Consider the following 57,056-nt stretch of genomic DNA (forward strand, 5'->3'; position numbering starts at 1 on the left):
CGTGGTAGTGCGCGATGGCCGCGTACGTCGGCACGTACAGCGAGTACGGCAGGTCGTTGCCCTCGGTGAACCGCAGCGTGCCGAGGTCGAGCACCGACGAGATCAGCAGCAGGCCGTTGAGGTAGAGCCCGTGCCGCTCCTGCAGGTGCGCGGCCAGCCCGGCGGCGCGCAGCGTGCCGTAGGACTCGCCGGCCAGGAACTTCGGCGACAGCCAGCGCTGGTGGCGCGACACCCAGAGCCGGATGACCTCGCCGACCGACTCGATGTCGCCCTTGAAGCTGTGGAAGTCCTTGGTCTCGCCGCCCTCGGACGCGCGCGAGTACCCGGTCGACACCGGGTCGATGAAGACGAGGTCGCTGTGCGCGAGCAGCGTCTCGGGGTTGTCGGCCAGCCCGTACGGCGGCGGCACGAGGTCGTCGACGTCGCCGGAGAGCACCCGCCGCGGCCCCAGCAGGCCCATGTGGAGCCAGATGCTCGACGAGCCGGGGCCGCCGTTGAAGGCGAACGTCACCGGCCGCGTGCCCGGGTCGGCGTCGTCGAGGGTGTAGGAGGTGATGAACACCTCCGCCTTCGCCTTGAGGCCCTCGGACTTGCCGTCCTTGACGATCTCCTTGCGGAGCACGATCCGGCCCGCCTTCGCCGTGTACGCGAGCTTCTTGCGCTTCACGGTGAGCGTGTGCTGGGTCGTGACGATGTCGTCGGTCGGCTCGGCCGGGATCTCCGTCGTCTTCTCCGCGGCCTGCTTCTCGGGGGCCTCTTCGGGGGTCGTGTCCGCCATGGCCCCAACCTAGTTGTGGCAGGGTGACTCGGTGCACACCGGGGACTGGCCGAAGACGGCCGTGGAGGCGCTTGCCGTGCAGGAGCGCCGGCGAGGCAGCGTCGACCTGACCGACGACGGCCCCGAGCTGCCGCCGACGGTGACCGGCCTCGACGTCGCCTACGGCGAAGACGACGTCATCGCCGCCGCGGTCGTCACGCTGGAGACCGCCGGGCTGACGGTCGTCGAGGAGCGGACGCACCGCGCGAAGGCCGCCTTCCCGTACGAGCCCGGCCTGTTCGCCTTCCGCGAGCTGCCGCCGCTGCTGGCCGCGCTCGAGCGCCTGGAGCGCGAGCCGGACGTCCTGGTCTGCGACGGCCACGGCCTCGCGCACCCGCGCCGCTTCGGCTTGGCCTGCCACCTCGGCGTGCTCACCGGGCTGCGCGCCTTCGGCGTCGGCAAGACGCGCTTCGTCGGCTCGTACGATCCTCTGGCCGAGCCGCGCGGCTCGTCGGAGCCGCTGGTCGACGCCGGGGAAGAGGTGGGTGCGGTGCTGCGGACCCAGGACGGCGTCAAGCCGGTGTTCGTCTCGGCCGGCCACCGGATCGGCCTGGCCCACGCGTGCCGGCTCACCCTGGCGCTGACCCCGCGGTACCGCCTCCCCGAGACGACGCGGCAGGCCGACCGGCTCTCCCGGGCGGCGCTGAAATGAGGACGTTGGCCCAGCTCGACGCGGCCGTAGCCGGGTGCCGCGCGTGCCCGCGGCTGGTGACCTGGCGCGAGGGCGTCGCCGGCACCAAAGCGGCGTTCCGCGGCGAGGAGTACTGGGCCCGCCCGGTGCCCGGTTTCGGGCCGCCGGACGCCTCCCTCGCCGTCGTCGGCCTGGCGCCCTCGGCCCACGGCGCGAACCGCACCGGCCGGATGTTCACCGGCGACCCCTCCGGCGACTTCCTCTTCCGGGTGCTGCACGAGGTCGGGCTCGCGTCGCAACCGACGTCCGAGCGGCTCGGCGACGGCCTGGAGCTGTACGGCACGCGGCTCGTCTCGCCGGTGCGCTGCGCCCCGCCGGAGAACAAGCCGACGCCGGCCGAGCGCGACACGTGCCGTCCGTGGCTCGCCGAGGAGCTCACGCTGTTACGTCCGACACTGCGCTCGATCGTGGTGCTCGGGGCGTTCGGCTGGCAGGCGTTACTGCCCGTGCTCGCCGCGGCCGGTTGGCCGGTGCCGCAGCCGCGTCCGGCGTTCGCCCACGGCGCGGTTCTGGAGCTGGGCGACCTGCGTGTTTTCGGCTGTTACCACGTCTCGCCGCGCAATGTCCAGACTCACCGCGTGACCCACGCCATGGTGGCGGACGTCTTCCGTGCCGCGACCTCGGTGACGGGGGACGACTGAATCGTTACGGAAACCGCAGCGACGCTGGTCACAGCGAGATGGGGTCCCCGAGCGAGGCGCCCGCGAAGGTGTCACCATGAGGACATGGCTGCTGCGAAGTCGAAGTCGGAACCGACTCGGATCCTCGTCCTCGGTGGTGGGTACGTCGGGCTCTACACGGCGTACGGCCTCCAGAAGATGCTCCGGGCCAACGAGGCCTCCGTGACCGTCGTTGACCCGCAGCCCCACATGACCTACGCGCCGTTCCTCCCGGAGGCCGCGGCCGGCGCGATCGAGCCCCGGCACGTGGTCGTGCCGCTGCGGCGGGTGCTGAAGCGCTGCCACGTGCTGACCGCGCGCGTCACCAAGATCGAGAACGACAAGAAGTCCGTCACGGTCGAGGCCGCCGACGGCCACATCGAGCAGCTGGGCTACGACGTCCTGGTCGTCGCGCTCGGCGCCGTCGCGCGCATCCTCCCGATCCCGGGCCTGGTCGAGGAGGGCATCGCCTTCAAGACCATCGGCGAGGCCATCTACCTGCGCAACCACATCATGACCAAGCTCGACGAGGCGGCCAGCACGCTCGACCCCGAGCTGCGCAAGCGCCTGCTGACGTTCACCGTCGTCGGCGGCGGGTTCGCCGGCATCGAGGCGCTGGCCGAGCTCGAGGACATGACCCGGTTCGCGGTGGAGAACTACTACCCGAACATCAAGGTGTCCGACGTCCGCTGGGTGCTCGTCGAGGCCGCCGGGCGGATCCTGCCCGAGGTCCGCGAGACCCTCGGTGTGTACACGGTCGAGCAGCTGGAGAAGCGCGGCATCGAGGTGTACCTGTCGACGGCGGCGAAGTCGTTCGAGAACGGCCACGTCGTGCTTTCGGACGGCACGGAGTTCGACACCGACACGCTGATCTGGACGGCCGGCGTGAAGGCCAACCCGGTGCTGGCCAACTCGGACCTGCCGCTGGACAAGCGCGGCCGCCTCGAGGCGACCGCGGCGATGCAGGTCGTGGGGCACCCGGAGGTGTGGACCGCGGGCGACAACGCGGCGATCCCGGACCTCTCGCGCACGGAAGAGGACCCGACGGCGACCTGCCCGCCGAACGCGCAGCACGCGGTCCGCCAGGCGACGCTGCTGGCGAAGAACATCATCAAGGTCCTGCGCGGCGGCAAGCCGAAGGACTACTACCACAAGAACCTCGGCGCGGTGGCCAGCCTCGGCCTGCACAAGGGCGTCGCGGACGCGCTGAACCTGAAGATCAAGGGCTTCCCGGCGTGGCTCTTCCACCGCGCGTACCACCTCAAGGCGATGCCGACGTGGAACCGCAAGATCCGCATCCTGTTCGACTGGATCCTGGGCGGGCTGTTCCGGCGTGAGGTGATCTCGCTGGGCCAGATCAACAACCCGAAGGACGAGTTCGCGCGCGTCTCGAAGTCCTGACGTTCTTTTTCGAAAGCCCCCGGCCCCCTAGTGGCTGGGGGTTTTCGTCGTTTTCGGGGCTATTGCAGGGAAATGACCGGCTGTGTGCCGGTGAGCGACATGGTCTGGACAACTGGGCCGGTGAGCGGGTAAACCCTTTCTTCACAACGCGGAATAAGTCCGCTCCGGCTCCTCTCCCCACGGTCCCCCTTGGAGCTCTGCCATGTCCTTTTCCCGTACCAAAGCAGCACTCGTGGCGGCGTTGCCCGTCGTCGCCGCGCTTGCGCTGACCCCGTCCACCGCCGCCGCGGCGGGTGGCGCTTTCCCCGCCCACTACGCGGCGCCGTACCTGCAGATCAGCGACGCCGACGCCGGCCAGATGGCCGCCGACATGAACGCGACCGGCACGAAGTTCTACACGCTGGCGTTCCTCACCCCGCAGTCCGGCTGCACGCCGGTCTGGGAGGCGAACGGCACCGGCGTCGGCTCGTTCAAGACGCAGATCAGCGCCCTGCAGGCGGCGGGCGGCAACGTGATCCCGTCGTTCGGCGGCGCGGAGGGCGGTGAACTGGCCCAGACGTGCACGAACACGGCGAGCCTGACCGCGGCGTACGCCAACGTCGTGAACACGTACGGCACACCCCGCCTCGACTTCGACATCGAGGGCGGCGTCCTGAACGACACGGCGTCCAACCAGCGCCGCAACTCGGCACTGGCGGCGCTGCAGCAGCAGAACCCGGCGGTCCAGGTCGACTACACGCTGGCGGTCGACCCGACGGGTATTCCGGGCAACGAGCTCGACCTCCTGCGCGACGCGAAGAACAAGGGCGTCAAGGTCAGCGTGGTCAACCTGATGGTGATGGACTTCTACGACGGCCAGCCGGTCCTGGGCGACGCCCTGTCGGCGGCCCGGGCATCGGCATCGCAGCTGGCGAGCCTGTACGGCATCTCGACCTCGGCGGCGTACGCGATGATGGGCCTGACGCCGATCGCGGGCCGCAACGACGACGGCGCCCAGTTCAGCCAATCGGACGCCCAGCAGTTGGAGACGTTCGCGGCGCAGAACGGCGTGGCGGAGCTGTCGTTCTGGGAACTCCAGGACTACGACCGCGCGACGGGTTACGCGTACTCGAGGATCTTCAACGCGATCACAGGCGGCACGACCACCCCACCGCCTTCGTCCGGCGGAACGATCACGGGCTACGGCGGCAAGTGCGTGGACGTGGCGGGAGCATCATCGGCGAACGGCACGACGGTGGACCTGTACACGTGCAACGGGACGAACGCCCAGCAGTGGAGTTCGGCTTCGGGCACGTTGAGGGCACTGGGCAAGTGCCTGGACGTGAACGCGGCGGGCACGGCGAACGGGACGAAGGTGCAGCTGTACGACTGCAACGGAACGGGCGCCCAGCAGTGGACGCACAGCGGAAACCAGCTGCTGAACCCGGCATCGGGCAAGTGCCTGGACGCGACAGGCCCGAGTTCGGCGGACGGAACACCGCTGCAGATCTGGACCTGCACGGGGGCTGCGAACCAGTCCTGGACGCTGAACTGAGTCCACAGTAGACCCGGTGGTGGCCGGCCTGATGACGGCGGTGTCGAACGCGGCGGCGTAGTCCTGCGCGTTCAGGTCGGCGGAGGTCGCCTAGAGTGTGCGGTGCCCCCGTAGCCCAATCGGCAGAGGCAGTCGACTTAAAATCGATTCAGTGCGGGTTCGAGTCCCGTCGGGGGCACCACACGCTGGTCATCGAGGCCACGTACCACCTCTTGCGCGAAGCCGGCCAAAAGCCGGCCCGCCTCGGCCCGTGACCACGGGTGTCGTCGGTCGCGGGTCGGACGGCGTCGGTTTTCAGGCGGCTTGGCGGAGTCAGTCGACGGTGTCGAGGCGCTGGGATTGGTTGAGGCGCTGGGCTTCGTGGAGCTGGTCTTCGAGGGTGACGATGCGGCAGGCGGCGTCGATGGCGGTGCCCTGGTCAACGAGCTCGCGCACGCGGGCGGCCAGGCGCAGCTGGTGCCGGGAGTAGCGGCGGTGCCCGCCGGCGGAGCGTTGCGGCGTGATCAGCCCGGCTTCGTCGAGGCTGCGCAGGAAGCCTTGCGTCGTGCCGAGCATGTCCGCGGCCCGGCCCATGGTGTAGCCGGGGTAGTGCTCGTCGTCGAACTTGCCGGCCCCGCTGGGCGTGGCCGGTCCGTCTTGATCAGGAATCATTCCACCTCCGCGTCAAAGGACCCCGGGTGCCGTACACGGCACCCGGGGTCCTCAAAGGTTGGGTTACACCATTGTCAACCGGCGCGACCGCCGGCGTCCTGCACCCGCGTCCGGCCGAAAGCCGGGTTCCGCGGGGATCGCTCATTCGTGACCGAGCACCACCTCCGAACTCGATGGGACTGCGGCACCCGCGCGGCGCTACACAGCCGCTGCGGGCGATCCAATGATGGTTCCCTTCCCTTCTTTCCTGTGTTTTCCACTTGCTGGGTACTGCTACTTCGACTACAGGTAGTGCACTTGCTGCGGACGTCACCGACGGGAACCCTTCCACTGATCGGTCCCAGCACGCTGACGCCGCTGGTCACTGCCCGGAGCCCTGTTCACCGATCGGCCCCGGCCACCTGACCGGTCCTGCTTCTGCACTGCCAACTTCCGCTCCGGACCGGTACTACGTGGCCGAACCTCTGCACCACCCGGTCCTGGAGTACTGCTCCCGGTCACCAGCCGGAACCTTGTTCCTTGATCGGCTCCGCGCTGCCTGACCGCCTTGTCTCACCTCGCGGGCAGTTACGTCCTCTCCCGCGCCTGCTTGACGTTGTCTCTCTCGGTACGAACAGAACACTACACACACCCGCCGTCGTATGTCTACTCCGGCCACCTTAGATTTTCTCCGGCGCGTCGGAAGCGGCGAGGGAAAGGGGCGCACGATGATGAGCGACGAGGGCGTGCAGGATCCGCTGGGTGAGCGATACGGCCTCGTCGAGGTGCAAGACCTGGGCGAATACGCCGAAGCGCTGAGCCGGGTGCTGGAGCGCGGCCGCCGGGAACGGTGTGTGGCCCTGCTGTCGGAGGCGGAGGCCTACGCGGCGGCGGAGCTGCTCGGGCAGTTCGCGCAGCTGAACCCGCTGGGCGCGTTGAACCAGCTCGCCGCGTCCCTGGCCAGCCGGCTTTACAGCCACCTCGGCGCCTGACCGTTCCGTCGTGGTTCGCGGCCACCGCCTGCGGGACGGGCCCGGCTCGAGCGCCGCCGGCCGATTGGGCTGGGCGGAGCGGGAATGGCGCCGGGCAGACGGTTACCACAGCCGGCTGCTCGGCTCGGACGTCGGCGAAGCTCGGGTGCGCGACGAGCTGCGGAACCCGCCGGGCTGACCAGGACCCGGCTACGCCGTCGCGTGCACCGTCACCGGGAACTTCGACGGCCCGCGCAAGTTGATCCGACCGTTCCACTCCAGCTCGCCCGCGAAGCCCAGCTCAGGGAACCGCTGCACCAACCGGCTCACCGCGACCTGGCCCTCCAACCGCGCCAACGCCGCGCCCAGGCAGTGGTGCGGCCCCGCGCCGAACGACACCTGGTGGCGCGCTTCCGGGCGGTCCAGCCGCAACTCCGATGCGTCCGGGCCGAAGAACCTCTCGTCGCGGTTCGCCGAGCCCAAGCACGCCAACACGAATGTCCCCGCCGGGATCTCGCGGCCCGCCACCGTGTACGGCGACGTCGTGATCCGGCGCGTCTGCTGGACCGGGGAATCGAACCGCAGGAACTCCTCCACCGCGTTCGCCGCCAGGTCCGGCCGGGAACGCAGCAACGTCAGCTGGGCGGGGTTCCGCAGCAACGCGTTGACGCCGTTCGCGATCAGGTTGACCGTTGTTTCGTGGCCCGCCACGTACAGCAGCACCACCTGGGCCACCAGCTCGTCGCCGTCCAGGACCTGGCCGTCGTGTTCCGCCGCGATCAGCGCCGTCAGCAGGTCCTCGGCCGGGTTGGCGCGCTTCCAGGCGATCACTTCGCGGGTGATCGCCGTCAGCTCCGCGTCCGCCGCCGCGATCGCTCGGGCCGTCTCCTCGTCCGCGACTATCTCCAACGAACGGACCAGCGTGCCGCTCAGCTCGCGGATGCGGGAATGGTCGGTCGGGGGCATGCCCAGCATTTCGGAGATCACCGCGAACGGGAGCGGGAACGCCAGCTCCTCGACCAGGTCGCAGGTCCCCTTCTCGGCCATGCGGTCCAGCGCCGCGTCCACCAGGCCGATGATCTTCGGTTCCAGGGCCGCGATCGCGCGGCGGGTGAACACCTTCGTCACCAGGGACCGCAGGCGCGTGTGGTCGGGCGGGTCGCGGTCGAGCATCGACCGGTTGAGCGCGCCCGCGTCCTCGTCGGCGGCGAAGAACTCGAACGGGGATTCCGCCAGGTTGGCGACGTCCACCGACAACCCCGCCCGCAGCAGCGCCGAGACGTCTTCGTAGCGCGAGACGAACCAGAACCCCAGCGGGTGGTCCTGCACCGGGTCTTCGTCGCGCAGCAGCTGGTACTGCTCGTACGGGTTCTCGAAGAACCCGGGCGCGAACGGGTTGAAGAGCAGCTCGTCGGTGTTCGTCATGGCGTGACCCCCGTACCTACACCGCGTCGGTGACATACACAGTGTATGTCCTATGCTTTGCGCATGTCGACTGTCAAGAGCCGGCGGGAGCAGTACTCCGAGGCCACCCGGGCCGCTCTGCTGGCCGCGGCCACCCGCCGGTTCGCCGAAGACGGCTTCGCCGGCACGGCCCTGGAAGACATCGCCGCCGACATCCAGGCCACGCGCGGCGCGATCTACCACCACTTCGCCAGCAAGACCGCGTTGTTCGAGGCCGTTTTCGAGCAGCTCGAGACCGGCGCGATGGAACTGTCCGCGAACGCGGCGGCACAAGCGGCGGACCCCTGGGCGGCGGCCTTCGCGGCCCTCGACGTCTTCCTCGACCGCTGCTGCGACCCCGTGTACGGCAAGCTCGTCTGGCAGGAGGCGCCGCTCGCGCTCGGCTGGGTGCGCTGGCACGCGGCCGAGGAGCAGTACGCCTACGGGCTCGTGGAACAGCTGATCAAGGCCCTGGTCGACGGCGGTGACATCGACGACCAGCCGCTGGAGACCACGACCCGGCTGGTGTTCGGCATGCTCGGCACGGCCGGGATGGCGCTGGCCGAGGCGTCCGATGTGGACAAACCGCGGCTGAAGGCGGAGTACGCGGCGGTCATCGGGCGAATGGCCGCCGGGTTACGACCCGCTGTTGCCTGAAAGTTCATTTCCGACGACCGTTTTGGGCAATTCTCCACCCCATTCGAGATAACCGGGACACCCTGCGTAGCGCGTGTGAGGTCCGTGTAGGCTCCGGTTTCGCTTGACCGGGTGATCGCTCACCCGAATCAGTGGCCGTCTGCGGGGGTACGCGGCCGCTCTGTCGCGGTTCGGGCTCGGATAGGAGATTTATGCAGGTCAGGTCCACTCTCGTGCGCGGCGGGATCGCGGCTGTCGCCGCGGCCGCCGCCGTCATGATCAGCTCGCCGGCCGCCCTCGCCGACGACGGTGCCGCTCACGGCCGCGTCGTTTCGGACAAGCAGGGCAACGCCCAGGGTGCCATCGGCTACCGGATCAAGTTCGACAACGCCGGCGATCAGACCACGGTGCTTTTCGACATGAAGCTGGCCAACGGCAGCACGCTGAAGCTCTACTGCGTGCAGATCACCGTCGGCCTGCGCACCGACGTCGACATGATCGAGCGCCCGTGGAACAAGTACCCGGTGCCGGGCCCGTTCCAGACCAACAGCGACAAGATCAACTGGGTGCTGCACCACGGCTACCCGGGCGTCAGCCGCGACGGCCTCGCCGCCGCGCTGGCGAAGCAGGACGTCAAGGTGCACGACGGCATCTCCGAGTTCGAGGCGATCGGCGCGACCCAGGCGGCCGTGTGGCACTTCAGCGACGGCCGGAACATCGACCGCAACCACCCGCTGGCCGAGGACGACCCGAAGGACCCGAAGCGCCCGGAGTCGGCGGCCGACACCCTCGCGCTGTACGACTACCTGACCGGTGACCTGAACAAGGGCATCGGCGAGCAGCCGAAGCCGACCCTGAACATCGCCGCGGACAAGACCGAAGGCACCGCCGGCGGCAAGATCGGCCCGTTCAGCGTCGCCACCAGCGGGGACATCACCTCGCTGACCAGCCAGCTGCCCGAGGGCGTCAAGATCACCGACGCCGACGGCAAGGAGCTGAAGAACTCCGACGTCAAGGACGGCAGCAAGCTGTACGTCGACGTCCCGGCGGGCACCAAGGCGGGCAAGGGCGGCTTCACGCTCAAGGCCACCGGCGAGCTGGACACCGGCCGCCTGTTCGTCGCCGAGAACTACGCCAAGCAGCCGGCGCAGTCGCTGATCGTCGCCGACTCGGAGAAGACCGAGGTGACCGCGAACGCGGCCGCCAGCTGGACCGAAGCCGGCGCCCCGACCACCGCGCCGAGCACCCCGGCCGGCTCGAACGGCGGGGGCGGCGACCTGGCCAACACCGGTGTCGACGCCGCGGTTCCGTTCACCGTCGGCGGGCTGCTGCTCGGCGGCGGCGCGCTGATGCTGCTGGTGAACCGCCGGCGCAGCCGCGCGTAAGCGCCAAGCACCGAAACGGGGCCGGTCCACTGTGGACCGGCCCCGTTTTCGTGTCCGGATACCGACCATCGGATTGCGATCATCGGGGCAAACCGGGCGAATCGCCTGGTAATTGGTCTAGACTTTTCGGCATGCGTGGGACGACCGTTCCGCCCGGCACGCCCTGCCCGGCCCCGCGGGCGGGGGAGCTCCCGATGCACCGGCTGGAGGTGCCCGCCCCGCACGCGCCGCCGTTCGCGATCGGCACGTTCGACGAGATCGGGCCGCTGTCGCGCGCGGAGTTCCCGCACCGGCACACCTTCCACGAGCTCGTCCACGTCACCGGCGGCACCGGCGCGCACGTCGTCGACCTCGCGCGCCGGCCGCTGCGGCCGCCGCACCTGGGCGTCATCGCGCCCGGGCAGGTGCACCAGTGGGCCGGCGTGCGCGGCCTGACCGGTCACGTCGTCGTGTTCACCGACGACTTCCTCCTCGACCACCCGGCCGACCGCGACCTGCTGCGGCGGCTGAGCGAACAGCCGTGGCCGCGGCTGGACGAGCACGCCGACGCCGTCGTCACGCGCCTGATCGCCGATCTGGTGGAGGAACACCGCCACGGTGAGGAGTCGGTGCTGCGGGCGCTGCTGCACGTCCTGGTCGCGCGCGCCGGGCGGTTCGCGGGGACGTCCGCGCCGAAACCCGCCGGCGCGGTGGCCGCGGAGTTCACCCGGCTCGCCGGCCGGCCCGACCTCGGGCTGTGGTCGGTGGCCGCGCACGCCGAACGCATCGGCGTCACGCCCGGGCACCTCACCGAGGCCGTGAAGGCGGCGACCGGACGGACCGCCGCGCAGCTCCTGCGCGAGGCGCGGACCCGGGAGGCGCAGCGGTTCCTGCTCCGCACGGACCTCACCGTGCGGCAGGTCGCGAGCCGTGTCGGGTTCGCCGACCCGGCGTACTTCTGCCGGTTCTTCCGCCGCGAGACCGGGCTCAGCCCCGGCGACTTCCGCCGTGACGCGGGAAATCACCACGACTGACCGGTCCAGTCCATCGTCGCGTACCCGGTGCGCTGCCTACGTTCGAGGGGATCCCCCGACGCCCCCACGAGGAGCAGGCATGGACGAAGACAGCAAGCTCAGCCGCAAGACGGTGCTGCGCGCCGCGCTGGCGGCGGGCGTCGCCGCGCCGGTCGCGCTGATCGGCGGCCCCGCGCTCGCCCGCACCACCGTCGCCGGCGGCCAGGTCCCGGAACTGACCCCGGCGTGCCACGACGGCGACGAGCCGACCGTCGAGCAGACCGAAGGCCCCTACTTCAAGCCGAACTCGCCGGAACGGACCGACCTGGTCACGCCGGGCACCCCGGGCACTCGCCTTACAGTGTCAGGTTACGTCTTCGGACGCGCCTGCCTGCCGATCAATCGCGCGCTGCTGGACTTCTGGCAGGCCGACGTCAACGGCGCGTACGACAACACCGGCTACACCTTCCGCGGTCACCAGTACACCGACGCCCAGGGCGCGTTCCGGCTCTCGACGATCGTGCCCGGCCTCTACCCCGGCCGCACCCGGCACATCCACGTCAAGGTCCAGGCGCCGGGCCGGCCGATCCTGACCACGCAGCTCTACTTCCCGAACGAGCCGCGCAACAACACCGACACGATCTTCGACGCGCGGCTGCTGATGACCGTGCGGGACAACGGCTCCGCGAAGGAAGGCGCCTTCGACTTCGTGCTGAACGTCCCGCAGACGCCGACGTCGACGTCGAACCCGCCGACGTCGAACCCGCCGACCTCCACCCCGCCCGGGGGCACCACCTGGGCGGCGGGCACCAGCTACGCCGCCGGCGCCCGCGTCACCTACGGCGGCCAGGGTTACGTGTGCCTGCAGGGGCACACCGCCCAGCCGGGCTGGGAACCCCCGGCCGTCCCCGCGCTGTGGCGGGCCGGGTGACCCGCTGAGGAGGGAGGGAACGGGCGGGCCCGGTCTGCACCCCGGGCCCGCCCGGCTTTCCGCACGATCGGCGTCGCGCCGGCCCCGACCGGCCTGCGACATTCGCGGCATGACGGATTCGCAACCGTGGCTGCGGCGCTTCCACCCGGCGGCGCCCGGCGCGCCGCGGCTCGTGCTGTTCCCGCACGCCGGCGGGTCGGCGAGCAGCTTCCACGCGGTTTCGGCGGCGCTGGCCCCCGCGGCCGACGTGCTGGCCGTGCAGTACCCGGGCCGGCAGGACCGCCACGCCGAACCCCTGGTGGACGACCTGCTCGTGCTCGTCGACCGGCTGGCCGGCGTGCTCGCCGCCGAGGTCGCCGGGCCGGTGGTGTTCTTCGGGCACAGCATGGGCGCGAGCCTGGCGTTCGAGGTCGCACGCCGGCTCGGACCCCGGGTGCGCGGCTTGGTCGTGTCCGCGCGCCGGGCCCCGTCGGCACCCCGGGCGGCGCGGGTCCACGAGGGGGGAGACGACGCGCTGCTCGCCGAAGTCCGGCGGCTGGGCGGCACCGACACGCGCGTGCTGGAGCACCCCGAGCTGGTCCGCCTGGTGCTGCCGGTGCTGCGCAACGACTACCGGGCCGCGGAGACCTACCGCTACCGGCCCGGCCCCGACGTGAGCTGCCCGGTCGTCGCGCTCGTCGGCGACCGCGACCCCAAGGTGACGGAGGCCGAAGCCCGGCAGTGGGCGGTGCACACGACCGGCGGATTCGAGCTGAAGTCGTTCCCGGGCGGGCACTTCTACGTCGACGACCACCGCGCGGCGGTGGCCGCTCTGCTGCACGAGCGGCTCACCCGCTGGACGGGTGAGCCGCTCGCGTCAGGTCAGCAGTAGAGGTTGGCGCCGGGGTCGACGCCGAGGATCGACGTGATCTGGCGGTACTTGTCGACGCGGCTCTGCACCTGGGCGGGGTTGCCGCCGTTGCACTCGATCGAGCCGTTGATGCTGCGGATGGTCTCGCCGAAGCCGCGGCCGTTGACCATGGCGTTGTGCGGGGTCATCGTGCCGGGGCCGCTCTGGGTGTTCCAGTACCAGAGACCGGTCTTCCACGCGACGGCCGCGTTCTGCTCGACCTGCCAGGGGTTGCCGAGCAGGTCGATGCCGAGGGCGTCGCCGGCGGCCTTGTAGTTGAAGTTCCAGCTCAGCTGGATCGGGCCGCGGCCGTAGTAGGCGGCCTGGCCGGCGGGGCAGCCGTAGGGCTGGCCGTAGTCGCAGTAGTGCGGGTAGTTGGCCGTGTTCTGCTCGACGATGTAGACGAGCCCGCCGGTCTCGTGGTTGACGTTCGCGAGGAACGCGGCGGCTTCCTGCTTCTTGACCGTGTCGCTTCCGGTGTTCGCGAAGCCGGGGTAGGCCGACAGGGCCGCGGTCAGGCCGCTGTAGGTGTAGAAGGAGTTGCGGCCGGGGAAGATCTGGTTGAACTGCGCTTCGCTGACGACGAACGCGCCGGGGTTGCCCGGGTTGCCGGGGTCCGTGCCGCCGCCGCAGGTGAAGGGCTCCCAGTACCAGGTGCTGATGACGGGGTCGTAGCCCGGGTTGGCGTTCTTGGCGCGGTAGTAGCCGCCGTTGGTGTACTTGACGACCGCGCCGACGTCGTACCACTGGCCGGCCACCCAGTTCGGGTAGCTGCAGGTGGTTCCACCGCCGCCGTCGCAGCTGTAGGGCTCCCAGTACCAGGTGCTGATGATCGGGTCGTAGCCCGGGTTGGCGTTCTTGGCGCGGTAGTAGCCGCCGTTGGTGTACTTGACGACCGCGCCCACGTCGTACCACTGCCCGGCGACCCAGTTGGGCGCGCTGCAGGCGGCGGCCGCGGCTTGCGGGGCCTGGCCGGTGGCGGCGGGCACGCCGAACACGAGCCCGGCGACGGCGGCGAAAGCGGAGAGGATCGCGGCAAGACGTCTTCTCAAGACTGGCTCACTCCTTCGGCCACGACGGAGTCCGGACGCGGGGGCGCCCGGTGTCGGAGGGGGGTGTGCTCATCCGGCCGAGACGAGGGTGACACCGGTCACTAGAACAGATTGGTCTAGTCCAGTCAAGGATTCTGGCGGGTCGGGCAACGGGTGTGCGCGAACGACTCCGGAGTTGAACCGGTTGTGGAGGGGTTTCTGAACGCCGGGTTGGGGCCGCGTCGGCGGGTGCGCTCAGCCGGTGGGGACGGCGCCGTGGTGGGTGTTTTGGGCGGCCGCAGGTACCGCGCCGGCCGGGGTTCGGCCGAGTTGCGGGGGACGGGCCGCCGCCCGGCGGGGATCGTTCGGCCGACCGGGCTATCGCCGGACGGAGGTTGCTTCGGCGGGTTCGCTTGGCTGGCTGAGCTGTCGTCGTAGGGCGGTTGCTTCGGCGGGTTCGCTTGGCTGGCCAGCGCCAGCCTGGTTGTCGCCGAACGGCTATCGCCCCAGGGGTTCGCTCGGCGATCCGGCTCCAGCTGGCATCGCCGAACGGCCGCCGCCCTAGGGGTTCGCTCGGCGATCTGGCATCCGCTGGCATCGCCGAACGGCTACCGCCCCAGGGGTTCGCGCGGCGATTCGGCACCAGCTGGCATCGCCGAACGGCCGCCGCCCCGGCGGGCTCGCTCGGCTGGACTGCGCCGGCTGGGTCATCGCCGAACGCCGCTGCTTCGGCGGGTTCGCTCGGCGTCCGGTGTCGGCCGCGCTATCACCGAACGCCGTCCATGATCGAGTCCTATGTGGACTTCGCGCGGCCGAGGTGGTCGAGCATCGAACGGACGGCTTCGAACTCCCGGACCTCCTGGCGGCAGTCCTGGCACGCGGCGAGGTGCCGCTCGACCCGGGCCGCGTCGGCGGCCTCGAGCAACCCCAGGCTGTACGCCCCGAGGTCGGTCCGGTCGTACCGGGCCATGGATCGCGTCTCCGTTTCCGCGCTCCGCAAGGGAACGCCCGCACTACCGGACGTCTCCAGAGTCCTGGCCCGTACGCGGCACCGGCGGCCTTCCGCCGTTTTCCACCCGATCGGCCGACAACTTGCGGCGGCGAACAGCCCATGTGAGTGAAAGCGGGCGGTCACGATACTCACCGGTCCGGACACGGAAAGCTTTTCTGCCACGAATTTCCGCGAAACCGCGTCATGGCCCCGCGGCGGGCTCGTCGGTTCTGCGTCGGGGCGGGATTTTCCGGCCTCGACCAGGGCGAAGGCGATCCGAAACGAGGAGAGCGAGAGCGATGACCGTACGGAGCCACCGGGCGGACGACGTCGTCAACGAGGTCGGGGTGTGGCTGGCCGGGGAGTTCGCTGGGCGGCTTCCCGCCGGGGAGATCGACCGCGTCGTCAAACTGACGCGGCTCGACCTCGAGAGCAGTATCGCGTCGGAGGAGCTCGGGGAGATGCTCCACCGGCTGGGGCGGGCCCGGCTGCAGCGGATCCTGGAGCTGGCACCCGCCTCGCACGTCCGCATCCCGCGGGCGCGCTGACCGTAGTTTTCACGTGAAAGCGACCACTAGGGTGCGGAGCTTTCACGTGAAAGCTCCGCAGCCCGAGCTTTCATAGGGAAAGTTGCGTCAGCGGGACGCGGCGGCCTTGATGGTGCGCAGGACCGGCGCCGTCTCCAGGGTGTGGACCGCGTCGAGCGCCCCCAGCCGGCGCGTCAGGTAGTGGTGCAGTCCGGCCGCGTCCGGGCAGAGCGCGTGCGCGACCAGGTTGGCCGGCCCGGTCGTCGCCGCGACGAGTGCCAGTTCCGGGTGCGTGGCCAGCTGCCGGGCGACGGCGTCGAGGTGCGCGGGCGCGACCGACATCCACAGCAGCGCGTGGGTCGTCGCGCCCAGCGCGGCGGTGTCGACCTCCAGGTCGAAGAACACCGTGCCGCCCGCTTGGAGGTCGGCCAGCCGGCGCGCGACGGTCGCCGCGGACCAGCCGGTGGCCGTCGCCAGCTCGGCCAGGCTCGCCCGGCCGTCGCGCTGCAGGGCCGCCACCAGCGCGTCGTCGTCGCCGGTCAGCGGCTTGCCCCCGCCCGAGACGACCGGGGTCAGCGCGGCGATCTGCGCGTCGTCGAGGGCGTTCGCGCGGCCGAGCCACGCCGTCGGGCCGCCGAAGTAGCGGTGCAGCAACTGGTGCGCCGACACCGCCGTGATGCTCGCGGAGCGCGGGACGTCCCGCAGCAGCAGCGAATGGTCGCTCGCGGCCGGCGTGTGCACGTTCACGCAGATCTCCGTGCCGCCCGAGACGAGCTTGACCCACGCCGTGTCGGCCCGCCGCGCCAGCGCGAGCGCGACGTCCCGCGCGGTGTTCGGCGTCGCGGTCAGCCGGACCATCCACTCGGCCTGCCCGGCGCGTTGCGGGTCTGGCAGTCCGACAACGCGAAGCGATGCTTCTGCGCGGAGCCGGCGATAGCGGCGCGCCACCGTCTGCGTCGAGACGCCGAGCACTTCGCCGATTTTGGTGAACGGCGCCCGCCCGTCGAGGTGCAACGCGTGGATCAGCGCGCGGTCGACGTCGTCCAGTGCCGTGGTCATATCCCTCATCAAAGCGCACCGCGTGGAACAAATCAGCAAGCTAGCCACGGAAAGTGGAAGCGCTGACAACGAAGAAGCCAAGGTCGGTGGCGAACGAAAGGGGCACCTCTTGCCGACCACGACCCGCTACCGGTACCGCTGGGCCGCGCTCGCCGTGCTGCTCACGGCCGAAGCCATGAACCTGCTCGACGCGACGATCGTCCAGGTCGCCGGCCCGGTCATCCACGCCGAGCTGCCCGGCCCGGCCGCCGACATCCCGTGGTTCTCCGCGGCGTACACGCTGCCGTTCGCGGTCCTGCTGATCACCGGCGGCCGGCTCGGGGACGTGTTCGGCCGCGCCCGGGTGTTCAAGCTCGGCGTGGCGGGCTTCGTGCTCGCGTCGCTGGTCTGCGCGGCCGCGCCCGCCGCCGGCCTCCTTATCACTGCTAGAGCGGTGCAGGGCGCGGCCGCGGCGCTCGTCATCCCGCAGACCATCGGCCTCATCCGCGCGCTGTTCGACGGCGACGAGCGTGCGAAGGCCCTCGGCACCATCGGGCCGGTGATGGGCCTGTCCGCGGTCACCGGACCACTGCTCGGCGGGCTCCTGACGCACGCGCTGTCGTGGCGCGCGGTGTTCCTGGTGAACGTCCCGCTCGGGCTCGCGGTCCTGTTCGCCGCGCGGTTCCTGCGCGAGGACAAGGCCGTGACGCGCCCGAAGCTCGACCTCGCCGGCACGCTGCTGGTCGTCACCGGGATCGGACTCGTCGTCTACCCGCTGATCAGCCCGGCCGGGACCAGCTGGTGGCTGCTGGCCGCCGGCGCCGCGGTGCTCGCGGTGTTCGCGCTCCAGCAGCGCCGCACGTCCGCGCCGCTGGTCGAGCCGAGCCTGTTCGCCAACCGCGGGTTCCCGTCGGCGCTCGCCGGGTCGCTGCTGTTCTTCGCGATGATGACCGGGCTGATGCAGGTCGTCCCGATGCAGCTGCAGCTCGGCGAGGGTGCCGACGTCCGCACCGCCGGCCTGACGCTCTTGCCGCTCTCGGCCGGGCTCGCGGTGGCGTCATGGTTCGCCGGCAGCCGGCTGGTGCCGAAGTTCGGCGCGCGCGTGATGTTCGCCGGACTGGCTCTAGCACTGATAGGGACGCTCGCTCTATCGCTGATCGGGACTGCGGCTCTATCGCCGATAGGGATGGGTGGCGCACTCGCGGTGTGCGGGCTCGGCATGGGGACGTTCACGGTCCCGTTCTTCACCGCGGCACTGGACCGCGTCCGGCCGCACGAGACGGGCTCGGCCGCGGGCCTGCTCAACGCCGTGCAGCAGCTGGGCGGAACACTCGGCGTCGCCCTTCTCGGCGGCCTCTACCTGATCGGCGATAGAGACCTGATCGGTGATAGAGCGGCCACGGCGTTCGGCGTCGCCGCCGGACTGACCGTGGCCGCTGCCATCGCCGTTGTCCCCCTCAGTAGTCGTCGCGCCCGGTGAACTGCTGCTCCAGCAGCTCGGCCGCGCCGGCCACCAGCTCCAAGGGGTCGATGAACTCGTTGATGTCCAGGTGGATCAGCGGCAGCGAGTGGCGCAGCACGAGGTGGTCGCCCATCACCGCGAGCCCGCCCACGACCGTCGAGTTCCCGACCTCGGTGAGCACGTCGAGGAGGTCGACCTCGTCGTGGCGGGCGAACGGCGTCGCGATCTGGACCCAGTCCTCCTGCTGGTCGAGGATCTCCCGCGCGATCACCATGATTTGCGCGCGCTGCTCGGTGTCGGGCTCGTCGCCGAAGATCAGCCGGATGCGGATCTCGTCCGGATCGTCGCGCACCACCCGGTACTCCTGCCTGATGTACGCGACCAGATCGCCCCACTCGGCCATCAGGCGGCCCCGATCCGGTCGAGGTCGGCCAGGACGTCCGCCGGCAGTTCGAGCGAAGCCGCGGCGAGGTTCTCGCGCAGGTGCTCGAGCGACGACGTCCCCGGGATGAGCAGCATCGACGGCGACCGCTGCAGCAGCCAGGCCAGCGCGACCTGCATCGGCGTCACGTCCAGGCGAGCGGCGCAGTCGTCGAGGATCCCCGACTGCAACGGGCTGAAGCCGCCGAGCGGGAAGTACGGCACGAAGGCGATGCCCTCGGCGGCGCACTTGTCGACGAGGTCGTCGTTCTCGCGGTGCGCCAGGTTGTACTGGTTCTGCACGCAGACGACGGGCGCGATCGCCTTCGCCTCGTCGAGCTGCTCCGCGGTGACGTGGCTGACGCCGAGGTGCTTGATCAGGCCCTGCTGCCGCAGCTCGGCGAGCACGCCGAACGGCTCGGCGAGCGACATCCGCACCGGGTAGTCGCCGGCGGCGTTGCCCAGGCGCAGGTTCACCACGTCGATGGCGTCGACGCCGAGGTTGCGGAGGTTGTCGTGCACGGCCTGGGTCAGCTCGTCGGCCGACAACGCGGGCGGCCACGCCTTGTCGGGCGTCCGCCGCGCGCCGACCTTCGTCACGATCGTCAACGGCTCGGGGTACGGGTGGAGGGCCTCCCTGATCACCGCGTTCACGGTGTGCGGCCCGTAGTAGTCGCTGGTGTCGATGTGGGTGACGCCGCTTTCGACGGCTTCGCGCAGCACGGCGACCGCGGTGTCGTGGTCACGCGGCGGTCCCCAGACACCGGGGCCCGCCAGCTGCATGGCCCCGTACCCCATCCGGGTCACGGGGACCTCCCCGCCGAGGCTGAAGGTGCCGCCCAGGTTTGCCATTCCGCTCCTCAGGTTGGTGGCGTTGCGCCGAGGAGTCTAGGGACGATCAACCGCACGCGCCCTTGCTGCGCAACACGCGCGTCACCGACTCCTGAACACGCGCCGCGGGCAGTTCTCCGGACTGGACGGCCTTGACCAGCCGGTCCAGCACCTCGTTCACCCGGCCGCCGGACGACCACAGCGCCTCGTCCGCGCCGGCCTGCAGCGCCTTCAGCACGGCGTCCGGCAGCGAGTACTGCGCGGTGATCGCCTTCATCGCGCCGAGGTCGTCGGTCAGGACGAGACCGGTGAAGCCGAACTCGGTGCGCAGCAGCTTGTAGGCCGCGGGCGAGATCGAGGCCGGGACACCGCCGGTCAGGTCGGGTACGTCGAGGTGGCCGACCATCACCGAAACCGGGCCGTAGTCCGCGATCCCGCGGTACGGCACCAGGTCCAGCGTCCGCAGCTGCGCGAGCGGCGGGGTCACGACCGTGCCCTTGTGCGAGTCGCCCGAGCCGTGGCCGTGGCCGGGGAAGTGCTTGAGCACCGGCTGGACCCCGCCGTCGCGCAGGCCCGCCGCGAACGCGGCGGCGTACGTCTTCACGCGGTTCGGGTCGGGGCTGAAGGAGCGGTCGCCGATGACGTCGTCGTCCGGGGCGTCGGTGACGTCGGTGTCCGGCGCGAAGTCGACCGTCACGCCGCGGGCGCGCAGCTGGCGGCCGCGGTCGGCGGCCAGCGCGCGGACCTCGGCGGGCGACTTCGTCGCGGCCATCACGCGCGCCGACGGGATGTCGCCGTCGAGGTCGTCGATGCGCTGGACGCGGCCGCCTTCTTCGTCGACCGACACCGCCACCGGCAGCTGCGCCGCGGCCTGGACGGCGTCCAGCGAACGATCTTTCAACAACGCTGTTGCGTTACCGCCGATGAAGATTCCGCCGACCTGGTTGTCGCGCACCAGCGACACCGTGGCGCCCGGGTTGTCGCCGGTCACCCCCACGACGACCAGCTGCGCCACCTTACGACGTAAGTCGAGGCCGTTCACCAGCGACGCGCAGTCACCGGGCCGGGCCAGGCTCGACGTCGGAGCGGTCCGTGAAGACGGTGAAGGCGGTGAAGAAGACGGCGGTGGCGGAACCGGCGACCGCGGGATCGCCAACCCGGCGACGGTCTCCGATCCGCACCCGGTGACCAGGGAACTCAAGGACAACGCCACCCCCACGGCGGCCAGACTTCGGCGGTTCATCGGTCCCTTCAGACGTCTGCGTGCCCCACGACCGTAGTCGACGCCCCGGCTTCACGATGTGAAGAAGGGGGTGAGGAAGGTTAGAGAATTCGTGAAGGCGGCCTCAGCAGACTGGCGCCGCAAGGACACGGACAGCGGGGAGGGGTTCGATGGACCAGGTGCGGGTGGCGGCGTGGGCGTCGGATCCGATCGCGCTCACGGGGCTGATCAACCACCTGAAGTCCCGGCCGGAGCTGCTGGTCGTGCCGCGCTCCCGGCGTGGCGAGGCGGCCGTGCTGGTGTTCGCCGTCGGGCAGGTCGACCGCGAGGTGATCGCCGCGCTGCGGGCCGCGTCCGCCGAGTCGCCCGCCGCGATCGTGCTGGTCGCCGGGCACGTCGACCCCGGGCACCTGAGCCTGCTGGCCGACTGCCACGTCTCCGCCGTGCTGCCGCGGACCGCGCTCGACCGGCTCACCACGAGCGTGCTCGCCGCCGCGCGGGGCCGCACGACGCCGTTGCGCGACCAGGTCGAGGCGCTGGCCAACGAAGGTTCCGGGGCGGCGCTGACGCCGCGCGAGGTGGATGTGCTTCGCCTGATGGCCGAAGGCTGGGACACTGCGGAGATCGCGGGCAAGCTCTGCTACTCCGAGCGGACCGTGAAGAACGTCATCTACGCCATGACCAACCGGCTCAACCTGCGCAACCGGCCGCACGCGGTCGCCTACGCCGTGCGGGCCGGTGTGATCTGAGGAAGGCCGTTGCGCACGATCGCCCGCCGGACCGCCGTCGCGGTCGCCGCGTTGATCCCGCTCGCCGCGTGCAGCCCGAGTGACGCCGGCGGCCCGACGAAGCTCACCATCGCCACCTTCGGCGAATTCGGCTACGCACCCCTGATCGCCGAGTACCAGAAGCTGCACCCGGACATCACGGTGCAGAACCGCGTCACCGACTTCGACACCCACCACAAGGGCCTCGCGACGCAGCTCGCGACCGGCCGTGGCGCGGCCGACGTCGTCGCGATCGAAGAGCAGTACATCCCGCAGTACCGCAAGGCGAAGGACAAGTTCACCGACCTCGCCTCCTTCGGCGCGGGGGAGCTCGAAAAGCAGTGGGCGCCCTGGAAGTGGGCGCAGGGCACCGACGGTTCGTTCGTCCTCGGCCTCGGTACCGACATGGGCAGCCTCGCCCTCTGCTACCGGCGGGACCTCTTCCAGGCCGCGGGCCTGCCCACCGACCGCGACGAGGTCGCGAAGCTGATGCCGGACTGGGACGCCTACGCGGCCACCGCCCAGCGCTTCACCGAGAAGACGCCGGGCGTGAAGTTCGCCGACTCCGCCGGGACCGTCTACACGGCGATGCTCAACCAGTCGCCGGAGAACTACTTCTCGGCGAAGGACGACTCGTTCATCGGCGACCGCAACCCCAGTGTGCGCAACGCTTTCTACCTCTCCGGCGGCATCGCCGCGAAGGGGGAGACAGCGGCCGCGACGACGTTCACGCAGGCCTGGAACGTCGCGATCAAGCAGGGTTCCTTCGCGACCGTCGCCTGCCCGGCGTGGATGCTCAGCCAGATCAAGGAAGCCGGCGGCGACGCGGGCAAGGGCAAGTGGGACGTCACGACCGTGCCGGGCAAGAGCGGCAACCAGGGCGGCTCGTTCCTCACCGTGCCGAAGCAGAGCGCGCACCCGAAGGAGGCGTACGAGCTCGCGAAGTGGCTGACCGCGCCGGAGCAGCAGAAGAAGCTCTTCCTCTCCGACGGGATCCTGCCCAGCGAGCCGTCGGTGTACACGGACCCGCAGGTCGTCGCGCACACCGACCCGTACTTCGGGGACGCGCCGATCGGCCGGATCTTCGCCGCGTCCGCCGATCAGCTGCGGCCCAACTACCGCGGCCTGCGTGACGCCGACGTCCGGCCCGAGTTCGGCCGCGCGCTCGGGCGGATCGAAGACAAGACCGACGGTGTCGACCAGGCCTGGGCGGAAGCCGTGCAGCAGGCCCAAGCCGCTTTGAAGTAGCGCGCGTGTTCGCTCGTTTCGACCGCAAGGCGACGCCGCTGCTGCTCGTCGCGCCCTTCTTCGTCCTGTTCCTCGTGTTCGGCGCGTTCCCGCTGCTCTACACGGCGTGGGTGTCGCTGCACGACTGGAACCTCCTGGAGGGCGACCAGGGCTACCGCGGCCTGGCGAACTACGGCGAGCTGCTCGGCGATCCGAACTTCTACAACGCGCTCGCCAACACCGTCGGCATCTTCCTGCTCGCCGCCGTCCCGGAGTTCCTGCTGGCCCTGGGCATCGCGGCGCTGCTCGACCGCCCGCTGCGCGGCGCGACCTGGTGGCGCACCGGCGTCCTGCTGCCGAACGTCGTGTCCGTCGTGGCGATCGGGCTCGTGTTCGGGCAGCTGTTCAGCCGCGACTACGGCGTCGTCAACGAGGTGCTCGGCTGGTTCGGCATCGCGCCGGTCAACTGGCAGGCGACGCGGTGGACGTCGCACTTCGCGGTGGCGTCGATGGTGCTCTGGCGCTGGACCGGCTACAACGCGCTGATCTACCTGGCCGCGATGCAGGCCGTCCCCGGCGACCTCTACGAGGCCGCGGCGCTGGACGGCGCTTCCCGGTGGCGGACGTTCTGGTCCATCACCGTGCCGGGCATCCGGCCCGCGATCGCCTTCACCGCCATCGCCGGCACGGTCAGCGGCTTGCAGCTGTTCGCCGAGCCGCAGCTGTTCGACGCGGGCGGGTCGGGCGGCACCGGCGGCAACGACCGCCAGTTCCAGACGCTCGCGATGTACTTGTACGAGAAGGGCTTCACGCACTTCGACGCCGGCTACGCGGCCGCGTTGACGTGGGTCTTGTTCGTGGTCTGCGCGGGGTTCGCGCTGGTCAACTACCGGCTGGTGCGCCGGTTCGTGAGGGCGGCGTGAGGCGCCCCGGCGGCTGGGTCTACGCCGTGCTGATCGGCGTGCTCGGCGCGTCGCTCTTCCCGCTGTACTGGTCGTTCGTGGTGTCCACAAGGGACAACGCGGCGATCGGCGAGACGTCACCGCTGCTGGTGCCGGGCGGCCACCTCTTCGAGAATGTGCGCCGCGTGTTCGACACCGTCGACTTCTGGCTGGCGCTGGGCAACTCGCTGATCGTCGCGGGCACGGTGATGGTGTCCAACGTCGTGCTCGCGAGCCTGGCCGGGTTCGCCTTCGCGCGGCTGCGGTTCCCCGGCCGCAACACGCTGTTCCTGCTGGTCGTCGGCTCGGCGATGGTGCCGGCGCAGCTCGGTGTCATCCCGCTGTACCTGGTGGTCGGCGAACTGGGCTGGTACGGGCGGCTCGAGGCGGTGATCGTGCCGGGGCTGCTCAGCGCGTTCAGCGTGTTCTGGATGCGGCAGGCGTGCGAGAACGCGATCGACGCCGAACTGGTCGACGCGGCGACCGTCGACGGCTGCTCGATCCTGCGGACGTACTGGCACGTGGCCGTCCCGTCGCTGCGCCCGGCGGCCGCGGTGCTCGCGATGCTCACCTTCATGGCCACCTGGAACGACTACTTCTGGCCGCTGGTCGTCCTCGACCCGAACGAGACACCGACCGTGCAGGTCGCGCTTTCCCGGCTCGCGAGTGGGTACTACACCGACTACGCGCTCATGCTGACGGGCGCGACCGTGGGCGTCCTGCCCGTGATCGCGCTGTTCCTGCTGCTGGGCCGCCACATCGTGCGGGGGATTCTGAGAGGGGCGCCGGTATGACCTTCCCGACGGGTTTCCTGTGGGGCGCGGCGACCGCGTCCTACCAGGTCGAAGGGGCGGTGACCGCGGACGGGCGCGGACCGTCCGTCTGGGACACGTTCGCGGCTCGCCCGGGTGCCGTCGCCGGCGGCGCGTCCGGCGAGGTCGCCTGCGACCACTACCACCGCTTCCCCGAGGACATCGGCCTGGTGGCGGACCTCGGCCTGAACGCGTACCGGTTTTCGGTGGCGTGGCCGCGGGTGATGCCGGACGGGCGGACGCCGTCGCCTGCCGGGCTCGCCTTCTACGACCGGCTGGTGGACGAGCTGCTCGGCCGGAACGTCACGCCGGTTCTTACGCTGTACCACTGGGACCTGCCGCAGGCTCTGGAGGACGCCGGTGGCTGGCCATCGCGCGATACAGCGTATCGGTTCGCGGACTACGCCACCTTCGTGCACGACGCGCTGGGCGACCGCGTCGACCAGTGGACGACGATCAACGAGCCGTTCTGCGCGGCGTTCCTGGGGTACGGCAGCGGGGTGCACGCGCCGGGCGTCCAGGACTACGACACGGCGCTGGTCGCGGCCCACCACCTCCTGCTGGCGCACGGGCTGGCGACGCGGGCGCTGACCGCGCAGGCGCGGCCGGGCCACGAGTTCTCGCTGGCGCTGAACTTCGCGCCCGCGCTCGCCGACGGTACTTCGCCGGCGCACCTCGAGGCCGCGCGGAAGTTCGACGGGATCCACAACCGGTTCTTCCTGGACCCGGTGCTGGGTCTCGGCTACCCGGCCGACGTCGTGGCGGACGTCGAGCACCACGGCGGCCGGTTCGCGGCGTCGGTCCGCGACGGCGACACGGACACGATCGCGGCGGCCATCGACTGGCTGGGCGTAAACTACTACGCGCCGGCGCGGGTCACGCCGCTCGACGACCCGTTGGTGCACGGCAACTGCCCGTTGCCGGGGTTGCGCGGGCTGGACGTGCTGCCGGCCCGGCCGCCGTTGACGGCGTTCGGCTGGGAGCAGGCGCCCGCGGTGTTCACCGATTTGCTGGGGTGGCTGTCGTCGCGGTCCGGGTTGCCGTTGGTGGTGGCGGAGAACGGTGCGTCCTTTGTGGACCAGGTGGTCGGCGGCCGCGTGTTCGACGCGGCGCGGGTGAACTACTTCATGGAGCACTTGGGCGCGGTCCACAAGGCGATCGAAGCCGGCGCGGACGTGCGCGGGTACTTCGCGTGGTCGCTGCTGGACAACTTCGAGTGGGCGATGGGGTATTCGCAGCGGTTCGGGCTCGTGCACGTGGACTTCGAGACGCAGGTCCGCACGGTGAAGGACTCGGGCCGCTTCCTGGGCCGGGTCGCCAAGGCGAACGCGCTAGGGCCGCTGCTGCCGGAAGGCGTCGGCGACGCCCGAGCGTGACGGCGTCTCCAGCTTCCCCAGCAACCGGGCCACGTGCGCCTGCACGGTTCGTCGCGGCAACGACAGCTCGGCCGCGATGTCCGGATTGGACTTCCCGTCCGCGACCAGGCTCGCGATCCGGACCTCGATCGGCGTCAGCGACTCCCACCCGTGTCCCGGCCGGATCGGCGAGAACAGCGCTCCGCGGCGCACGCCCAGCCGTCGCAAGCGCGTCTCCGCCCGGCGCAAGTCCCAGCGGGCACCCAGCGACGTGTACAGCTCCGCCGCCTCCTCGAACGCCGCGTGCGCCGCGTCCAGCCGGCCCGCGCGGGCCAGCAGCACCGCCGCGTCCTCCAGCACCGTGGCCAGTTCCGGGCGGCGGCCGACGGCCCGGAAGTGCTCCGCCGTCGCCAGCACCGCCGCCGGGTCCTCCTCGATCAGCCCGCGGCACCACGACGCCGCCGCGTGGGCGCGAGCCGGACGCCGCTCCTTCGCCGCCTCCTCCTCGCACACCGCCAGTGCGCGGCGGGCCCGGTCGACTTCGTCCTGCTCCATCGCCAGCCGGACGTACGCCGGAAGCCATTGGTGGCGCAGCATCATCTGCGCGTACGTCGGGTTCAGGATCGGCTCGAGGATCGCCATCGCGCGGACCCGGTCGCCGCGCTGCTCAGCCGCCAAGGCGTCCGCCACCAGCAGGAAGTCGAAGCTCTCACGCTCGGCGCCGGTCGCCGGGGCGTACTCCTCCGCCGCGTCGAGGTGGGCTGCCGCCTGGGCGCGGTCGTCGCGGCGCCCGGCGATCAGGGCCGCGACGCCGTGCAGCAGCAGCGCCGCCGGGCCGGGCTCGCGCAGGCCGTAGAACGTGATCGCCGGGCCGTCCTCGGTGACCGTGTCCAGCTCGACCAGTGCCTCGTCCCAGCGGCCTTCCCAGTACCGGTGCACCGCGACGGAAACCTGCAGCCCCACCGGCATCGCGTGCCGCGCCGCGACGTCGCCCGCCGCGCGCAGGGCCGCGTCCGCCTCGGCGAGCCGGTCGAGGTTCTGCAGCGTGAAGACGCGGTTGTCGAGCAGGTCGAGGTGCAGGTCGGCCAGCTCGTGCTCGTCGCCGACGGCCTCGATCGCCGCGTCGATGTGCGCCAGCGCGGAGTCGTGCTCGCGACGCACCGAATCGACCAGCCACAACGACTGCAGCGCGTGCGCGGTCAGGTACCGGTCGCCGTCGGCGAACGACTTCGTCTCGTACGCCGCCTTTTCCGCGGTGTCCAAATCGGACAGGTCACCGCGCCGGAAGTTCGCCAGCAGCTGCCGGTGCTTGACCCGCCACAGCTCGGGCACGGCCGGTTCGTCGACGGACGCGGCGAGCGTCGCGACCGCGCCTTCGGTGTCACCACGGCGGTGCCGCAGCGCCGCCAGGACGTGCCGCATCTCCTCGGCGGCGTCCGGCTCGGTGGCGACTTCGAGTGCTTGCTGCGCCAGGGTTTCCGGGGCGCGTTCCAGCCGGAACAGCACCTTGACCAGTGCCACGAGCAGGACCTCGCGACGGTCCCCGGCGCCGGCGGCCAGCGCGCGTTCCAGCAGCTCGACGGCGATCAGCGGCGCCCGGTTGGACACGGCCGCGTGGTGCGCGGCGAGCCAGTCCAGCACCCAGTCGTCCACTGTGGCCGGTGCCGCGACGAGCTGCTCGGCGACGCGCTTGACCGGTGCGCCGATCCCGGCAAGCGCTTCCGCGGCCTGCCGGTGCAGCGCGGCCCGCGTCCCGGCGAGCAGCCGGTCGTAAAGGGCTTGGCGCAGCAGGGGATGCCGGAACGCGAGCTGCGTCCCGGTGTCGATCAGGACGTTCGCGGCGACGGCCTCTTCGAGCGGTTCCAGCAGGTCCGACGGCCGCGTGCCGAGCACCGCGGCGATGTCCCCGACGGCGAACTCCATGCCCAGCAACGCGCCCCAGCGCAGGACTTCCTGCGTGCGCGCGGGCAGGAAGTCGAGCCGCCGGTCGACCGCGGCGACCAGCGAACTCGGCGTCTCGAACTCCGCCGGGTCGTCGACGTCGGCCGCGCCGCCGCTCACCTCGAGCGCACCGGCGTGCAGCAGGACGTCGACCATTTCCTTGACGTACAAGGGGTTTCCGGCGCCACGGGCGGCCAGCTCGCGCAGCCCGGGACCGGGTGCCGCGCCGATCTGGTCCTCGATCAGCCGTCCGACGTCGTCGCCGCTCAGCGGGGCCAGGTCGAGCACGACGCCGTCGCGGGCCTGGACACCGCGCCGCAGCTGGGCGAGCTCGGCGCGGTCCGGCGCCGGCCGGGTCGCGGCCACCAGCAGCAGCGGCAGCTGCCGGGTCGCCGCGCACAGGCGGTGCCAGACCAGCACGGACGCCTCGTCGGCCCACTGCAGGTCGTCGACGACCAGCACCTGCGGCGAGTCCGCGCACAGCTCGTCGACCAGGGCCAGCAGCCGGTCGACGGCACCGAGCACCGGGTCGGCGGGTCCCCAGCTGCGCCGCACCGGGTCGCCCGAGAGCTCTTTGGCGAGACGCGCGCGCCGCGGGTCGGCCGAATGCGCGTCGATCGCCAGGCACTCCAGCATCACCTGCAGCGGGAAGCGGGTGCTCAGCTCGTCGGCGGCCGCCCAGAGGCGCTGGAAGCCGGGGCCGTCGGGCAGGGTGCTGGTGAGCAGCTCGGACTTGCCGATCCCGGCTTCGCCCTCGATCCACACGGCCCGGCCGCGCCCGGCCCGGACGTCGGCGACGAGCTCGGCGAGCCGGGCCGTCTCGGCTTCCCGGCCGAAGAGCCGGTGCCCGGTGACCTCGACCGGCGCCGCGGGCGCGTCGAGGCCCGGGTCCTGGGCGAGGATCCGCTGGTGGAGCCGCTGCAGCGCGGGCCCGGGTTCGACGCCGAGCTCGCCGACGAGGGTGGCGCGGGCGTCGCGGAAGACGTCGAGGGCGTCGGCGGGCCGTCCGCCGCGGTAGAGGGCGAGCATGAGCGACTCGCGCAGGGATTCCCGCAGCGGGTGCTCGCCGGCCAGCACGGCCAGCTCGGGCGCGAGGTCGAGGTGACCGCCGAGGGCGAGCAGGGCCTGGGCGCGCCGTTCGAGGGTGTTCAGCCGCAGCTCGGCGAGGTATTCGCGGTGCCGCTCGGCGAACCCGCCGGGCACGCCGGAGAGCGCTTCCCCTTGCCAGAGCGCGAGGGCGGCGTCGAGCTCGGTGACGGCGGCCCGCGGATCACCGCGGTCCAGGTGGTGCTGGGCCTGGTCGCGGTGGCGTTCGAAGACGGCGGCGTCGAGCGCGTCCTCGCCGAGCAGCAGCGAGTACCCGGCGGGGTCCGAGACGAGGACGCTGGCCGCCGACCACCGCGACCGATCGGGTTCGAGCGCACGTCGCAGGCCCGAAACGTAGGTGTGGACGCTGCCCTCGACGCTCGCGGGCGCGGAGTCACCCCAGACACCGGCGATCAGTTCGGCGCGCGGGACGGGCCGGCCGGCGTTGATCGCGAGCACGGCGAAGATCGCGCGCTGGCGGGCGGGGCCGAGGCCGATTTCGGCCGCCCCGCGCCAGGCCCGCAGGGGGCCCAGCAAGCCCACGCGCAGATCGGTGTCCGCTTGCCCTGGCATGTCGTGCCGTCCCCTCTGGGACTCGCGTCCCAGACCCCATCCCCCAGGGACAACTACTCCGGCGAGCTTACTGACGTGGCAACCCCCGATCGGGTTGCCCGGTGCCGTGATGACATGAATGAGTCATTCATGTCGTCACACGACGTGAATGACTCATTCATGTCGTGTGGAGTGCGGGTCGGGCCTTACTCGCCGGCGACCGCGCGGGAGCGCACCGCGCCAGCCCGCCGGATCCCGAACGGCTGCATCCGGCTCTCCGCCCGCCGCACGTCCCACACCGCGCCCATCCCCGTGTACGCCGTCAGCGCCGCGCGGAACGCCGTCCTGGCCTCGGTGAGCGAGCCCGACTCCGCCAGCAGGATCGCCGCGTCCTCGGTCGCCTTCGCCTGCTTCAGCACCCGGCCCGCCGCGCGGTAGTGCGAGGCTGCCGTCAGCACCGGTTCCGGGTCACCACTCACCAGCCCGCGGCAGTGCGCGGCCGCCGCCGCGTGGGCCGGGGGGATCTCGCCCTCCACCGACAGCAAGCGCACCGCTTCCTGCGCGCGCTCCGGCACCCCCAGCCGGAGCGCCAACCGGACCACGTCCGGCAACCACTGGTGACGCGCGGCCGGCGGGTAGTTCTCCTCCAGCAGCGGCAGCAACGCTGCCAGCGCCGCTTCGGGCCGGCCGTCCTGCTCCGCCAGCAGCGCACGGGCCGCCAGCAGGAAGTCGCCGCCGTCCGGCTCCAGCCCCGGCGGCCACTGCCGGCGCCCGGCCGTGTCGAGGTGCGTCCGGGCCACGGCCACCTCGCCGCGGTGACCGGCGATCAACGCGCCGACGCCGTGCACCAGCAGCGCCGAACCCGGACTGCGCAGGACGTACGACGCCGTCTCCGCGCCGTCGCGGATCACCGCGTCCAGCTCTTCGAGGGCCTCGGGCCAGCGGCCCAGCCAGTAGTAGTGGACCGCGCCCGCCAGGTGCATCTCGCCCGGCACCGCGCGGGTCGCCGCGATCCGGCGGGCGGCCTGCAGGGGCTCCGCGGCCTCGTCGAGGCTGTCGAGCGTCGGCACGGACAGCGCCGCGTCGTCCAGCGGGTGCAGCCCGGCCGGCGCCAGGACCGTCTCGTCGCCGAGCCGCTCCAGCGTGGCCAGCAGCGATTCGTGCCGGCCGCGCCACATCTGAGGGACGTCCGCGTCGTCGAGGGTCCGCTTCAGCTCGGCCGTCGCCTCGGCGAAGTCACCGCGGCGGTAGTACACGTACGCGAGGATCCAGCGCATCTCGGCCGCGCGACGGCTGTCGGACGTCCGCGCGACGACCGAGCGCGCTTCGGCTTCGGGCTCCCGGCCGAGCCAGAACAGCAGCCGCGCGAGCGTCGCGGTCAGCGTCTCCCGCGCGTCCGGCGGCAGCGCGCCCTGCGTGACGGCGTGGCGCAGCAGGTCGACGGCGACGCGCGGGGTCTCGGTGGCGACCGCGCCGATGTTGTCCAGCAGCCACGTCGTCACCCACGGGTCGACCTGCGCGGGCGCGGCCGCGAGCTGCCCGGCGACGCGGGCGGCGGGAGCGCGCGCGGCCGCGAACGCCTCGGCCAGCTGCCGGTGCAGCGCCACCCGCATCGCCGCCGGCGTCTTTTCGTAGAGCACGCGCCGCAGCAACGGGTGCCGGAACGCCAGCCGGTCGCCCGACTCGACGAGCACCCCGGACGTGATCGCCTCGTCGACCGCGCCGACCAGCGCCGTCGGCGGCCGCTCGGTCGCGACGGCGATGTCCGACAGCGAGAACTCGCCGCCCAGCAGCGCGGCCCAGCGCAGCGTGTCCCGCGTGCCGCTGGAGAGGAAGCTCAGGTACATCGTGATCCGCGACCCCAGCGGCGCCGGGATGGTCTGGCGCGAGTTGCCGTCCAGGTGCGCGTGGACCCCGTCGAGCACGATCATCGACTGCGCCAGCAGCGTCTCGACGATTTCCCTGGTGTAGCGCGGGTTTCCGGCCCCGTAGGAGACCAGTGTCCGCAGCCCGGGCCCGGGTGGCGCGCCGACCAGTTCGGTCGCCAGCTCGGTGGTCTCGGCTTCGGACAGGGGCGTCAGCGCGACGACGGTCGTGACATCGTTGTCGAGCTCGGCTCGCAGCTCGTCGAGCGCGGCCGGTCGCGGTACCGGCCGGCACGCGCCCACCAGCAGCAGCGGCAGCTCCCGCGTCTCGCGGCCGAGGTACCGCCAGACGCGCAGGGTGGTGTCGTCCGCCCAGTGCAGGTCGTCGACGACGAGCACCAGCGGCGCCTCCGCGCACAGCTCGCGCACGAGCCCGAGCAGCCCGTCGACGGGGTCCTCGCCGGACCGCTCGCCGAGCCGGGCGGCCAGGTTCGCGCGGCGCTCGTCGGTGGCCCGCGGGTGCACGCCCAGCGCGTCCAGCAGCGGCCGCAGCGCGAACCGCTGGTCCAGCGCGTCCGCCGCGGCGAAGGCGGGCTTGAGGTCATGGGCCATGGCGAGCAGTTCGGCCAGCAGCGCCGTCCGGCCGCTGCCCGGTTCGCCTTCCAGCCACAGCGAGCGCCCGGTACCCGCGGCGACGTCCTCGACGGCTTCGCGCAGCCGGGCCAGCTCCGCCTCCCGGCCGACGAAGACGTCGGCGCGCTCGGGCATCGCCGTGACCGGCGACCGCGGCACGCGCACGGGCGGCGGCGGTTTCGGCGCCGGCTCGTCTCGCAGCTCGTCGTGCAGCCGGCGCAACGCGGGCCCGGGCTCGGTGCCCGAGGACTCGACGAGCCGGTCGCGGACGTCGGTGTAGACGGCGATCGCCTCGGTCCGCCGGTCGGAGCGGGCCAGCGCGCGCATGAGCAGGCCGCGCAGCGTCTCGCGGAACGGGTGCTCGCGGGTCAGCGCGGTCAGTTCCGCGATGAGCTCGGCGTGCCCGCCGGACTCCAGCACGATCTCCGCGCGTCGCTCGATCGTCGCGAGCCGCACCTCGGCCAGCCGCGCGCGCTGGGCGGCGGCGAACGGCCCGGGCAGGCCCGAGAGCGGGACGCCGTGCCAGAGGTCGAGTGCCTCGTCGAGGACCTCGCGCGCGCCGCGCAAATCGCCGGCGGACTGCTTGCGCTGGGCCAGTTCCCGCAGCGCTTCGAAGCGGTGGACGTCGATCGCGCCGGCGTCCAGGCGCAGCGAGTAGCCGGAGCCGATCGACGCGAGCAGCTGCGGGCCTTCGCCTTTGGCGCGGCCGGGTTCGAGCGCGCGCCGCAGCCCGGAGACGTAGGTGTAGATGGATCCTTGGGCGCTCTGCGGCGGCGCCTCGCCCCAGACGGCGTCGATCAGCTCCTCGCGCGAAACCGTGCGGTTCGGGTTCATCGCGAGGACCGCGAGAACCGTCCGACGGTGCGCGGAGCCGAGGTCGAGCTCCGATTCACCCTGCCACGCCTTGACCGGGCCGAGCATTTGGAGTCTCGGTGCGGAGCCGTCCGCAGCCGACATCGGTCTCCCTTCGTGCGCTGACGAACCGTCACGCGCCGGATGCCTGACGTGAGCATACGCGGCCGTCGTGAACCGGCAGGCAAGGATGGCGGACATTCGGGCAACGGCGCACGGGCGGGGTTCCGCCGGGCCGCGGCGTGCGCGACGCTCGGGGGCGCCGAGACCTCGAGGAGCCCGAAATGGCCACAGCCGAGCCGACGGAGGACATGAAGCGGGCGGCCGCCCGGTTCGCCTACGCCGTCGACGCAGCCGGCTCCCACCTCCGTGACGTCGCCAGCGAGATGGCGCTGGTGCAGGCGTCCTGGCGCGGTGAGGCGTCGGTGCGGTTCGGCCAGGCGATGAGCGACTGGGAGCAGGAGTTCGACGTGATCCTCTCGCGGCTCGCGCAGCTGCTCGAGACGACCGGCGGCCGGGTGCCGCTGCCGCGGCGGCCATGAGCAGGCCCGAGCTGGACGTCCGCTTCGCCGACCTGGTGCTCGACCGGATGGGCGCCATCACCGGCGAGCTGGGTGACCTGCTCGCCGAGCTGGAGTCCACTGTGGAGCCGGAGCTGGCCGGCTGGACCGGCGAGGCGCGTGAGGAGTACCTGCGCGCGAAGCGCGAGTGGGGGCGCGCGGCCGAGCGGATGCCGGCGTGCCTGGAGCGGGCGCGGGACGCGTTCGGCGAGCTGCAGGGCTCCGTCTTCACGGGCGTGAAGACGGAATAGGGACGGCGTGAAGACGGGCCGTCCACACTGCGTCCATGAAGCCCGTCGAAGTGACCGTCCTCGCCTCGGACCCGATCACGCACGCCGGCGCGGTGAGCCTCCTGGAAAGCCATCCGGACGTCCGGATCACCGACCTGGTGCCCGACGTGCTGCTGGTGATGGAGGAGCACGTCACCGAGGCGGTGCTGGGCGAGATCCGGGCGGCGAAGGCGTCGCACGTCGTGCTGGTGGTCGAGCACTTCCGCGAGAGCGACCTGATGTCGGTGCTGGAGAGCGGCGTCGTCGCGATCCTGCCGCGCCGCGAGACGGGCGGGGCCGAGCTGGTGACGGCGGTGCTCGCCGCGGGCGACGGCACGGCGAACCTGCCGCCGCGGCTGCAGGGGGCGCTGCTTTCGCAGGTCCAGAGGATGCGCAAGGACGTGCTGGAGCCGAACGGCCTCACGCTGTCCGGGCTCGCGGCGCGCGAGTGCGACGTGCTGCGGCTGGTCGCCGAGGGCTTCGGGACCGAGGAGATCGCGGCGAAGCTGTGCTACTCCGAGCGGACCGTGAAGAACGTCCTCTACGGCTTGATGACGCGCTGCGGCCTCAACAACCGCGCCCACGCCGTCGCTTACGCGCTGCGGGCGGGCGCTATCTGAGACGTTTTCTCTGCCACTGTCACCTTTCCGTGGGCTAGGGTCGCGATCATGGTGTCGACCGCCGCGGAGATCGCGGCTTCCGTGCGGGCCGGGCAGCTCGACCCGGTGCAGGTGACCAAGGAGGCCCTCGACCGGATCGCGGCGGCGGACGGCGTCGTCGGCGCGTTCCGCCGGGTGCGCTCGGCCGAGGCGCTCGAGGAAGCCGCCGCGCTGGCCGCGCGGCCCGATCTGGCGTCGCTGCCGCTGGCCGGGGTGCCCGTCGCGGTCAAGGACGTCACGGAGATCGCGGGCGAGTACGCGTCGCACGGTTCGCTGGCGGGGCCGTCGTCGCCCTTCGACGCGGACGGCGTGATCGCCGAGCGGCTGCGGGCGGCGGGCGCGGTGCTCGTCGGGCTGACGCGGGTGCCGGAGCTGTGCGTCTGGCCGATGAGCGACACCCCGGACGGCATCGCCCGCAACCCGTGGGATCCGACGTACGCCTCGGGCGGCTCGTCGGGCGGCAGCGCGGCGGCGGTGGCGGCGGGGCTGGTCCCGCTGGCCCACGGAACGGACGGAATGGGCTCGGTCCGCCTCCCGGCGGCGATGTGCGGGCTGGTGGGGTTGAAACCGGGCGCGGGCGAGCTGTCGGAGGGCGGCTGGTTCGGCATGTCGGTCCACGGCCCGCTGGCGACGACCGTCGAAGACGCGGCGCTGCTGTACTCGGTGCTGGCCGGTGATCCTTCGCTGGCGTCGGTGCCTTCGCCGTCCGCGGTGCGCATCGGGATGTCGACGACGGTGCCGTTGCTGCACACGCCGGTGCCCCGCGAGCTGGTGGCGGCGGTTTCCCAGGCGGCGGGTCTGCTGGCGTCGGCGGGGCACGCGGTGACGCCGTCGGCGCCCCGCTACCCGGCGACGATGGTCCTGGGCATGACGGCCCGCTGGCTGGCGGGGCCGGCCGAGCAGGCTCGCGGCTTCGACGTCACCCGGTTCCAGCGCCGGACCCGCATGCACGTCCGGGTCGGCCGGCTGCTGTCCCGGGCCGGGTTGATCCGCTCGCGCACGCGTGACCGGTGGGTCTCGCGGGCCGCGGAGTACTTCGAGTCGCACGACGTCTTGATGACGCCGACGTTGTCGCACTGGCCGGTGAAGGCGGGCCGGTGGCACGAGCGGCGGTGGTTGACGAACGTGCTGCCGTCGACGCGGTTGGCGGGGTTCACGGGGCAGTGGAATTTCGCGGGGTACCCGGCGATCACGGTCCCGGTGGGGCGGTCGGTCCGGTCGGGGCTGCCGACGTCGGTCCAGCTGGTGGGGCGGCCGGGGGAGGAGTCGTTGCTGCTGGGTTTGGCGGCCCAGCTGGAGTCCGCGAACCCGTGGCCTCGCACCGCCCGCTCCTGAAGCGCCCCAATGTGGCCTTGGTTGCGTCTCACGCACCGAAGGCCGCCTTGGGTGCGTCTGACGCACCGAAGGCCACATTGGGGCGCTTGACCCAGGCTGTGGACAACTCGCGCCGGGGCGCCGGAACTGTCGGTGCTCGCCGGTAGCGTGGAAAACGGGGGCTGCTCAGCCCCGGAACGCCGCGAAGGCCGCCTCGAAACGTTCGAGGCGGCCTTCGGCGTAAAAGCTCAGGAACCCGGCTTGCTCGCCGTCGGGGTCAGCGGCTTGGCGCCGTTCCCGTTGGCCGGCTTGGTCGCCGGGCCGTTCGAGTTGGCCGGGGCGTTGCCCGGCTTCGCCTGGGGTGCCGGCTTGGGCGCCTGGGTCACGGGCTTGGGCGCCGGAGCGGCCTTCACCGCCGGCTTGACCGAAGCCGAAACCGAAGCCGAAGCCGGGATCGACGGCTGGACCACCGGTACCACCGGGGCCGACGGCGTCGTCGCGGAGTCCGCGTCGCCGCCCACCAGCTTCGACGCCTGCGGGATCACCGCCTCCTCCGGCAGCGTCGCCAGCTGCGTCTCGCTGCGGTTGAGGATGTCCTCCGCCATCGCCAGGCTCTTGCGCGCCTGCTCGCGGATCTCCGCCAGGCGCTCGACCTTGCGGTTCGCCACCGTCGTGCGCTGGGCCGCCTGCGTAGTCGCCTCGTCGAGGCGGCGGCGGGCCTCCGCCGTGGCCTCGTCGAGCCGCCGCTTGGCCTCCGCCGTCGCCTCCGCGAGCCGGCGCTCGGCCTGGTTCTTGCTCGCCGTGCGCTGGTCCGCGACGTGCTTCTCCAGCGCCGCCTTCTGGGCCGCCTGGGACGCCTCGAACTCGCGCTCGAGCTTCCGCCGCTTCCGCTCCGCCTCGTTGTCCAGCAGCTCGCGCCGCTGGGCCGCCTCGACGGTGAGCCGCTGCACCTCGGCGCGCGTCTCGGCGAGCGCGTTCTCGTGCTCCGAGTGCAGCAGGTCGGCCTGCTTGTCCAGCTCCGCGACCAGCTTCGTGTACCGCTCACGCAGCTTCGTCGACGCCTCGGTCGAACCCGCCCACGTCTTCTCCGCGGCGGCCTCGGCGCGCTTGATGATCTCGTCGGCGCGGGCCTGCGCGAGCGTGACCGTCCGCTGCATCCGCTCGTCGAGGTCCTCGAGCCGCTCCGGCGGCTTCTTCAGCTCCTCGACGCGCGCTTCGAGCGCCGCCACCTGCGACCGGACCGTCTCGGCCTCGCGGGTCGCCGCGGCGGCCTGCGCCACGGCGGCGTCGCGTTCGCTGAGCACGCGGCGCAGCTGCGCTTCGACGTGGTCCAGGTACTGCCGGACCTCGTTGCGGTCGAAGCCGTGCCAAGCCTGCGTGTACTCGCGGCGAAGGGGGAGGAGGCCGTTGAGGGCGGTTGCGGCGGGGTCGCGCTCAGGAACCATGGGCCCGACCGTACCCGGGGACCGTCCGCTTCCGCCGTCCGGCTTAACGAATCACCAACACGTGTCGCGTGTCGCCGGAACGGCCCTGCCCCGGAAACGCTGCGTCACCAGTGGAACCCGCGCGAAAGCCGGGCCAGCGCCATCGCCGCGCGCGAGAGGTGTTTCTCGCCACGCCCGATCTTGAGCCCGCCCGAACCGCCCGCCGCGGCCGAATCCGGGAAGATCCGGAAACCCTGGTACGCGACGGCGTCGGTGAGCCCCGGCGTGAGCGTGTAGGCCAGCCCGATCGCCTGCCCGGCGGGCGTGCCGATGTGCTTGGGCCGCTCGACCAGCGCCTTCAGCACCATGTCCGCGGCCTGCTCCGGCGACTTCGTCGGGAACGCGTCGTAGATCTTCGTCGGGCGGATCATCGGCGTGCGCACCAGCGGCATGTGGATCGTGGTGAACGTGATCCCGTCGCCGTGCGTCTCGGTCGCCGCGATCCGCGAGAAGTAGTCCAGCGCCGCTTTCGACGCCGCGTACGCCGAGAAGCGCGGCGCGATGCCCTGGACGCCGATCGACGACACGTTCACGATGTGCCCGAACTTCCGCTCCGACATGTGCGGCAGCACCGCGAGGATCAGCCGGACCGCGCCGAAGTAGTTGATCGCCATCGCGCGCTCGTAGTCGTGCATCCGGTCGTAGGACAGCTTGATCGACCGGCGGATCGACCGGCCGGCGTTGTTGACCAGCATGTCGATCCGGCCGTGCTCGGCCAGCATCGCGTCGACGGCCTTGCGCACCGAGTCCTCGTCGGTCAGGTCGGCGGGGTAGACCGACGCGGTGCCGCCGGCGGCGACGATCTCGTCGCGGACCTCTTCCAGCTCGTGCTGGCGCCGCGCGACGAGCAGCGGCACGCCACCCGCGGCCGCGACCTTCAACGCCGTCGCGCGCCCGATGCCCGAAGACGCGCCGGTGATGATCACCCGGCGGCCGTCCAGCTCGCCGCGCGGGCCGTGCTTGCGCGCGCGGAACGGGTCGAGGTGTTCGCGCCAGTAGCGCCACAGCGTCGGCGCGTACTCCTCCAGCCGGGGGACCTCGACGCTGCCGGCGAGGGCCTTGCGCGTCTCGGCCGAGGAGAACACCGACGGGAACGCCATCGTCTCCAGCAGCACCGGCGGGATGCCGAAGCGCTCCATGACGGCGTCGCGCGCGATGGTGACGCCGGGGATGTGCTCGGTCAGCTTGACCAGCCCGACGATCCGCTTCGACAGGCCTTCGCCGAGCTGCGCGGTGATCGTCGGCGCGCCCGCGGCCTTCGCGAAGGCGTTGTAGACCGAGACGACCGGCTGCGGCTCCGGGTCGACCAGGTGGAACGCGCGGCCGTCCAGCCCGGGCTTGACGACCAGCTCCAGCAGCGCCTTGGCGACGTAGTCGACCGGCACGATGTTGGTGTCGCCGAGGTCCGGCCCGACGATCGGCAGCACGTCCGGCAGCCCGGCCAGCCGGTTGATCGCCGGGAAGAGGTAGTACGGGCCGTCGATCTTGTCCATTTCGCCGGTCTCGGAGTGCCCGACGACGACGGCGGGGCGGTACACCCGCCAGGGCACCTGGTCCTGCTCGCGGACGATCTTTTCGGCCTCGAACTTCGTCCGGTGGTACGGCGTGACGAGCCGCTGGCCGGCGTCGAACATCTCCTCCGTGAAAACGCCTTCGTGGTCGCCCGCGACGGCCACCGAGGACACGTGGTGCAGGCAGCCGGCGCGCAGGTCGGCGGCGAGGTCGACGACGGCGCGCGTGCCGTCCACATTGGCCTTGACGCTGGCTTCGTCGTCGGCGGTGAGGTCGTAGAGGGCGGCCAGGTGGACGACGTGGTCGACGGTGCCGCGCAGCTCCTCGCGGTCCGCTTCGGACACGCCGAGCAGCGGCTCGCCGAGGTCGCCGGTGACGAGCGTGACGCGGTCGGAGTGCGGCCACTGGTCCACGAGCGCGGCGAGCTTGGCCTTGCTCGACGCGCGGACCAGCAGCGCGACGCGGTCGTCGTCGGGGCGGGAGAGCAGCAGCCGGGTGAACTGGCGCCCGATCAGTCCGGTCGCCCCGGTCACCAAGAACGTCGCCATCGTCTTCACACCTCTCACCGCTTGCCCTGACCCTGGGCATTCTGCTGCATGCGGGCGTCAGTGACCACCGTGCCGAAACGTGATGTTACCCACGAGTAACTTAGGCGGGGTCCGCGATGACGACGCGGTTCTCCTCGTAGCCGTCCGAGCCGCCGACCCACCGGCCGCCGCACGTCACGAGCACCACGCGGTGCGGCCCGGACTGGCCGAACAGGTCGTCGGCGCGCGCGGGCAGGTCGTCCTTGTGCACGGTGACCAGCTGCGAGATCAGGTAGCGCCACGTCTTGCCCGAAGTGTCCACAATGGTCACTTCGCCGCCGATCTTCTCGTTCCACAGCTCGGCGAACGGCCCGGTGGCGCCCCGCCAGTTGACGTGCCCGGCGAAGACGCTCGCCCCGCCGGCGGCGTCCAGGTCGGCGCCCCACCAGGTCGCTTGGCGCAGATCGGTGGGGACGGGGAGTTCCCCGCCGGGGCCGAGGTCCTTGCGGACGAGGGAAGCGGTGCCGCCGGCGGGAAGCCGGACGGTGCCGGGTTGCTGGGGTGGCGGCGGAGGAGGTGGCTTCGTCGACGACGGTGTCTGCGCCGCTGGCGCTGCGGGGGCGGGGGTGGTGGTCGACGGCGGGGCGGGGGTGGCCGGCCGGGCCGCCGGGGCGGCGGCACCGGCGGCGGGCAGCGCGGTCCCGGCCACGACGGCGGCCGGTGCGGAGGTGACGACGGTGCTGCCGAACTGGATCGCGAGGACGGTGGCCGCGCCGAGCGCGAAGCCGACGAGCAGGCGCCCGCGCTTCGGTTTCCGGGGTGCCCATTCGCCGACTGGGTCCGCTTCGCCCCAGCCGGCCCAGGTGTCGTCCGCGGACCAGCCGGGACTTGCCGCGCTCCGGTCGGTGTTGCGCGCCGGCCGACCGGCGGGGCGGTACAGCGTCCCGTCGTCCTCTGCCGACCAGCCGGTCCAGCCGCCGGTGTCCTTTCCCGCCAACGCCGCTACCTCCGCGACGCCCGTCGTGCCCCGAACGCGGCCAGCCCGGCGCCCACCAGCACCAGCAGGCCGAGCCCGGCCAGCCCCGGCATCGAATAGCTCGTCTCGACCGCACCCCGCGCCTGGGCCACCGGCGCGTCACCGGCCGGGATCGCGCGCGGGACCTCGTTCGGCTTGTTCACCACCGTCAACGCCAGCGTCTCGCCCGGCTTGACCGTCCCGCACGCCGACGGCGGGTTCTTCGGGTCGTACGCGTTCGTGTAACCCGGCGGCGGGCTCGCCTCCACCACGCAGATCTCCTGCGGCGCCCGCAGACCATCGACCGTCACGGCGCCCGTCGCCCCGTCCGTCGTGACCACCACGGGTTTGCCGTCGGCTCCGGTGAGCGGCTTGCCGTCCTGGCCGAGCGCCGCCGTCGCCTTGTCCTTGCCCGTGATCCGCAGGACCGCGCCACCGACGCCCTTGCCCGTGTTCGCGTCCGTCTTGGCCACCTGGACCTTGCCCGGCTTCGTGACGCTGATGACGCCCTGCGCCGTCAGCTCCTTCTCGCCGCCGGTCGAGACGACCCGCTGCTTCTCCGTGTCGACCGGCACCCGCACGTATGGCCGGTCCGCCGGCGCGGACAGCGACGCCACCAGTTTCGGCTGCTCGCCGGTCGGGGTCAGCTTCACCTTCACGGTCCCGTCCGCGCCCGTGTCGAGCGTGACGTCCTTCGCCGCGGCCTGCGGGCTCGCGTTCCCCGCGGCCGGCTCCCCACCGATGGCCGCGGCGGTCGCCACCAGCTTCACCGGGACGCCGGGCACGCCCTTGCCCTTGGCGTTCTTCACCGTGACCGTCCACTCGGCGGCCTCACCGGGGTACTGCGGCTCCTTCGGCGTGGCCACCGACGCTGTCCACGGGCCGCGGTTGGCCGCCGCCTCGGACGTCAGCGCTTCTACGGCGGCCTGCGCGCTCGCGGGCAGCCCCTTCAGGTGGAACGGCGCGTCGTAGCCGAGCTTCGCGGCCGGCAGCGACGGGTCGAGGTCCGCCGGCGTGCGCGGCGCCGACGTCCACGAGTGCAGCAGGTGCGCCAGCGCGGCGGCCTCGTCCGGCTTCTTCGTGTCGCCGTAGCGCAGCAGCAGGTACGAGATGTTCGCCGCCTGGTCGGCCGGGAGCTTCGTGCCCCACTTCGTCAGCAGCTCGTCGCCGGGCTTATAGACCTCGCCGGTGTCCGGCGCCTTCAGCTGGAAGCTCACGCAGAACACCTGCTGGCCGCCGACGACGTAGGACCCCAGCCAGTTCCGGGGGCCGGTGCCGTCCTGGCCGGGCTGGACCGCGTAGCCGATGCCCTCCTGCTTCGCGGCGAAGGCCGCCGGGGCCCCGACGGTCACGGAGAGCGCGCCCAGCAGGGCCGCGGCGACCAGGCCGGTGAGTGCGCGGACGCCCGCGCGGGGACGTGTCGACCACCTCATGGTGTGCAGGCTCCTTCGTCGGACGCGGTGGCGGTGCCGCCGCGTCTCCGCAGGTCACGTGATTGATCCAGTCCCCGACGCGCGCACGGTGAGCAACCGCGCACGCCAGGTGAGGGTCACTCGGAAGGGGCTGGGGTGTCTACCGCTCTTCGGGTGGCTGTCGCCGAACGGTCGTGATCTCCGTCGCATACGGTGTCCACCGAGGCCAGGGGCCCGCCGTCGAGTAAAGTCGTCTTTACTCGACGGGAACCGCTCGCTCCCGGCGGTCGTTGAACCCGATGCAGCGTCGATCCACGAAGCAGCAGATCCAGGAGGATCAGGTGCGTTCCAGTAGCAACCCGGCGTTCCGCAACCTGCCGCACGGCGGAACGCAGACTTACGGCCAGTACGGCCCCCCGGTGGGCTTCAACCAGCCCCAGGGCGGCGTGCCCGGGTACGGCCCCGGGCAGACCCGGTCCGGTGAGGGCGACCGCCCGATGACGGTCGACGACGTCGTCGTCAAGACCGGCATGAGCCTGGGCGTCGCGCTGCTCGCCGGCATCGTCACCGGCATCTGGGCCCAGAACCAGCTCGCCGAGACCGGCAGGCTGTCCGGCGCCCTGATCGGCGCCATGCTCGGCGGCCTCGTCGTCGGGCTCGTCGTCTCGCTCGTGATCATCTTCCGGCAGAAGCCGAGCGGCCCGCTGACGCTCGTCTACTCGGCGGCCGAAGGGCTCTTCCTCGGCGCGCTCAGCGGCGTGTTCGAGGTCGTCTACCCGGGCATCGCGCTGCAGGCGATCATCGGCACCGCCGGCGTCTTCATCGGCATGCTGGTCGTCTACAAGACCGGCGCGGTCAAGGTGACGCCGAAGCTGACCAAGTGGATCGTCGGTGCCGTCGTCGGCGTCGCCGTCCTGATGCTGTTCAACCTGATCAGCTCGCTGATCTTCGGCTTCAACCCGCTGCGCGACGGCGGCCCGCTCGCCATCATCTTCAGCATCGTCTGCATCGGCATCGCGGCGTTCAGCTTCCTGCTCGACTTCGACCAGGCCGACCGGATGATCCGCGAGGGCATGCCGTCGAAGTGGGCCTGGTACACCGCGTTCGGCCTGATGACGACGCTGGTGTGGCTGTACCTGGAGATCCTGCGGCTGCTGTCCTACCTCCGCGAGTAACTTGGCTCACCGTTCCGCAATGGAGGCGCTCCGTAATCAAACGGGGCGCCTTCTTTGTGGGTAATTCGTGCATATGGGGACCCCGCTGCGGGCCGTGCTCACCCTGCGTGTTGGATGTGCCGGTCGGTTCTTCATTTCACATGTGTGAGGTGCACAGTGAGCGTTCCCCCTCCGGCCCCCGGGGGCCAGCAGCCGGTGGGTCAGCCCGATCCCTACGGGCCGCCGCCGGGCGGTCAGCCGCAGCAGTACGGCCAGCAGGGCCAGTTCGGCGCCGCGCCGGGCACCCCGCCGCAGGGGCAGCCCGGCCAGTACGGCCCGCCGCCCGGCCAGTACCCGCCGCCGCCCGGTCAGCCCGGCCAGTTCCAGGGCGGCCAGTTCCCGCCCGCGCCGCCGGTGCCGAAGAAGTCGAAGACCGGCACGATCATCAAGTTCGGCGTCATCGGCGTCGTCGTGATCGTCGCCGTGGTCATCGGGATCGTGTCGTTCAACAGCTCGCCGGCCAGCTCCAACGTCGGTGACTGCCTGTCGATCACCGAGTTCACCCGGGGCGGCGACGACCCGGCGAAGGCCGACTGCGGCGACCCGAAGGCCAACGTCAAGATCGCCGCGAAGCTCGACAGCGCGAGCGACCAGTGCCCCGGTGGCTCCGACTCCGGCTACGACACCTACTCGGTCAGCGGCCGCAGCTCGTACAAGCTGTGCCTGATGATCAACGCCAAGCAGGGCGACTGCCTGGCGAACTTCTCGTCGACGACCAAGGGCTACCAGAAGGTCGCGTGCACCGACCCGACCAAGGACGCCGAGCTCGTGAAGGTCGTCGACGGCCAGGCGAGCGAGAGCGTCTGCGAGGGCACCGAAGCCACCCGCGTCGCGATCTACCCGCAGCCGGCGACGACGATGTGCGTCAAGACCAACTAGCTGCCACTTCGTCGAAGGCCTTCTCGCGTGCTTCGCGAGGAGGCCTTCTTCGCGTTCAGGGGTACCCGGATTGCTCCGTTCGTCCCACAGTGTGCGACGAGCTGCGCAGAAGCGATCATCGGACCTAACTTGGGGCGTCCTGCCCGCCCGAGCCTGGAGTACTGGTGGCGACGACCGAATCCCCTGCCGGTGAACCGAAGTTCCTCGACTTCCCCACCTCCTGCGCCGCGCCCGTCCCGCAGCCGGAGGAGCCCGTCCGCGTGGTCCCGCTGGCGGTCGCGGGGGTCCTCGCGGCCGGCCTGACCTGGTACGTCTGGGCGAGCCACGGCGCCAAGTTCGGCGTCCTGCTGCTGCTCGGCCTCGGCCTCGGGCTCGCGCTGTTCCACTCGCGGTTCGGCTTCACGTCGGCGTGGCGGCAGCTGATCGCCGTCGGCAACGGCCAGGGCCTGCGCGCCCACACGCTCCTGCTGGGCACCGCCGCGACGCTGATCGCGCTGATCGCGGGCACCGGCGCCGGCCTGTTCGGCAGCAAGCCGGCGCCGACGGCCAGCCCGCTCGGGCTCGCCCTCTTCGTCGGCGCGACGCTGTTCGCGATCGGCATGCAGCTCGGCGGCGCGTGCGCGTCCGGCACGCTGTTCGCGGTCGGGTCCGGCCAGTCGACCATCGTGCTGACCCTCGGCGGGTTCATCACCGGGTCCGTGCTCTACACCTGGGCGTACCCGCTGCTGAACGGCTGGCCGGCCTTCCCGGGCGTGCTGCTGGCCGACCACGTCGGCTGGTTCGGCTCGTGGGCGATCACGATCGCCGTGCTGGCGGGGATCGTGCTGGTCACGCGCGCGGTGCAGCGCCGCCGCACGCCGCCGCCGGTGGACGTCGTGCCGACCGCGCGCGGCTTCGCCCGCGTCTTCCGCGGTTCGTGGCCGATGCTCGTCGGCGCCGTCGTGCTGGGCGTGCTGGCCGGCGCGGTGTTCCTGGTGTCCGGCGGGATCTGGGGCGTCACGAGCGCGTTCTCCTTGTGGGGCGCCAAGATCCTGCAGGTGTTCGGGCTGCACCCGGAGTCGTGGGAGTTCTGGCGGCAGAAGTCCAACGCGGCGTCGCTGGCCGGCCCGATTTGGAAGGACAAGAACAGCCTGACCGACATCGGGATCATGATCGGCGCGGCGGTGGCCGCCGCGGCCGCGGGCGCGTGGAAGATCCACAGCTCGATCCCGTGGCGCACGGCGGTGGCGGCGATCCTCGGCGGCATCCTGATGGGCGTCGGCGCGCGGATGGCCGGCGGCTGCAACATCGGCGCGTACCTGGGCGGGATCTCGACCGGCAGCCTGCACGGCTGGCTGTGGGGCGTGTTCGCGCTCGGCGGCACGTGGGTGGGGCTGAAGCTGCGGCCGCTGTTCGGGCTGGCGAACCCGGTGCCGACCGACAGCATCTGCTGAGGCGCGTTTTGTCGGTGGCCCCCGGTATCGTCGCGGACGAAACGACGAAACTGGGGGAAATCTCCTTATGGCTACGCAAAGAACCGGCTCGGCGCCGAACGGTGACGCGCTCGACGCCGGCGTCCTGAAAGTCGCGTCCGTGGTGGTGCTCGGCGCCATCATGGCGATCCTGGACACCACGGTCGTCAACGTCGCGCTGCAGAAGCTGACGATCGAGTTCTCGACCTCGTTCGACGTCATCCAGTGGGTCGCCACCGGCTACCTCCTGGCACTGGCGACCGTGATCCCGGTCACCGGCTGGGCGTCCGACCGCTTCGGCACCAAGCGGCTCTACATGGTCGCGATCGTGCTGTTCCTGGCGGGCTCGATGCTCGCGGGCGTGGCGTGGAACATCGAAACGCTGATCATCTTCCGCGTCCTGCAGGGCTTCGGCGGCGGCATGCTGATGCCGTGCGGCATGACGATCCTGACCCGCACGGCCGGCCCGCAGCGGCTCGGCCGGGTGATGGCGGTGCTGGGCGTGCCGATGCTGCTCGGCCCGATCGGCGGCCCGATCCTCGGCGGCTGGCTGGTCGACGCGGTGAGCTGGCGCTGGATCTTCTTCATCAACGTGCCGATCGGCATCATCACGCTGCTGCTGGCGTGGCGGCTGCTGCCGAAGGACGAGCCCGAGACGGCGTCGCGCTTCGACTTCCTGGGCATGCTGATGGTGTCGCCGGGGCTGGCGGCGCTGATCTTCGGCGTCTCGAAGATCCCGTCCGCGGGCGGGGTCGGCGCGGTCGAGGTGTGGCTGCCGGCGCTGGCCGGGCTGGCGCTGCTGGTGGCGTTCGTGCTGCGCGCGCTGCGCGTGCCGAACCCCCTGGTGGACCTGCGGCTGTTCAAGAACCGCTCGTTCACGGTGGCGATGGTGACGATGTCGCTGTTCTTCGTCGCGTTCCTCGGCGGGATGATGCTGCTGCCGACGTACTTCCTGCTGGTGCGCGGCGAATCGACCCTGAACGCGGGGCTGCTGCTGGCCCCGCAGGGCATCGGCGCGATGATCACGATGCCGATCACGGGCCGGCTGGTCGACAAGGTCGGCGCGCGCAAGATCGTGCTGCCGGGCATGGTGCTGATCATCGGGTCGATGGCGGTGCTGACCCAGGTCACGGCGACGACGCCGTACTGGACGCTGCTGTCGGCGCTGTTCGTGATGGGCCTGGGCATGGGCTGCACGATGATGCCGATCACGACGTCGGCCCTGCAGACGTTGCAGCCGAAGGACATGGCCCGCGCTTCGACGGCGACGAACATCGTCCAGCAGACGGCGGGCGCGATCGGCTCGGCGGTGATGGCGACGATCCTGGCGGCGCTGCTGGCGGGCAAGTTCGGCGTCCCGACGGCCCAGGGCCAGCTGGCGGCGACGGCGGCGATCCTGAACCCGGAGACGCACGCGGCGGCGACGGGCGTGGCGGCGGAGGCGTTCTCGACGACGTTCGTGTGGTCGCTGGTGCTGGTGGTGCTGTGCGTGATCCCGGCGCTGTTCCTGCCGAAGACCAAACCGGCGGCGGCCACCTCGGAAGGCGAGGAGGCGGCCCCGCCGGTGATGGTCCACTAGCGAGCCTCCCGCGGCCGGTCGTGAGTGGGAAATAGTGTTCTAACCCTGTTTCCCACTCACGACCCGCGGTGGTCAGGAGAGGCGCTCGATGATCAGCGCCATGCCCTGGCCGCCGCCCACGCACATCGTCTCGAGGCCGAACTGCTTGTCGTGGTGCTGCAGCGAGTTGATCAGCGTCGACGTGATGCGCGCGCCCGTCATGCCGAACGGGTGGCCGACCGCGATCGCGCCGCCGTTGACGTTCAGGCGGTCCAGGTCGATGCCCAGGTCGCGGTACGACGGGATCACCTGCGCCGCGAACGCCTCGTTGATCTCCACCAGGTCGATGTCGCCGATCGACAGGCCCGCCCGCGACAGCGCCTGCTTGGACGCCTCCACCGGCCCGTAGCCCATGATCTCCGGCGACAGGCCCGTCACGCCGGTCGACACGATCCGCGCCAGCGGCGTCAGGCCCAGCTCGCGCGCCTTCGTGTCGGACATGATCACCAGCGCCGCCGCGCCGTCGTTGAGCGCGCAGCAGTTGCCCGCCGTCACGCGGCCGTCCGGGCGGAACACCGGCTTCAGGCCCGAGACGCCCTCGATGGTGACGCCCGCGCGCGGGCCGTCGTCCTTCGAGACGACCGTGCCGTCCGGGAGCGTCACCGGGGTGATGTCCTTGGCCCAGAAGCCGTCCGCGATGGCCTTCTCGGCCAGGTTCTGCGAGCGGACGCCGAACTCGTCCATGTCCTCGCGCGTGACGCCCTTCAGCCGCGCCAGGTTCTCCGCGGTCTGGCCCATCGCGATGTAGACGTCGGGGACGTTCCCGTCGGTGCGCGGGTCCGTCCAGCTGTCCGTGCCCGACTCGGCCGTCGCCGCGGTGCGCTTCTCCGCGTCGGCGAACAGCGGGTTGTGCGTGTCCGGCCACGAGTCCGAGCTGCCCTTGGCGAACCGCGAGACGGTCTCGACGCCGGCCGAGATGAAGACGTCGCCCTCGCCGGCCTTGATCGCGTGGAACGCCATCCGGGTGGTCTGCAGGCTGGACGAGCAGTAGCGCGTGACGGTGCAGCCGGGCAGGTGGTCGTACCCGAGCTCGACGGCGACCGCACGGCCCATGTTGAACCCGGACTCGCCGCCCGGCAGGCCGCAGCCCAGCATCAGGTCGTCGATGTCGGTGGGGTCGAGCTCCGGCACCTTGGCCAGCGCGGCCTGGACCATCTGCACGGTCAGGTCGTCGGGCCGCATGCCGACCAGCGAACCCTTCCCGGCGCGGCCGATCGGCGAACGAGCGGTGGAGACGATGACGGCTTCAGGCATGGCGTGACACATCCTCGTATCGCGAGCTGAACGTGCTAAGCGGTTGCTCACCATACTGCCGTGTGGGCAGCCGGGGAGAAAGTCGAACGCGGTGTGAGCTTCTCCGGGCGGCCGGACGCGCCACCGCGTAACGCGAGCTCGCGGCTTCGCGACCGGCTGGGTGCGGGGGTTCCCGCGGTGGACGAGACCGAAGAGAGGGCCGTCATGAAGGTCGAGCCACCCCGCGTCGGTGCCGGTCAACGGCTGCCGCACGCCGGTGAACTCTTCACCGACCGCGAGAGCGAGTCCAAGGCGTTCAAGACGTCGTTGGCGGAGTTCCGCCGGCACCTCGAGAGCGACGACGAGGCCGGGGTCGCCCGCCGGAACGTCCTGGCCTTCTACGGCCTGGGCGGCATCGGCAAGACCACCCTCTCCGAGCGGCTCGACGCCTGGGTGAACGGCGGCCTCCCGCTGGTCAACGGCTGGGGACCGCGGCCGCCGACGAAGGTGGACGCCACCGCGCGGATCGACCTGCACGGCTCGGCCGGGCAGCTCGACCTGGCCGGCGCCCTCATCGCCCTCCGCGCGGGCGTGGGGAAGTTCCGGAAGCGCTGGCCCGTGTTCGACCTCGTCTTCACCGCCTACTGGTCGGCCACGCACCCCGGCGAGTCCCTTCCCCGGTTCTCCGCGCGGGACGACATCGATGCCGCCGTCGGGGACATCGTCAAAGACGTCCTCGGCGACGTCGGGTCCCTGGCCGATCTGGCCGTGGGCGCGGGAGCGGGGCTCGCCGTCCGCGGAACCCGGAAGCTGGTCCGCGAGCTCCGGCGGCGTCGCGACCTGAACCTCGCCGTCGGCGCCTTCCCCGGTTTCGCGGACTTCCTCCTGCGGTGCGCCGACGAACCCGGTCCCACGGACCCCCGGCCCGACCTGGTGTGTGACATCGCGGCGACCCTCTCGTGGGAAATCGCCCTCCGCGCGCCCGGCCGCGTCCTCGTGGTGTTCGTCGACACGACCGAGCGGCTCAAGCTCGATCCCCGGCGGGCGGCCGAACGGCACCTGAACTCCCTGGTCCACGGCATGCCGAACGTCCTGTTCGTCCTCACCGGCCGGGACGTGCTCGACTGGCACGACGAGACCAGGACCGAGCTGCCGCACCGCGGGCCGTGGACCTGGCCCGGGCTCGTGCCGGGGGCCGGTGGCGAGCCGCGGCAGCACCTCGTCGGCAACCTGTCCCCGTCGGACACGCGGGAGCTGATCCGGCTGAGCCGCGGTCAGCTCGACCTGCCGATGAGCGACGAGGTCGTCGAAGAGCTGGTCACGGCGTCGCGGGGGCTGCCGCAGTACATCGAGGTGGCCCGCCAGGTGGCCGTCTCGGTCAAGGAATCCGGGCAGGGCAGGCAGGTGCGGGCCTCGGACGTCACCGGCTCCCTGGGATCCCTGGTGCTGCGGGTGCTCGACGACGTCCCCGCCGACGAGCAGCGCGCCATCCGGGCCGCCTGCTTGTTCCGCGTCTTCGACGCGAGCCTGATGGCCGCCGCGGCGGACGTCGACCACGGATGCGCCGAGCGCGCCGTCCAGCGCCCGATGATCGACCGGCACGAGGGCGACCGGTTCCCGTACCGGATGCACGACGCGGTCCGCGAAGCCATCCGCCACACCGACTTCCAGGTCGAGGGTGGCTGGTCGGAGCGGGACTGGCGGCTCGCGGCCGCGCGTGCCGTGGCGGCGGCGCGAAAGCTGCACGACGACGCCAAGAGCCGTGGTGACGACGACCGGCTGATGTGGGCCCTCGGCATCGCGATCGGCGTCCTCTGCGACCAGGAAACCGACGTCGGGCCGTGCAGCAGCGTGAACTACGCGGACTGGCTTTCGCGGGACATCGTGTTCAGCCCGTCGATCCAGGGGCTGCGGTCCCGGATCCCCGGCGTCAGCCGGACCGAGTACGGGCAGCACGTCCTCGACTTCATCGCCGGCAAGTCCATCGAGGTGCCGCTCGACGAGCGGCTTCGCCTCCTCCGGTCGGTCTTCGGCTCGGACCACCCGCTCCGGCTGCCCGCCGGGCGGCACCTCGGGTACACCCTGAAGGTGCTGCGCCGCTGGGAAGACGCGCTTGCCGTGTTCGACGAGGTGGTCCGGCTCGCCCCCACCAAGGTGAACCGGCGGCAGCGCCCCCTCACCCTCAGCTTGGCGAGGCGCTTCGAAGACGCCACGGAAAGCTGTGACGTACCCGACCTGGCCCGGCTCGCCGAGTACGCGCACGGCCGTCCGGAGCGCTACTTCGCCGAGATCGGCGAGAAGATCGAGGAGCTCGAAGCCAAGGGCCGCAAGCGAGAGGCTTTGGAGGAACGCGGCGACCGTCTCGCCCGGCGGGTCTTCTTCCACGACGACGTCAGCGGCCGGGAAGTCGCGGACCTCCTGGCCGAGGGCGAGCTGGTCGGGCACGTCCTGGCGATCCGCAACGCCTTGCTGTGCGTGGTTCTGCTCCACGAACCGGATCCGACGACGATCTCCGTGGCGCTCGAGCGGCTGGAGAACCTGGAGCGGGCTTCGGCGGCGGCCGGGACGATCGAGTTCCGGTACGCGATCGCGGAGTTCTGCGCCGCCGCGATCGCGGGCGACCGGCGCCGAATCGAGGAGCTGCGGGGCGAGGTGGGCAAAATCGGCTACCGGACCCGTTCCTGGATCCCCATCGAGTGCTTCTTCGCCTCGATCGGCCTGCCGTTGCCCGAAACCCCGACCCAGTGGCTCGAACCGCCCGGGGAAGTCCAGCGGCGGTGGACCGATCACCTGGACGCCTACCTCGCCCGGCACGGCGCGACGAGAGAAGCCCTGCGTTGACCGTTCCGGGGCTCCCCGTGACCGCGGGCTGGCAGGATCAGCCCGATGGGGACCGAGACGCGGGTGCTGGGCACCAGGACGATCCTGCTGTGGGGCGCCGGCCTCCTGCTGCTCGCCGGTCTGGCCGCGACGCTGCTGCTCACCCTGCTCGGCGGTGGCCGCCCCGAAGACTCCGCGCGGCTCGACGCCCTGCGGACCGCCGCCAACATCGTCGTCGGGACCGGGGGTGCCGCCGCGTTGCTGCTCGCCGCCCGGAAGCAGCGGTCGGCCGAACTCGACCTCGCGCAGAAGGACCACGACGCCACCGAGCGGCGGATCACCGAGATCTACGGCAAGGCCGCCGACCAGCTCGGCAGTGACAAGGCGCCCGTCCGGCTCGCCGGGCTCTACTCGCTCGAACGGCTCGCCGGCGGGTACGCCGAGCACCGGCAGACGATCGTCAACGTCCTCTGCGCCTACCTCCGGATGCCGGTCGGGGACAGCGACGAAGAGGAGGCGCAGGTCCGCAAGGCCGCGCAGCGCATCCTCCTGCTGCACCTGCGCCCCGGCCGGCCCGGACAGCCGAACGACGGCTTCTGGCCGGACGTCGACCTCGACTTCTCCGGGGCGCGGCTGGCCGGGCTGAACCTCACGCACTGCGTGATCCGGTCGATCACCTGCTACGGCACGACGTTCTCCGACCTCACGTCCTTCCGCGGCACCCGATTCCGCACCAAGGCCGACTTCAACAAGGCGTGCTTCAAACAGCGGGTCGATTTTCGCGGAGTCGAATTCACCGACGGGTGCGAGACGTTCAACGGCGCCGTTTTCGCAGGTCCGGCCGATTTCGGGACGAAGTCCGCCGCCCGGCTCGCCGGTGCCGAAGCCGAACCGGGGTTCCCGCGCACCTGGCCGGACGGCTGGGAAGAACGAGGCGGCACGGGCAGGTCACAATTGACACGAAAAGACGAACCGGGGCAACCGGGGCGCCGATAGAATCGTCGCACCAATGGCAAGGTCGCCAATTCCGCAACGGGAGGTGAACTGGCGATGATGACCGGACGGGCCGCCTACTGGGCGTCCCTGGCTCTTCGGATGGGGTGCCGCACCACGATCGGCGCCGGGTGGGACCTCCGGGACGGGACGACGGCTCAGCGTGCAGCGGCCCTCGGGCCGGTACCGGCGTAGACGAGCGGCTTGGTGGCCGCCCGCGGTCTTCGCCGGGCGGTCCGACCTCGCTGACGCGGACCCGGCGTGCCCGACGCGCACCCGGAGCCCCGCCGGCGCACGAGTGGACAACGCCACCGGTGCGCCGTTTAGGCTGGCGGTCGTGGAGTACGCAGAGCACATCGCAGACCTCGTGGGCAACACCCCGCTGGTCAAGCTGAACTCGTTGACCAAGGGGCTCAAGCCGCTCGTGCTGGCCAAGGTCGAGTACCTGAACCCGGGTGGCTCGGTCAAGGACCGGATCGCGCTGCGCATGATCGAGGCCGCCGAACGCTCGGGCGAGCTGCGCCCGGGCGGCACGATCGTGGAGCCGACGTCCGGCAACACCGGCGTCGGCCTGGCCATGGTCGCGCAGCGCAAGGGCTACCAGTGCGTGTTCGTCTGCCCGGACAAGGTCAGCGAGGACAAGCGCAACGTGCTCAAGGCGTACGGGGCCCGCGTCGTGGTGTGCCCGACGGCGGTCGCCCCTGAGCACCCGGACTCCTACTACAACGTCTCCGACCGCCTGGTCCGCGAGATCGACGGCGCCTGGAAGCCCAACCAGTACGCCAACCCGCAGAACCCGGAGAGCCACTACCTCTCCACCGGCCCGGAGCTGTGGAAGCAGACCGACGGGAAGATCACGCACTTCGTCGCGGGCGTCGGCACCGGCGGCACGATCTCCGGCACCGGCCGCTACCTCAAGGAGGTCAGCGACGGCCGCGTGCAGGTGGTCGGCGCCGACCCGGAGGGCTCGGTCTACTCCGGCGGCAGCGGGCGGCCGTACCTGGTCGAAGGCGTCGGCGAGGACTTCTGGCCGGACACCTACGACCGGACCATCGCCGACGAGATCATCCCGGTCTCCGACGCCGACTCCTTCCAGGTGACCCGCCGGCTCGCGCTCGAGGAGGGCCTGCTGGTCGGCGGCTCCTGCGGGATGGCCGTCGCCGCCGCGCTGAAGCTCGCCGAGCGGCTGACCGAGGACGACGTCGTCGTCGTGCTGCTGCCCGACGGCGGCCGCGGCTACATGACGAAGGTCTTCAACGACACCTGGATGTCCTCCTACGGCTTCCTGCCGCCCGACTCCTCCGGCGCGACGGTCGCCGACGTGCTCACCAGGAAGAGCGGCCACCTGCCCGCCCTGGTGCACTCGCACCCGAACGAGACCGTCGCCGAGGCCATCGCGATCCTGGCGGAGTTCGACGTCAGCCAGATGCCCGTGGTCAGCGCGGAGCCGCCGGTGATGGCCGCCGAGGTCGTCGGCGCGGTCAACGAGCGCGACCTGCTCGACGCGCTGTTCACCGGCAAGGCGCAGCTGGCCGACCGGCTCGAGCGGCACATGTCCCCGCCGCTGCCGACGATCGGCGGCGGCGAGCAGGTCGGGGCGGCCATGACGGCGCTCGAGGGCGCCGACGGGGCGCTCGTGCTGATCGACGGCAAGCCCGCCGGCGTCGTCACCCGGCACGACCTCCTCGGCTTCCTGGCCGGGCGCTGAACAGCAGCTGAGAAGGGTGTTGATCGGTCGACCCGGCGGGGGCGTTACGAGCGCCCCGCCGGGTGATCCGATAGCGTGAGCGCGAGTACAAAACTTTCGCGTCCTCGTCAAGGGGGTTCAAGACCCACATGAGTGCACCGCAGCCACCGAACCAGCCGTGGGGTGGCGGCCAGCCACCTCAGGGCCCGCCGAGTGGCCCCCAGCCGCAGCAGGACAACCCGTTCGGCAGTCCGGAACCGACGCAGGTCGTGCAGCCTGCCCAGCCCCACGGTGGTTCCCCGTTCGGGGAGACGCCGGAGCCGACCCAGGTCGTCCAGCCCGGGCAGCCGGGTGACGGCGGGGCGGGCGCGACCCAGGCGATGCCGCCGGTCGACGCGAACGCGACCCAGATGGTGAACCCGGTCGGCGGCGGCGACGCCCCGGTCGCGGACTCCACGCAGCTGGTGCCCCCGGGCTCCCAGCCGCCGGCGATCCCGTACACCCCGCCGCCGAGCGCGGCCGACAACCCGGCCGCGGCGTTCGGCCAGCAGCCGGGCGGCTTCGGCCAGCCGGGCCAGCCCGGTCAGCCGGGCGGGTACGGGCAGCAGCCGGGCTTCGGCCAGCCGGGGCAGCCCGGTCAGCCGCCGCAGGGCTTCGGCGGTCCCGGCTTCGGCGGCCCCCAGCAGCCCGGCTTCGGCGGCCAGCCGCCGCAGTTCGGCGGCCCGTCGGCCGGCGGCAACGGCCTCTTCGGCTACATCGCCGGTGGCGTCGTCGCCCTGCTGGGCCTGATCGCGCTCATCATCTCGTTCAGCTACATGGGTGACGCGAGCGACTACTCGACGCTCGTCGGCGGTGCCGGCCCGAGCCAGGAGTTCATCCAGAAGGCGCTCGACGCCGCCGGGCTCATCGGCCCGGGCCTGGTCTGGTTCTACGTGATCATGATCCTGCTGGGGTCGCTGATCTCCCTCGCCGGCGGTGTCGGGCTGGCGCTCGTGGGCAAGCTCGGCGGGATCAGGAAGTTCGTCCCGATCGCGATCGTCGCGGGCGGCGCGCTGCTCACGCTCTTCGCGCTCCTGCTCAAGATCGGCATGACGCCGAACGCCGAGGCGATGGCCGGTGCGTCGGCCTCCGAGCGGGACACGTTCGGTCTCGGGCTGCCCCCGCTGATCCTGGGCATCCTGATCCTCATCGTGGGCGTGCTCGGGCTCATCCCGGCGACGCAGCAGTTCGTCGGCCTCGGTAGCGGCGGCGGCGGTGCCGCGCCGGGCGGTCCGCAGGGCTTCGGTGGGCCGCAGGGCTTCGGCGGCCAGCAGCAGTTCGGCCAGCCGGGGCAGCCCGGTCAGCCGGGCGGGTTCGGGCAGCAGCCGGGTGGCTACGGCCAGCCGGGTCAGCCGCCGCAGGGCTACGGCCAGCCCCCGGCCTACGGCCAGCCGGGCGGGCCCAACCCGTCCAGCGGCGGGTTCCCGCAGCCGGGCCAGCCGCCGCAGCAGGGCGGGTACGGCCAGCCGGGCCAGCCGCCGCACGGCTACCCGCAGCAGCCGGGCCAGCCGCCGCAGGGCTGGGGCCAGCCGCCGGGGCAGCAGGGCCCGCCGAGCGGCGGGTTCGGCCAGCCGGGCCAGCCCGGTCAGCCGCCGCAGCAGCAGTGGTGAACTAGTACACCCCTTCGTGCCCCGGAGCCCATTCGGCTCCGGGGCACGCTGCATTTATAGCCGGATTCGCAATTGTCCGAAGAGGACTAAAGCGCGGCACGTGAACTGTCGGTGATCATGTGACAGCATTTCCGCTGCTATCGCAGGAGAATGATCTTGGGTTCCGCCGTCCGGCCGAATTCCGTTCTCTTTCGGAGTCTTTTCCCCATTTCCCCGTTAGGGTGAACGCCGTAGTCTCGCGCTGAAGCCCGATGGGGGAGTTGTGACCGGTCCGCACGGATACCCGGTGGCACATTCACGTTCTCGTTCTTCGACTAGGCCGTCCGGCGTAACGGCGATTCTCGCCGGATTGCTCGGGCTCGCGGCCGCGGTCGCCGCCGGCTACGTGCCGGTCAAGATCTACCTCGACATGCCCGCCGAATTCAGCCTCGGCGCCCTGCCGGGCTGGGTGCTGATCGACCTGGCCGGCTACCTCGGTGCCGGGCTGGTGCTCCTGCTGGGCGCGCTGGTGACGTTCTTCCGCGCGACGGCGGGCGCGGTCCTGCTCGGCGCCGGCGCCCTGCTGGCCATCGGGGCGCTGCTGACCGAGCCGTTCTCGGTGGGCGTCCCGCTGGCCCGCTTCACCGACGCGATGTTCACCCACGGCGGCTTCGCGATGGTCGACCGGGTGGGTCTGGCCGCGCTGGCCGTGCTGGTGCTGGTGCTGGCGTTCCTGCCGCCGACGTTGCGCTACCTGCGCTACCGCACCCCGACGCTGGGGATGTGGACGGGCCAGGAGGCCTACTCGTCCCGGAGCTGGTGACCCAGGCCGGTCACCGCCGGTGACCGGTCGTACCCTCGGCGGCCATGACCACGTCGATCGAAGGCCGGACGGCGCTCGCCGCCGCCGTGCTCGCCCTGCTCGGCGGCGCGGTCTACCTGCTCGGGCTCGTCCTGGACGCCGTCTCGCTGCTCCGCTTCCCCGAGGACGCCGGGCGCGTCGCGGTCCACGCCGCCGTCGACGCGGTGCTCGCGTCGGCGCTGCTGCCCGGCGGCGTCCTGCTGCTGCGGCGGCAGGACGCGGGGCGGATCGGCTGCGTCGCCGGGAGCGCGGCCGCGTTGCTCGCGACGCTGGCTTCGGCGGCCCTGGCGGCGGCCGGAGTCACCTTCGGCGGCCCCGGCGACCTGGCGATGGGCGGGCTGACCGCGCTGGCGCTGGTGGTGCCGCCCGCGCTGGTCACGCTGGCGCTCGCCGTGTCGGCCCCAGCCGCCCGGTGGTGCACCCCCTGAGATCCATCCCACCTGACGGGAATGTCCGAGCCTCGCCGTACGCTTACCCAATGGTGGACGACTACTCCGTACTGGGATTCGAGACTCGCGCGATCCACGCCGGTCAGAAGCCCGACCCCCGCACCGGCGCCGTGATCGTGCCGATCTACCAGACCTCGACCTACGCGCAGGACGGCGTGGGCGGGACCCGTGAGGGCGACTACGAGTACTCGCGCACCGCGAACCCGACCCGCTCGGCGCTGGAGGAGGCGCTGGCCTCGCTGGAAGGCGGCCGGCACGCGCTGGCCTTCGCGTCCGGCATGGCCGCGTCCGACGTGGTGCTGCGCAGTACCCTGCGCCCCGGTGACCACCTCGTGCTCGGCAACGACGCGTACGGCGGCACGTTCCGCCTGATCGACAAGGTGCTCAGCCTGTGGGGCGTCGAGCACACCGTCGCCGACCTGGCGGACCTCGACGAGGTGCGCGCCGCGATCCGCCCCGAGACCAAGCTGATCTGGTGCGAGTCGCCGACCAACCCGATGCTCGGCATCGCCGACATCGCGGCGCTGGCCGGGGTCGCGCACGACGCCGGCGCCCGCCTGGTGGTCGACAACACCTTCGCGACGCCGTACCTGCAGAACCCGCTGTCGCTGGGCGCGGACATCGTCCTGCACTCGACGACGAAGTACCTCGGCGGCCACTCCGACGTGGTCGGCGGCGCGATCATCACGAACGAGGACGAGCTGCGCGAGCAGTTCTTCTACCTGCGCAACGCCGCGGGCGCGGTGCCGGGCCCGTTCGACGCGTGGCTGACCCTGCGCGGCATCAAGACGCTGGCCCTGCGCATGGAGCGGCACAGCGACAACGCGGAGCTGATCGTCCAGGCGCTGGTCAAGCACCCGAAGGTCGCGAAGGTCTACTACCCGGGCCTGCCGGAGCACCCGGGCCACGAGACGGCGGCGAAGCAGATGCGCCGGTTC

Annotated in this window: 49 protein-coding genes and 1 tRNA gene (2 of these 50 only partly in view); 34 read left to right on the forward strand and 16 right to left on the reverse strand. The window is 71.7% G+C overall.

All coding sequences use genetic code 11. From position 1 onward, the window contains the following. On the reverse strand, window positions 1-778 hold the 5' portion of the coding sequence (locus ACIQWX_RS11875; protein WP_400868495.1) for a S10 family peptidase. It extends 719 nt beyond the left edge of the window; 778 of the gene's 1,497 nt are visible here — the first part of the coding sequence; it begins with the start codon at window positions 776-778; the stop codon falls past the left edge of the window. Window positions 779-809: 31 nt separating this feature from the next. Between ACIQWX_RS11875 and ACIQWX_RS11880 the strand changes: the two genes are divergently transcribed. From ACIQWX_RS11880 to ACIQWX_RS11900, 5 genes are all read left to right on the forward strand, one after another. Then, complete coding sequence (locus tag ACIQWX_RS11880; protein WP_400868497.1) at window positions 810-1,469, forward strand: endonuclease V; 660 nt, start codon at window positions 810-812, stop codon at window positions 1,467-1,469. Continuing rightward, entirely contained in the window at window positions 1,466-2,149 is a 684-nt protein-coding gene (locus tag ACIQWX_RS11885; protein WP_400868499.1) for a uracil-DNA glycosylase, read from the forward strand. Before ACIQWX_RS11880 ends, ACIQWX_RS11885 begins: the two co-directional genes overlap by 4 nt. An 84-nt stretch (window positions 2,150-2,233) precedes the next feature. After that, window positions 2,234-3,568, forward strand: a complete 1,335-nt coding sequence (locus ACIQWX_RS11890; protein WP_400868501.1) for an NAD(P)/FAD-dependent oxidoreductase — start codon at window positions 2,234-2,236, stop codon at window positions 3,566-3,568. Window positions 3,569-3,770: 202 nt separating this feature from the next. Continuing rightward, window positions 3,771-5,102 (forward strand): ricin-type beta-trefoil lectin domain protein, encoded by a 1,332-nt coding sequence (locus ACIQWX_RS11895; protein ID WP_400868503.1) that lies wholly within the window; start codon window positions 3,771-3,773, stop codon window positions 5,100-5,102. Between the two features lie 104 nt (window positions 5,103-5,206). Beyond that, window positions 5,207-5,283: transfer RNA gene (locus ACIQWX_RS11900), tRNA-Leu, on the forward strand. A 131-nt stretch (window positions 5,284-5,414) separates the two neighbouring features. Here the strand turns inward: ACIQWX_RS11900 and ACIQWX_RS11905 are convergent. Continuing rightward, window positions 5,415-5,753 (reverse strand): MerR family transcriptional regulator, encoded by a 339-nt coding sequence (locus tag ACIQWX_RS11905; RefSeq protein WP_400868505.1) that lies wholly within the window; start codon window positions 5,751-5,753, stop codon window positions 5,415-5,417. A 710-nt stretch (window positions 5,754-6,463) separates the two neighbouring features. Between ACIQWX_RS11905 and ACIQWX_RS11910 the strand changes: the two genes are divergently transcribed. Then, window positions 6,464-6,724, forward strand: coding sequence for a hypothetical protein (locus tag ACIQWX_RS11910; RefSeq protein WP_400869553.1), 261 nt, complete (start codon window positions 6,464-6,466; stop codon window positions 6,722-6,724). 10 nt (window positions 6,725-6,734) lie between these two features. Then, a complete protein-coding gene (locus tag ACIQWX_RS11915) occupies window positions 6,735-6,902 on the forward strand; it encodes a hypothetical protein (RefSeq protein WP_400868507.1) in 168 nt (55 codons plus the stop codon). Between the two features lie 11 nt (window positions 6,903-6,913). On the opposite strand, the gene ACIQWX_RS11920 is transcribed toward ACIQWX_RS11915, so the two are convergent. After that, window positions 6,914-8,128 carry a cytochrome P450 gene (locus ACIQWX_RS11920; protein WP_400868509.1) on the reverse strand — a complete coding sequence of 405 codons (1,215 nt, stop codon included), beginning with the start codon at window positions 8,126-8,128 and terminating at the stop codon, window positions 6,914-6,916. Window positions 8,129-8,191: 63 nt separating this feature from the next. On the opposite strand from ACIQWX_RS11920, the gene ACIQWX_RS11925 reads away from it, so the two are divergent. The 5 genes from ACIQWX_RS11925 (at window position 8,192) to ACIQWX_RS11945 (ending at window position 12,961) form a co-directional block, all read left to right on the forward strand. Next, window positions 8,192-8,803 carry a TetR family transcriptional regulator gene (locus ACIQWX_RS11925; RefSeq protein WP_400868511.1) on the forward strand — a complete coding sequence of 204 codons (612 nt, stop codon included), beginning with the start codon at window positions 8,192-8,194 and terminating at the stop codon, window positions 8,801-8,803. A gap of 191 nt (window positions 8,804-8,994) precedes the next feature. Further along, on the forward strand, window positions 8,995-10,167 hold the full coding sequence (locus ACIQWX_RS11930; RefSeq protein WP_400868513.1) for a thioester domain-containing protein: 1,173 nt from the start codon (window positions 8,995-8,997) through the stop codon (window positions 10,165-10,167). A 131-nt stretch (window positions 10,168-10,298) separates the two neighbouring features. Continuing rightward, a complete protein-coding gene (locus tag ACIQWX_RS11935; protein WP_400868515.1) occupies window positions 10,299-11,180 on the forward strand; it encodes an AraC family transcriptional regulator in 882 nt (293 codons plus the stop codon). Between the two features lie 79 nt (window positions 11,181-11,259). After that, window positions 11,260-12,090 (forward strand): carbohydrate-binding protein, encoded by an 831-nt coding sequence (locus tag ACIQWX_RS11940; protein WP_400868517.1) that lies wholly within the window; start codon window positions 11,260-11,262, stop codon window positions 12,088-12,090. 109 nt (window positions 12,091-12,199) lie between these two features. Continuing rightward, window positions 12,200-12,961 (forward strand): thioesterase II family protein, encoded by a 762-nt coding sequence (locus ACIQWX_RS11945; protein ID WP_400868519.1) that lies wholly within the window; start codon window positions 12,200-12,202, stop codon window positions 12,959-12,961. Here ACIQWX_RS11945 and ACIQWX_RS11950 read toward each other — a convergent pair. Together ACIQWX_RS11950 and ACIQWX_RS11955 are read right to left on the reverse strand one after the other, a co-directional pair. Next, window positions 12,952-13,977 (reverse strand): chitinase, encoded by a 1,026-nt coding sequence (locus ACIQWX_RS11950; protein ID WP_400869556.1) that lies wholly within the window; start codon window positions 13,975-13,977, stop codon window positions 12,952-12,954. The genes ACIQWX_RS11945 and ACIQWX_RS11950 overlap by 10 nt on opposite strands. Window positions 13,978-14,803: 826 nt before the next feature. Next, entirely contained in the window at window positions 14,804-14,980 is a 177-nt protein-coding gene (locus ACIQWX_RS11955; protein ID WP_400868520.1) for a zf-HC2 domain-containing protein, read from the reverse strand. Window positions 14,981-15,300: 320 nt separating this feature from the next. Between ACIQWX_RS11955 and ACIQWX_RS11960 the strand changes: the two genes are divergently transcribed. Further along, window positions 15,301-15,549, forward strand: coding sequence for a hypothetical protein (locus ACIQWX_RS11960; protein ID WP_400868522.1), 249 nt, complete (start codon window positions 15,301-15,303; stop codon window positions 15,547-15,549). An 87-nt stretch (window positions 15,550-15,636) separates the two neighbouring features. Here the strand turns inward: ACIQWX_RS11960 and ACIQWX_RS11965 are convergent, their stop codons facing one another. Then, a complete protein-coding gene (locus ACIQWX_RS11965; RefSeq protein ID WP_400868524.1) occupies window positions 15,637-16,587 on the reverse strand; it encodes an Lrp/AsnC family transcriptional regulator in 951 nt (316 codons plus the stop codon). A 109-nt stretch (window positions 16,588-16,696) separates the two neighbouring features. Here ACIQWX_RS11965 and ACIQWX_RS11970 point away from each other — a divergent pair, with 109 nt between their 5' ends. Next, the gene (locus tag ACIQWX_RS11970) at window positions 16,697-18,046 is read left to right on the forward strand and encodes an MFS transporter (RefSeq protein WP_400868526.1); all 1,350 of its coding nucleotides are present in this window, start codon (window positions 16,697-16,699) and stop codon (window positions 18,044-18,046) included. Here the strand turns inward: ACIQWX_RS11970 and ACIQWX_RS11975 are convergent. The 3 genes from ACIQWX_RS11975 to ACIQWX_RS11985 are packed head-to-tail and all read right to left on the reverse strand — an operon-like array spanning window position 18,024 to window position 20,522. Beyond that, window positions 18,024-18,431: a hypothetical protein gene (locus ACIQWX_RS11975; protein WP_400868528.1), complete on the reverse strand. Its 408-nt coding sequence runs from the start codon at window positions 18,429-18,431 to the stop codon at window positions 18,024-18,026. The genes ACIQWX_RS11970 and ACIQWX_RS11975 overlap by 23 nt on opposite strands. Beyond that, complete coding sequence (locus ACIQWX_RS11980) at window positions 18,431-19,300, reverse strand: oxidoreductase (RefSeq protein ID WP_400868530.1); 870 nt, start codon at window positions 19,298-19,300, stop codon at window positions 18,431-18,433. Before ACIQWX_RS11980 ends, ACIQWX_RS11975 begins: the two co-directional genes overlap by 1 nt. 46 nt (window positions 19,301-19,346) lie before the next feature. Continuing rightward, complete coding sequence (locus tag ACIQWX_RS11985; protein ID WP_400868532.1) at window positions 19,347-20,522, reverse strand: glycoside hydrolase family 3 N-terminal domain-containing protein; 1,176 nt, start codon at window positions 20,520-20,522, stop codon at window positions 19,347-19,349. 149 nt (window positions 20,523-20,671) lie between these two features. Here ACIQWX_RS11985 and ACIQWX_RS11990 point away from each other — a divergent pair, with 149 nt between their 5' ends. Genes ACIQWX_RS11990 through ACIQWX_RS12010 form a run of 5 tightly spaced genes read left to right on the forward strand, consistent with a single transcriptional unit; the run spans window position 20,672 to window position 25,624 of the window. Continuing rightward, on the forward strand, window positions 20,672-21,250 hold the full coding sequence (locus ACIQWX_RS11990; protein WP_400868534.1) for a response regulator transcription factor: 579 nt from the start codon (window positions 20,672-20,674) through the stop codon (window positions 21,248-21,250). A gap of 9 nt (window positions 21,251-21,259) precedes the next feature. Beyond that, window positions 21,260-22,516 carry an ABC transporter substrate-binding protein gene (locus tag ACIQWX_RS11995; RefSeq protein ID WP_400868536.1) on the forward strand — a complete coding sequence of 419 codons (1,257 nt, stop codon included), beginning with the start codon at window positions 21,260-21,262 and terminating at the stop codon, window positions 22,514-22,516. Window positions 22,517-22,521: 5 nt separating this feature from the next. Further along, complete coding sequence (locus tag ACIQWX_RS12000) at window positions 22,522-23,418, forward strand: carbohydrate ABC transporter permease (protein ID WP_400868538.1); 897 nt, start codon at window positions 22,522-22,524, stop codon at window positions 23,416-23,418. Continuing rightward, the gene (locus ACIQWX_RS12005; protein WP_400868540.1) at window positions 23,415-24,230 is read left to right on the forward strand and encodes a carbohydrate ABC transporter permease; all 816 of its coding nucleotides are present in this window, start codon (window positions 23,415-23,417) and stop codon (window positions 24,228-24,230) included. Before ACIQWX_RS12000 ends, ACIQWX_RS12005 begins: the two co-directional genes overlap by 4 nt. Further along, window positions 24,227-25,624, forward strand: a complete 1,398-nt coding sequence (locus tag ACIQWX_RS12010) for a GH1 family beta-glucosidase (RefSeq protein ID WP_400868542.1) — start codon at window positions 24,227-24,229, stop codon at window positions 25,622-25,624. Before ACIQWX_RS12005 ends, ACIQWX_RS12010 begins: the two co-directional genes overlap by 4 nt. On the opposite strand, the gene ACIQWX_RS12015 is transcribed toward ACIQWX_RS12010, so the two are convergent. Together ACIQWX_RS12015 and ACIQWX_RS12020 are read right to left on the reverse strand one after the other, a co-directional pair. Next, entirely contained in the window at window positions 25,580-29,203 is a 3,624-nt protein-coding gene (locus ACIQWX_RS12015) for a BTAD domain-containing putative transcriptional regulator (RefSeq protein ID WP_400868544.1), read from the reverse strand. The genes ACIQWX_RS12010 and ACIQWX_RS12015 overlap by 45 nt on opposite strands. 185 nt (window positions 29,204-29,388) lie before the next feature. Next, complete coding sequence (locus tag ACIQWX_RS12020; RefSeq protein WP_400868546.1) at window positions 29,389-32,637, reverse strand: BTAD domain-containing putative transcriptional regulator; 3,249 nt, start codon at window positions 32,635-32,637, stop codon at window positions 29,389-29,391. 179 nt (window positions 32,638-32,816) lie between these two features. On the opposite strand from ACIQWX_RS12020, the gene ACIQWX_RS12025 reads away from it, so the two are divergent. From ACIQWX_RS12025 to ACIQWX_RS12040, 4 genes are read left to right on the forward strand one after another with little or no spacing between them, the layout of a single operon-like run. Continuing rightward, entirely contained in the window at window positions 32,817-33,074 is a 258-nt protein-coding gene (locus ACIQWX_RS12025) for a WXG100 family type VII secretion target (protein WP_400868548.1), read from the forward strand. Beyond that, window positions 33,071-33,343 carry a WXG100 family type VII secretion target gene (locus ACIQWX_RS12030; RefSeq protein WP_400868550.1) on the forward strand — a complete coding sequence of 91 codons (273 nt, stop codon included), beginning with the start codon at window positions 33,071-33,073 and terminating at the stop codon, window positions 33,341-33,343. Before ACIQWX_RS12025 ends, ACIQWX_RS12030 begins: the two co-directional genes overlap by 4 nt. Window positions 33,344-33,378: 35 nt before the next feature. After that, complete coding sequence (locus tag ACIQWX_RS12035) at window positions 33,379-33,981, forward strand: LuxR C-terminal-related transcriptional regulator (RefSeq protein ID WP_372663443.1); 603 nt, start codon at window positions 33,379-33,381, stop codon at window positions 33,979-33,981. Between the two features lie 48 nt (window positions 33,982-34,029). After that, a complete protein-coding gene (locus tag ACIQWX_RS12040; protein WP_400868552.1) occupies window positions 34,030-35,355 on the forward strand; it encodes an amidase in 1,326 nt (441 codons plus the stop codon). Window positions 35,356-35,582: 227 nt separating this feature from the next. Here the strand turns inward: ACIQWX_RS12040 and ACIQWX_RS12045 are convergent, their stop codons facing one another. The 4 genes from ACIQWX_RS12045 to ACIQWX_RS12060 form a co-directional block, all read right to left on the reverse strand. Then, window positions 35,583-36,779, reverse strand: a complete 1,197-nt coding sequence (locus tag ACIQWX_RS12045; protein ID WP_400868554.1) for a cell division protein DivIVA — start codon at window positions 36,777-36,779, stop codon at window positions 35,583-35,585. 104 nt (window positions 36,780-36,883) lie between these two features. Then, window positions 36,884-38,878, reverse strand: a complete 1,995-nt coding sequence (locus ACIQWX_RS12050; protein WP_400868556.1) for an SDR family oxidoreductase — start codon at window positions 38,876-38,878, stop codon at window positions 36,884-36,886. 100 nt (window positions 38,879-38,978) lie between these two features. Next, entirely contained in the window at window positions 38,979-39,653 is a 675-nt protein-coding gene (locus tag ACIQWX_RS12055; RefSeq protein ID WP_400869558.1) for a class F sortase, read from the reverse strand. A gap of 206 nt (window positions 39,654-39,859) precedes the next feature. Continuing rightward, the gene (locus ACIQWX_RS12060) at window positions 39,860-41,305 is read right to left on the reverse strand and encodes a collagen binding domain-containing protein (protein WP_400868558.1); all 1,446 of its coding nucleotides are present in this window, start codon (window positions 41,303-41,305) and stop codon (window positions 39,860-39,862) included. Between the two features lie 320 nt (window positions 41,306-41,625). Between ACIQWX_RS12060 and ACIQWX_RS12065 the strand changes: the two genes are divergently transcribed. The 4 genes from ACIQWX_RS12065 to ACIQWX_RS12080 all read left to right on the forward strand — a co-directional run bounded on the left by ACIQWX_RS12065 (window position 41,626) and on the right by ACIQWX_RS12080 (window position 46,407). Then, window positions 41,626-42,459, forward strand: coding sequence for a Bax inhibitor-1/YccA family protein (locus tag ACIQWX_RS12065; RefSeq protein ID WP_400868560.1), 834 nt, complete (start codon window positions 41,626-41,628; stop codon window positions 42,457-42,459). 195 nt (window positions 42,460-42,654) lie between these two features. After that, complete coding sequence (locus tag ACIQWX_RS12070) at window positions 42,655-43,377, forward strand: hypothetical protein (protein ID WP_400869561.1); 723 nt, start codon at window positions 42,655-42,657, stop codon at window positions 43,375-43,377. Between the two features lie 164 nt (window positions 43,378-43,541). Continuing rightward, entirely contained in the window at window positions 43,542-44,810 is a 1,269-nt protein-coding gene (locus ACIQWX_RS12075) for a YeeE/YedE family protein (RefSeq protein ID WP_400868562.1), read from the forward strand. Window positions 44,811-44,877: 67 nt separating this feature from the next. Then, window positions 44,878-46,407 (forward strand): DHA2 family efflux MFS transporter permease subunit, encoded by a 1,530-nt coding sequence (locus ACIQWX_RS12080; RefSeq protein WP_400868564.1) that lies wholly within the window; start codon window positions 44,878-44,880, stop codon window positions 46,405-46,407. Between the two features lie 72 nt (window positions 46,408-46,479). On the opposite strand, the gene ACIQWX_RS12085 is transcribed toward ACIQWX_RS12080, so the two are convergent. After that, window positions 46,480-47,700: an acetyl-CoA C-acetyltransferase gene (locus ACIQWX_RS12085; protein WP_400868566.1), complete on the reverse strand. Its 1,221-nt coding sequence runs from the start codon at window positions 47,698-47,700 to the stop codon at window positions 46,480-46,482. Between the two features lie 177 nt (window positions 47,701-47,877). Between ACIQWX_RS12085 and ACIQWX_RS12090 the strand changes: the two genes are divergently transcribed. The 7 genes from ACIQWX_RS12090 to ACIQWX_RS12120 form a co-directional block, all read left to right on the forward strand. Further along, the gene (locus ACIQWX_RS12090; protein ID WP_400868568.1) at window positions 47,878-50,520 is read left to right on the forward strand and encodes a hypothetical protein; all 2,643 of its coding nucleotides are present in this window, start codon (window positions 47,878-47,880) and stop codon (window positions 50,518-50,520) included. Window positions 50,521-50,565: 45 nt separating this feature from the next. Then, window positions 50,566-51,495, forward strand: a complete 930-nt coding sequence (locus ACIQWX_RS12095) for a pentapeptide repeat-containing protein (protein ID WP_400868570.1) — start codon at window positions 50,566-50,568, stop codon at window positions 51,493-51,495. 334 nt (window positions 51,496-51,829) lie between these two features. Then, window positions 51,830-53,200, forward strand: coding sequence for a cystathionine beta-synthase (locus ACIQWX_RS12100; RefSeq protein WP_400868572.1), 1,371 nt, complete (start codon window positions 51,830-51,832; stop codon window positions 53,198-53,200). A 128-nt stretch (window positions 53,201-53,328) separates the two neighbouring features. Further along, on the forward strand, window positions 53,329-54,828 hold the full coding sequence (locus tag ACIQWX_RS12105; protein WP_400868574.1) for a hypothetical protein: 1,500 nt from the start codon (window positions 53,329-53,331) through the stop codon (window positions 54,826-54,828). Window positions 54,829-55,177: 349 nt separating this feature from the next. Further along, a complete protein-coding gene (locus tag ACIQWX_RS12110; RefSeq protein WP_400868576.1) occupies window positions 55,178-55,630 on the forward strand; it encodes a hypothetical protein in 453 nt (150 codons plus the stop codon). A gap of 44 nt (window positions 55,631-55,674) precedes the next feature. Further along, window positions 55,675-56,097, forward strand: a complete 423-nt coding sequence (locus ACIQWX_RS12115; RefSeq protein WP_400868578.1) for a hypothetical protein — start codon at window positions 55,675-55,677, stop codon at window positions 56,095-56,097. Window positions 56,098-56,147: 50 nt separating this feature from the next. Next, window positions 56,148-57,056 carry the 5' portion of a cystathionine gamma-synthase gene (locus ACIQWX_RS12120; protein ID WP_400868580.1) on the forward strand. The gene runs 249 nt beyond the window's last position, so the window shows 909 of its 1,158 coding nt (coding positions 1-909); its start codon is at window positions 56,148-56,150; its stop codon lies off the right edge, out of view.

The sequence above is a fragment of the Amycolatopsis sp. NPDC098790 genome, from assembly GCF_044759945.1.
In the GTDB taxonomy this organism is placed as follows: Bacteria; Actinomycetota; Actinomycetes; order Mycobacteriales; family Pseudonocardiaceae; genus Amycolatopsis.

Coding starts and splice junctions, on each gene's coding strand:
- ACIQWX_RS12095 (WP_400868570.1), top strand. CDS start 50,566: ATGGGGACCGAGACGCGGGTGCTGGGCACCAGGACGATCCTGCTGTGG.
- ACIQWX_RS11990 (WP_400868534.1), top strand. CDS start 20,672: ATGGACCAGGTGCGGGTGGCGGCGTGGGCGTCGGATCCGATCGCGCTC.
- ACIQWX_RS11940 (WP_400868517.1), top strand. CDS start 11,260: ATGGACGAAGACAGCAAGCTCAGCCGCAAGACGGTGCTGCGCGCCGCG.
- ACIQWX_RS11955 (WP_400868520.1), bottom strand. CDS start 14,980: ATGGCCCGGTACGACCGGACCGACCTCGGGGCGTACAGCCTGGGGTTG.
- ACIQWX_RS11905 (WP_400868505.1), bottom strand. CDS start 5,753: ATGATTCCTGATCAAGACGGACCGGCCACGCCCAGCGGGGCCGGCAAG.
- ACIQWX_RS11985 (WP_400868532.1), bottom strand. CDS start 20,522: ATGAACCGCCGAAGTCTGGCCGCCGTGGGGGTGGCGTTGTCCTTGAGT.
- ACIQWX_RS12030 (WP_400868550.1), top strand. CDS start 33,071: ATGAGCAGGCCCGAGCTGGACGTCCGCTTCGCCGACCTGGTGCTCGAC.
- ACIQWX_RS11935 (WP_400868515.1), top strand. CDS start 10,299: ATGCGTGGGACGACCGTTCCGCCCGGCACGCCCTGCCCGGCCCCGCGG.
- ACIQWX_RS12085 (WP_400868566.1), bottom strand. CDS start 47,700: ATGCCTGAAGCCGTCATCGTCTCCACCGCTCGTTCGCCGATCGGCCGC.
- ACIQWX_RS11930 (WP_400868513.1), top strand. CDS start 8,995: ATGCAGGTCAGGTCCACTCTCGTGCGCGGCGGGATCGCGGCTGTCGCC.
- ACIQWX_RS12045 (WP_400868554.1), bottom strand. CDS start 36,779: ATGGTTCCTGAGCGCGACCCCGCCGCAACCGCCCTCAACGGCCTCCTC.
- ACIQWX_RS11965 (WP_400868524.1), bottom strand. CDS start 16,587: ATGACCACGGCACTGGACGACGTCGACCGCGCGCTGATCCACGCGTTG.
- ACIQWX_RS12025 (WP_400868548.1), top strand. CDS start 32,817: ATGGCCACAGCCGAGCCGACGGAGGACATGAAGCGGGCGGCCGCCCGG.
- ACIQWX_RS11960 (WP_400868522.1), top strand. CDS start 15,301: ATGACCGTACGGAGCCACCGGGCGGACGACGTCGTCAACGAGGTCGGG.
- ACIQWX_RS12080 (WP_400868564.1), top strand. CDS start 44,878: ATGGCTACGCAAAGAACCGGCTCGGCGCCGAACGGTGACGCGCTCGAC.
- ACIQWX_RS12035 (WP_372663443.1), top strand. CDS start 33,379: ATGAAGCCCGTCGAAGTGACCGTCCTCGCCTCGGACCCGATCACGCAC.
- ACIQWX_RS12015 (WP_400868544.1), bottom strand. CDS start 29,203: ATGCCAGGGCAAGCGGACACCGATCTGCGCGTGGGCTTGCTGGGCCCC.
- ACIQWX_RS12020 (WP_400868546.1), bottom strand. CDS start 32,637: ATGTCGGCTGCGGACGGCTCCGCACCGAGACTCCAAATGCTCGGCCCG.
- ACIQWX_RS11890 (WP_400868501.1), top strand. CDS start 2,234: ATGGCTGCTGCGAAGTCGAAGTCGGAACCGACTCGGATCCTCGTCCTC.
- ACIQWX_RS12115 (WP_400868578.1), top strand. CDS start 55,675: ATGACCACGTCGATCGAAGGCCGGACGGCGCTCGCCGCCGCCGTGCTC.
- ACIQWX_RS11895 (WP_400868503.1), top strand. CDS start 3,771: ATGTCCTTTTCCCGTACCAAAGCAGCACTCGTGGCGGCGTTGCCCGTC.
- ACIQWX_RS11910 (WP_400869553.1), top strand. CDS start 6,464: ATGAGCGACGAGGGCGTGCAGGATCCGCTGGGTGAGCGATACGGCCTC.
- ACIQWX_RS12060 (WP_400868558.1), bottom strand. CDS start 41,305: ATGAGGTGGTCGACACGTCCCCGCGCGGGCGTCCGCGCACTCACCGGC.
- ACIQWX_RS11885 (WP_400868499.1), top strand. CDS start 1,466: ATGAGGACGTTGGCCCAGCTCGACGCGGCCGTAGCCGGGTGCCGCGCG.
- ACIQWX_RS11945 (WP_400868519.1), top strand. CDS start 12,200: ATGACGGATTCGCAACCGTGGCTGCGGCGCTTCCACCCGGCGGCGCCC.
- ACIQWX_RS11925 (WP_400868511.1), top strand. CDS start 8,192: ATGTCGACTGTCAAGAGCCGGCGGGAGCAGTACTCCGAGGCCACCCGG.
- ACIQWX_RS12010 (WP_400868542.1), top strand. CDS start 24,227: ATGACCTTCCCGACGGGTTTCCTGTGGGGCGCGGCGACCGCGTCCTAC.
- ACIQWX_RS12105 (WP_400868574.1), top strand. CDS start 53,329: ATGAGTGCACCGCAGCCACCGAACCAGCCGTGGGGTGGCGGCCAGCCA.
- ACIQWX_RS11980 (WP_400868530.1), bottom strand. CDS start 19,300: ATGGCAAACCTGGGCGGCACCTTCAGCCTCGGCGGGGAGGTCCCCGTG.
- ACIQWX_RS12040 (WP_400868552.1), top strand. CDS start 34,030: ATGGTGTCGACCGCCGCGGAGATCGCGGCTTCCGTGCGGGCCGGGCAG.
- ACIQWX_RS12050 (WP_400868556.1), bottom strand. CDS start 38,878: ATGGCGACGTTCTTGGTGACCGGGGCGACCGGACTGATCGGGCGCCAG.
- ACIQWX_RS11975 (WP_400868528.1), bottom strand. CDS start 18,431: ATGGCCGAGTGGGGCGATCTGGTCGCGTACATCAGGCAGGAGTACCGG.
- ACIQWX_RS11920 (WP_400868509.1), bottom strand. CDS start 8,128: ATGACGAACACCGACGAGCTGCTCTTCAACCCGTTCGCGCCCGGGTTC.